Annotated in this window: 41 protein-coding genes and 1 pseudogene (2 of these 42 running past the window's edge); 16 read left to right on the top strand and 26 right to left on the bottom strand. The window is 71.2% G+C overall.

Annotation, left to right across the window (positions count from 1 at the left end; genetic code table 11):
* Positions 1-536, bottom strand: the 5' portion of a protein-coding gene (locus BXA10_RS15275; RefSeq protein ID WP_076471000.1) for a type 1 glutamine amidotransferase domain-containing protein. Its footprint begins 166 nt before the window's first position; 536 of the gene's 702 nt are visible here — the first part of the coding sequence; the start codon lies at positions 534-536; the stop codon falls past the left edge of the window.
* 132 nt (positions 537-668) lie between these two features.
* Here BXA10_RS15275 and BXA10_RS15270 point away from each other — a divergent pair, with 132 nt between their 5' ends.
* Both BXA10_RS15270 and BXA10_RS15265 read left to right on the top strand, forming a co-directional pair.
* Positions 669-1,592, top strand: a complete 924-nt coding sequence (locus BXA10_RS15270) for a LysR family transcriptional regulator (RefSeq protein WP_076470999.1) — start codon at positions 669-671, stop codon at positions 1,590-1,592.
* A 99-nt stretch (positions 1,593-1,691) separates the two neighbouring features.
* On the top strand, positions 1,692-2,324 hold the full coding sequence (locus BXA10_RS15265; RefSeq protein WP_076471060.1) for a CG0192-related protein: 633 nt from the start codon (positions 1,692-1,694) through the stop codon (positions 2,322-2,324).
* 49 nt (positions 2,325-2,373) lie between these two features.
* Here BXA10_RS15265 and BXA10_RS15260 read toward each other — a convergent pair whose 3' ends face one another.
* Positions 2,374-3,771, bottom strand: a complete 1,398-nt coding sequence (locus BXA10_RS15260; RefSeq protein WP_076471059.1) for an FAD-dependent oxidoreductase — start codon at positions 3,769-3,771, stop codon at positions 2,374-2,376.
* A gap of 413 nt (positions 3,772-4,184) precedes the next feature.
* Between BXA10_RS15260 and BXA10_RS15255 the strand changes: the two genes are divergently transcribed.
* From BXA10_RS15255 to BXA10_RS15215, 9 genes are all read left to right on the top strand, one after another.
* Complete coding sequence (locus BXA10_RS15255; protein ID WP_076470998.1) at positions 4,185-5,225, top strand: aldo/keto reductase; 1,041 nt, start codon at positions 4,185-4,187, stop codon at positions 5,223-5,225.
* Positions 5,226-5,525: 300 nt separating this feature from the next.
* Positions 5,526-6,281: an alpha/beta fold hydrolase gene (locus BXA10_RS15250; protein ID WP_076470997.1), complete on the top strand. Its 756-nt coding sequence runs from the start codon at positions 5,526-5,528 to the stop codon at positions 6,279-6,281.
* Positions 6,278-7,597: a cytochrome P450 gene (locus BXA10_RS15245; protein WP_175649219.1), complete on the top strand. Its 1,320-nt coding sequence runs from the start codon at positions 6,278-6,280 to the stop codon at positions 7,595-7,597. The genes BXA10_RS15250 and BXA10_RS15245 overlap by 4 nt, the downstream gene beginning before the upstream one ends.
* 546 nt (positions 7,598-8,143) lie before the next feature.
* A complete protein-coding gene (locus tag BXA10_RS15240) occupies positions 8,144-12,178 on the top strand; it encodes a Pls/PosA family non-ribosomal peptide synthetase (protein ID WP_245828259.1) in 4,035 nt (1,344 codons plus the stop codon).
* A 91-nt stretch (positions 12,179-12,269) separates the two neighbouring features.
* Complete coding sequence (locus tag BXA10_RS15235) at positions 12,270-13,079, top strand: dimethylarginine dimethylaminohydrolase family protein (RefSeq protein ID WP_076470996.1); 810 nt, start codon at positions 12,270-12,272, stop codon at positions 13,077-13,079.
* Positions 13,079-13,837 (top strand): BPL-N domain-containing protein, encoded by a 759-nt coding sequence (locus tag BXA10_RS15230; protein WP_084752824.1) that lies wholly within the window; start codon positions 13,079-13,081, stop codon positions 13,835-13,837. The genes BXA10_RS15235 and BXA10_RS15230 overlap by 1 nt, the downstream gene beginning before the upstream one ends.
* Positions 13,834-15,219 carry a heparan-alpha-glucosaminide N-acetyltransferase domain-containing protein gene (locus tag BXA10_RS15225; protein ID WP_076470995.1) on the top strand — a complete coding sequence of 462 codons (1,386 nt, stop codon included), beginning with the start codon at positions 13,834-13,836 and terminating at the stop codon, positions 15,217-15,219. Before BXA10_RS15230 ends, BXA10_RS15225 begins: the two co-directional genes overlap by 4 nt.
* A gap of 15 nt (positions 15,220-15,234) precedes the next feature.
* Positions 15,235-16,059 (top strand): BPL-N domain-containing protein, encoded by an 825-nt coding sequence (locus tag BXA10_RS15220; RefSeq protein WP_139338006.1) that lies wholly within the window; start codon positions 15,235-15,237, stop codon positions 16,057-16,059.
* Between the two features lie 171 nt (positions 16,060-16,230).
* On the top strand, positions 16,231-17,565 hold the full coding sequence (locus BXA10_RS15215; protein WP_076470994.1) for a glycoside hydrolase family 18 protein: 1,335 nt from the start codon (positions 16,231-16,233) through the stop codon (positions 17,563-17,565).
* A gap of 88 nt (positions 17,566-17,653) precedes the next feature.
* Here BXA10_RS15215 and BXA10_RS15210 read toward each other — a convergent pair whose 3' ends face one another.
* Positions 17,654-18,085, bottom strand: coding sequence for a VOC family protein (locus BXA10_RS15210; RefSeq protein WP_076470993.1), 432 nt, complete (start codon positions 18,083-18,085; stop codon positions 17,654-17,656).
* Positions 18,086-18,276: 191 nt separating this feature from the next.
* Here BXA10_RS15210 and BXA10_RS15205 point away from each other — a divergent pair, with 191 nt between their 5' ends.
* Positions 18,277-19,605 (top strand): alpha/beta hydrolase, encoded by a 1,329-nt coding sequence (locus BXA10_RS15205; RefSeq protein ID WP_139338005.1) that lies wholly within the window; start codon positions 18,277-18,279, stop codon positions 19,603-19,605.
* A gap of 95 nt (positions 19,606-19,700) precedes the next feature.
* On the opposite strand, the gene fdhF is transcribed toward BXA10_RS15205, so the two are convergent.
* The 3 genes from fdhF to BXA10_RS15190 all read right to left on the bottom strand — a co-directional run bounded on the left by fdhF (position 19,701) and on the right by BXA10_RS15190 (position 25,587).
* Complete coding sequence (gene fdhF / locus BXA10_RS15200) at positions 19,701-22,430, bottom strand: formate dehydrogenase subunit alpha (protein WP_076470991.1); 2,730 nt, start codon at positions 22,428-22,430, stop codon at positions 19,701-19,703.
* Positions 22,431-24,176 (bottom strand): NAD(P)H-dependent oxidoreductase subunit E, encoded by a 1,746-nt coding sequence (locus tag BXA10_RS15195; RefSeq protein ID WP_076470990.1) that lies wholly within the window; start codon positions 24,174-24,176, stop codon positions 22,431-22,433.
* Between the two features lie 400 nt (positions 24,177-24,576).
* Entirely contained in the window at positions 24,577-25,587 is a 1,011-nt protein-coding gene (locus BXA10_RS15190; protein ID WP_076471054.1) for an Acg family FMN-binding oxidoreductase, read from the bottom strand.
* Positions 25,588-25,768: 181 nt separating this feature from the next.
* Between BXA10_RS15190 and BXA10_RS15185 the strand changes: the two genes are divergently transcribed.
* Positions 25,769-28,108: a heavy metal translocating P-type ATPase gene (locus BXA10_RS15185; protein WP_076470989.1), complete on the top strand. Its 2,340-nt coding sequence runs from the start codon at positions 25,769-25,771 to the stop codon at positions 28,106-28,108.
* Positions 28,109-28,140: 32 nt separating this feature from the next.
* On the opposite strand, the gene BXA10_RS15180 is transcribed toward BXA10_RS15185, so the two are convergent.
* Positions 28,141-30,066, bottom strand: a complete 1,926-nt coding sequence (locus BXA10_RS15180; protein WP_076470988.1) for a DUF6461 domain-containing protein — start codon at positions 30,064-30,066, stop codon at positions 28,141-28,143.
* Between the two features lie 98 nt (positions 30,067-30,164).
* Between BXA10_RS15180 and BXA10_RS15175 the strand changes: the two genes are divergently transcribed.
* Positions 30,165-31,637, top strand: a complete 1,473-nt coding sequence (locus BXA10_RS15175) for a M1 family metallopeptidase (RefSeq protein ID WP_076471053.1) — start codon at positions 30,165-30,167, stop codon at positions 31,635-31,637.
* A 164-nt stretch (positions 31,638-31,801) separates the two neighbouring features.
* Entirely contained in the window at positions 31,802-32,872 is a 1,071-nt protein-coding gene (locus tag BXA10_RS15170; RefSeq protein ID WP_076470987.1) for a hypothetical protein, read from the top strand.
* A 124-nt stretch (positions 32,873-32,996) separates the two neighbouring features.
* Here the strand turns inward: BXA10_RS15170 and BXA10_RS15165 are convergent, their stop codons facing one another.
* The 19 genes and pseudogenes from BXA10_RS15165 to BXA10_RS15075 all read right to left on the bottom strand — a co-directional run bounded on the left by BXA10_RS15165 (position 32,997) and on the right by BXA10_RS15075 (position 57,194).
* Entirely contained in the window at positions 32,997-33,962 is a 966-nt protein-coding gene (locus BXA10_RS15165; protein ID WP_076470986.1) for a hypothetical protein, read from the bottom strand.
* A gap of 323 nt (positions 33,963-34,285) precedes the next feature.
* Positions 34,286-36,184 (bottom strand): DUF2207 family protein, encoded by a 1,899-nt coding sequence (locus tag BXA10_RS15160; RefSeq protein WP_076470985.1) that lies wholly within the window; start codon positions 36,182-36,184, stop codon positions 34,286-34,288.
* 9 nt (positions 36,185-36,193) lie between these two features.
* Positions 36,194-36,769: pseudogene (locus BXA10_RS15155) on the bottom strand (LemA family protein).
* Between the two features lie 252 nt (positions 36,770-37,021).
* The gene (gene mmsB, locus BXA10_RS15150; protein ID WP_076470984.1) at positions 37,022-38,275 is read right to left on the bottom strand and encodes a multiple monosaccharide ABC transporter permease; all 1,254 of its coding nucleotides are present in this window, start codon (positions 38,273-38,275) and stop codon (positions 37,022-37,024) included.
* On the bottom strand, positions 38,272-39,810 hold the full coding sequence (gene mmsA / locus BXA10_RS15145; protein ID WP_076470983.1) for a multiple monosaccharide ABC transporter ATP-binding protein: 1,539 nt from the start codon (positions 39,808-39,810) through the stop codon (positions 38,272-38,274). The genes mmsB and mmsA overlap by 4 nt, the downstream gene beginning before the upstream one ends.
* Before the next feature lie 176 nt (positions 39,811-39,986).
* Positions 39,987-41,129 carry a multiple monosaccharide ABC transporter substrate-binding protein gene (gene chvE, locus BXA10_RS15140; protein ID WP_076470982.1) on the bottom strand — a complete coding sequence of 381 codons (1,143 nt, stop codon included), beginning with the start codon at positions 41,127-41,129 and terminating at the stop codon, positions 39,987-39,989.
* 224 nt (positions 41,130-41,353) lie between these two features.
* Entirely contained in the window at positions 41,354-42,880 is a 1,527-nt protein-coding gene (locus BXA10_RS15135; RefSeq protein WP_245828257.1) for an aldehyde dehydrogenase (NADP(+)), read from the bottom strand.
* The gene (locus BXA10_RS15130) at positions 42,873-44,363 is read right to left on the bottom strand and encodes an FAD/NAD(P)-dependent oxidoreductase (protein WP_076470980.1); all 1,491 of its coding nucleotides are present in this window, start codon (positions 44,361-44,363) and stop codon (positions 42,873-42,875) included. Before BXA10_RS15130 ends, BXA10_RS15135 begins: the two co-directional genes overlap by 8 nt.
* The gene (locus BXA10_RS15125) at positions 44,356-44,652 is read right to left on the bottom strand and encodes a (2Fe-2S)-binding protein (protein WP_245828255.1); all 297 of its coding nucleotides are present in this window, start codon (positions 44,650-44,652) and stop codon (positions 44,356-44,358) included. Before BXA10_RS15125 ends, BXA10_RS15130 begins: the two co-directional genes overlap by 8 nt.
* Positions 44,649-45,806 carry an NAD(P)/FAD-dependent oxidoreductase gene (locus BXA10_RS15120; RefSeq protein ID WP_076470979.1) on the bottom strand — a complete coding sequence of 386 codons (1,158 nt, stop codon included), beginning with the start codon at positions 45,804-45,806 and terminating at the stop codon, positions 44,649-44,651. The genes BXA10_RS15125 and BXA10_RS15120 overlap by 4 nt, the downstream gene beginning before the upstream one ends.
* 111 nt (positions 45,807-45,917) lie before the next feature.
* The gene (locus BXA10_RS15115; protein ID WP_076470978.1) at positions 45,918-46,601 is read right to left on the bottom strand and encodes a GntR family transcriptional regulator; all 684 of its coding nucleotides are present in this window, start codon (positions 46,599-46,601) and stop codon (positions 45,918-45,920) included.
* Complete coding sequence (locus BXA10_RS15110; RefSeq protein ID WP_076470977.1) at positions 46,598-47,599, bottom strand: proline racemase family protein; 1,002 nt, start codon at positions 47,597-47,599, stop codon at positions 46,598-46,600. Before BXA10_RS15110 ends, BXA10_RS15115 begins: the two co-directional genes overlap by 4 nt.
* Positions 47,596-48,501: a dihydrodipicolinate synthase family protein gene (locus tag BXA10_RS15105; protein WP_076470976.1), complete on the bottom strand. Its 906-nt coding sequence runs from the start codon at positions 48,499-48,501 to the stop codon at positions 47,596-47,598. Before BXA10_RS15105 ends, BXA10_RS15110 begins: the two co-directional genes overlap by 4 nt.
* A 46-nt stretch (positions 48,502-48,547) precedes the next feature.
* On the bottom strand, positions 48,548-49,876 hold the full coding sequence (locus BXA10_RS15100) for an aminopeptidase P family protein (protein ID WP_076470975.1): 1,329 nt from the start codon (positions 49,874-49,876) through the stop codon (positions 48,548-48,550).
* Positions 49,869-51,218 (bottom strand): alpha/beta fold hydrolase, encoded by a 1,350-nt coding sequence (locus BXA10_RS15095; protein ID WP_084752847.1) that lies wholly within the window; start codon positions 51,216-51,218, stop codon positions 49,869-49,871. Before BXA10_RS15095 ends, BXA10_RS15100 begins: the two co-directional genes overlap by 8 nt.
* A 273-nt stretch (positions 51,219-51,491) precedes the next feature.
* Positions 51,492-53,297, bottom strand: coding sequence for a gamma-glutamyltransferase (gene ggt, locus BXA10_RS15090; RefSeq protein WP_084752821.1), 1,806 nt, complete (start codon positions 53,295-53,297; stop codon positions 51,492-51,494).
* Positions 53,298-53,419: 122 nt separating this feature from the next.
* Positions 53,420-56,263 (bottom strand): CHAT domain-containing protein, encoded by a 2,844-nt coding sequence (locus BXA10_RS15085; RefSeq protein ID WP_076470974.1) that lies wholly within the window; start codon positions 56,261-56,263, stop codon positions 53,420-53,422.
* Positions 56,264-56,268: 5 nt separating this feature from the next.
* On the bottom strand, positions 56,269-56,448 hold the full coding sequence (locus BXA10_RS15080; RefSeq protein WP_076470973.1) for a hypothetical protein: 180 nt from the start codon (positions 56,446-56,448) through the stop codon (positions 56,269-56,271).
* A gap of 2 nt (positions 56,449-56,450) precedes the next feature.
* Entirely contained in the window at positions 56,451-57,194 is a 744-nt protein-coding gene (locus BXA10_RS15075) for a DUF6338 family protein (RefSeq protein ID WP_076470972.1), read from the bottom strand.
* A gap of 267 nt (positions 57,195-57,461) precedes the next feature.
* Here BXA10_RS15075 and BXA10_RS15070 point away from each other — a divergent pair, with 267 nt between their 5' ends.
* Positions 57,462-57,671, top strand: the 5' portion of a protein-coding gene (locus BXA10_RS15070) for an RICIN domain-containing protein (protein WP_084752816.1). Its footprint extends 1,083 nt past the window's final position; 210 of the gene's 1,293 nt are visible here — the first part of the coding sequence; its start codon is at positions 57,462-57,464; its stop codon lies off the right edge, out of view.

Genomic DNA, 57,671 nt, shown 5'->3' with positions numbered 1-57,671 from the left:
GCCCGCTCGGCGAGCCCGGTCCGAGCCTCCTCGGCCTTGGTGAAACCGGTGACCTGGTAGCCGCGCAGCGGCGAGACGCCATCGGACTCCTCGGTCGCCAGCAGGGCCGCCACGCCGTGGCACACCAACGCCAGCGGCCGGCCGGAGCCCAGGGTCTCGGTGATCACCCGGGCGGACTCGCGGTCGCCGGAGAGGTCCTCCATGGGGCCGTGCCCGCCGGGATAGAACACCGCCGCGTAGTCGGCGGGGTCGACGTCGGCCAGGGCCACCGGTCGGCGGAGCGCCGAGGCGCCGTCGAGCAGCGCGGCAACGGCCTCGGCGCCCTGCGCGCCGCCGTTGAACTCGGGGGCCAGACTGACCCGGTCGACGGTCGGGACCACCCCGCCCGGCGTGGCGACGGTCACCTCGTGCCCGGCCTCGATGAGCGCGCGGTACGGCTCGGCGAACTCCTCTGCCCAGAAGCCCGTGGGATGCCGCTCGCCGTCGGCCAGCGTCCAGTGGTCGGCACCCGTCATGACGAACAAGATCTTTGCCACTTCAATCGCTCCGTTGATCGTTTCCGGACTTCGCGTCCGGAGGACTTGCGGTCGGCGCGAGGGGGTCCCGCGCCTGTTCACGGAGCCGACGGTAGGCAGGCGTGCGCTCGGATAACCAATAGGATTACCGGCATGGCCCCCAAGAATTCCGATGGCTCGGCAGCCGGCAGACCGCTCGATCTCACCCAGCTGCGTACCTTCCTGGCCGTCTATCGGGCCGGTTCCCTGACGGAGGCCGCCCGTCGTCTCGGGCTCGCGCAGCCGACCGTGACCGGCCAGATCCGCGCGCTCGAACAGCAGCTCGATCGTCAGCTGTTCGAGCGTCTGCCCCGCGGGGTCGCGCCGACCGCCGTCGCCAACGACCTGGCCGCGCGGATATCGGCGCCGATGGACGAACTGGCGATGGTGGCGGACCGCGACGCCGCAGCCCCCACCGATCCGGTGCACCTGGGCGGACCCGCGGAGATGCTGGCCGTCCGGATCATGCCGGTCCTCGCTCCGCTCGTCGCTCAGGGCGTACGACTACGTGTCACCCCGGGGCTGGCCGACGACCTGCTCGACGGACTACGCGCCGGGCGTTTCGACCTCGTGCTGTCCGCCGTCCGACCGCGTGGACGGTCCGTCCTGGCGGCACCGCTGATGGATGAGGAGTTCGTCCTGGTCGGGGCACCGGCGTGGCAGGCTCGCGTCGGACCTCTCGGCACTGACGACGTCGGGGCTCTCGACGGCGTACCGCTGATCAGCTACGCGGAGGACGTGCCGATCCTGCGCCGCTACTGGCGTCACGTCTTCCGGCAGCGCCTGACCGTGCAACCCGCCCTGGTGGTGCCCGATCTCCGCAGCGTGCTGGCCGCCGCCGTGGCGGGCGCCGGCGTCACGGTGCTGCCGCGCTACCTCTGCGCCGACGAACTGCGTACGGGTGCTCTGCTCGCCCTGCTCAAGCCGGAAGATCCACCCATCAACACCGGTTTCATCGCGCAACGCGCCAACACCACACTCCGTCCTGAGGTGACCAGGGTCCGCGACGCGATCCGGCAGGCCGCCCGCGCGTGGTGACCTGCGGATTGCCGCGGGCGGTGTGGGTGGCCGGCGGCCCGGCTGCACCGTCGTGGAGCGGGCCGCCATCTTCTGCCGACCGTCCCTATGATCCACGACATGGCATTGCTGTACCGGGCGGAAGTGCGCCCCACGAAGCTCGAGCTCCTGGCCTCCTGGCTGCCCGGCCAGGCCTGGTTCCAGGGCGAGGCGGACGCCACTCCCGAGCGGGTCGCCGCGTACCGCTTCGACGACCCGGCGGGTCAGGTCGGGATCGAGACCCTGCTGGTGCGCGCCGGTGCCGGGCCGATCCACCAGGTGCCGTTGACCTACCGCGACGCTCCGCTGGACGGCGCGCAGGGGTGGCTCGTCGGCACGATGGAGCATTCGGTGCTGGGCCGCCGCTGGGTGTACGACGCCTGCGGTGACCCGGTCTACGGCGCGGCCCTCGCGACGGCCGTCCTCACCGGCACGGGCCAGGCCGAGGAGTACTTCGACGTGGACGGCCGGCGTGAGCTACGGGCACCGAGCATGGCGATCGCCGCCGACGGCCCCCGCCTGGCCGCCGTCCCTCCGGTCGGTTCGATCGACCGGGTCGAGCACGGCGACCTGACCCGGATCGTCTGCGGCTCCGTCGAGCTGACCGTGCTCCGGCGGCCCGGTGAGCACAGCGGCCTGCCGGGGAGCCGGCTGACCGGGTCCTGGGCGGGCCAGCAGACCGCGCTGCCGCTGGCGTACGTCTCGCTCCGCTGATCCGCGCATCGAGCCCGCCGGGGTCCGCTGGGCGAGCCCGCCGGTTCGCTCAGCGGGCCCGCTGATCCGCGGAGCGAGCCCGCCGGTTCGCTCGCAGGGCCCCCAGGATCACCCCGGGCGTGATCAGCGAGTTCGGGTGCGCACGCATGGAGACGACCTGGTTGAACCGCCGGGCGACGGCCACGTCCGTGACGGTTGCCGCGACGATCTGCCCGCTGGCCCAGCTGCGGAGCCGGTACGCGCGCGGGTAGGGGCCGTCGACGTGCGGCAACGCGAGGTCGGCGGAGGTCGACGTCGACCAGGCGGCGTCGACCACTACCTTCTGCAGGGCGAGGAACTCCCGGGCGGGCACGCTGAGGTCGGGCTTCGATCGCAGGTACGTCGACAGGCAGGCGGCGTGCAGGGTCGCGGCGGTGATGCCCTGCCCGTAGACCGGGTTGAACGACGCCACCGCGTCACCGACGCTGACGAGTCGCGCGGGGAATCGGGTCAGCGCGTGGAAGTCCCGCCGTCGGCTGTCGGCGTGATGGTACGTCTGGACGTCGCCGAGCAGTTCGTTCGCGGCGACCTCGCCGAACTCCGGCGGGAACTGCTCGCGCATCCGGCGCACGAAGTCCGCCGCGGTACGCCCCGGGCGGTTGTCGCCGTAGCCGGCCATCATGGCCATCCACCGGTCGTCCTCGACGGCGAAGAACGCGGCACCGGCCACGTCCGAGGACAACCTGGGACTGTGCAGGGCCAGGACGAGCGCGGGCTGCGGGTTGGTCTCACGTCGCCGGAACATGGCCGTCGCATAGTTGAGGTTGACCGTCATCCGCCGGGTGACCGGCCGGTCCCAACCGGCCTGCTGGAGCCAGTCGGAGAGCCGGCTCGAACGCCCCATGGCGTCCACGACGAGGTCGGCGGACTCGACGCCGGGCGTCCCGTCGACGTCCACCCGGACTCCCGTGGTCGCGGCCCCGTCGAAGACGAGACCCACCGCCCGGCCGACCATGGTCTGGACGTTGGGCAGCGCGAGCACTCGCCGGCGGATCAGCCCCTCCAGGAACGGTCGGGTGCCCGCCAGGCTGTCCGCGTCGTCGGGTACGACGACCTTCACGCGGCCGTCGAGGTAGTTGCGCCTGCTCGGCGGCGGAGAATCGATCGCTCCCTGGGCCACGGCCTGCTCGCGAAAGCCCGGAAACAGTAGTTCGAGCTGGAGGAACCCGCCGGGCAGCAGTGCGTGCAGCTGTGTCCCCTGTGGCACCCCGGGCCGCGCGCCGGTCGCGTGCAGGTCGTCACGGTCGATGATGACGACGCTCTCCGCGAAGTCCGACAACACCCGAGCGGCCAGCAGCCCCGCGACACTGCCGCCGATCACGACGGCCCGGCCCATGACCGGACGTGCCGAGTCCGGCGGCCGTACTGCGTTCAGCTCGGCGAAGATCCGGGCGGGCGAGGATGACATCGTGTTCTCCATGGGGTGCGAGGGTGGCGCGCTATCGCATTCTTCCAGCGGGATGTGGACTTCAGCGGTCACCGGGTGACGATCCTCCCACCCGCGCGTCCGGCAATCGTGCCGGCCGGGACGCCACAGCGCTCGCACGGCATCGCTCGGCTCGCTCTTGACCGCTCGGTGGAGATGAAGCCACTCACGGGTTGCCTGCTCCCCCGGCCTCGCACAGCGCAAGAAGCGCCAGGTCACCCCAGTTCGGTGGCCAACCGGCGCTATTTCTCCATAATATGGGTGTTTGTCGGTTTCTGAGCTCGACCCTGACTCCGTGTAGCATGTCTACCGGACAGCATGTCGGACATAGTGTCCGGGCCGCTCGCCGGAAGCGATTGGCAGTCCGCGCGGCAACTTGATCAATAGGAGCAAGGGTGAAATACCGTCTTCTGGGGCGTACCGGCGTGTGGGTCTCCGAGATCTCGCTCGGAACGATGACGTTCGGCGGCAAGGGCCACCCGGTGTACGACAAGATGGGCGCGCTCGGGCAGGAGGAGCTCGACCGAATGCTCGGCGTGGCTCTCGACGCCGGGGTGAACTTCATCGACACGGCTGACGTCTACGCCGACGGCGAGAGCGAGGAGATGCTGGGCCGGGCGATCAAGCAGCGCAGGCGGGACATCGTGCTCGCGACCAAGCTGCTCGCCCCTGTCGGCCCCGGGCCCAACGATCAGGGCCTCACTCGCCTGCACGTGATGCGTGCGCTTGAGGACAGCCTGCGCCGGCTGCAGACCGACTACATCGACGTGTACCACATCCACAACTACGACCATCTGACGCCGATGGAGGAGACGCTGGCCGCGCTCGACGACGCGGTACGGCAGGGCAAGGTTCGCTACATCGCCAGCTCGAACCTCGCGGCCTGGCAGGTCAGCAAGGCACTGGGCATCTCCGCGCGGCAGGACCGGGCCCGGTTCGTCGCCAACCAGATCCACTACTCGCTGGCGTCCCGGGACGCCGAGCGCGACCTGGTGCCGATGGCCGAGGACGAGGGTGTGAGCCTCACGGTGTGGAGCCCGCTCGCCGGCGGTTTCCTCTCCGGCAAGTTCAAGCCGGGCAGCACCGCCAGCGAAGAGGTCTCCCGGCGCAGCCAGGTCGGTGGCGACTTCGTCCAGTTCGACGAGGAGAAGGGCCACCAGATCGTCGACGTGGTGCGCGCCGTCGCCGCTCGGCACGAGGTGAGCCCCGCTCGGGTCGCGATCGCCTGGGTGCTCGCCCAGCGGGCGATCACCAGCGTCATCGTCGGCGCCCGCCGGCTGGACCAGCTCACCGACAACCTCGCCGCCAGCGAGCTGACCCTGACCGAACAGGACCTCGCCGAACTCGACGCGGTGAGCCGTCCGCCGGTCGCCTACCCGAACTGGATCCAGGAGAGCTTCGGACCGGTCCGGATCCCGGCTGCCAACCAGGCGTAGCGCAGCCCCACTGCCGAACGCGCGTCAAGAGCCGGATCGGACCCCGGGTGGGGCTCCGGTCCGGCTGTTCGACGTCGGTCGAGCGGTTGCCCCGGCGCGCGCCGCTCGGCCCGAGCGGGTCGAGCGGATCGAGCGGGTCGAGCAGCGGCGGGCGTCGTAGCCGTGCGATGTCCGACGCCGGAGACAAGGTCTGTACAGCGAGCGACGACTCCCTTCCGATCGGTCGCCGCGGGCACTACGGTCGCTTTCACGTGCACCAGGTTCCGTCGTAGCGCCACAGCAGCGGAAGGGTTCGCCGTCATGACGATCAACCACATCAGCGTCGGTCGTGGGCCACGAAAGGTGCTGGCCCTGCACGGTTGGTTCGGGTCGGCCCGTGGCTGGGGCTGGCTGCCGGAGCTGCTCGACACCGAGCGCTTCACCTGGGCGTTCCTGGACTACCGGGGGTACGGCGAGCGCACCGACGCCGCCGGCGAATACAGCATCGCCGAGATCTCCCGCGACGCCCTGGACCTGGCTGACTCCCTGAGCTGGAACACGTTCTCGGTGGTCGGGCACTCCATGGGTGGGAGCGCCGCGCAGCGGATGCTCGCCGACGCGCCGGGACGCGTGGAACGCCTCGTCGGCATCAGCCCCGTGCCGGCCGGCGGAGTCCCCTTCGACCTGCGGAGCTGGGCGCTCTTCGACGGCGCGGCCGCCGAACCGGCCAACCGGCGCGCCATCATCGACCTCACCACCGGCAACCGGCTCTCCGGCCGCTGGCTGGACGAAATGGTCAAGTTCTCCGTCGAGAACTCCGCCCGCGAGGCGTTCGGCGCCTATCTCACGGCCTGGGCACGGACGGACTTCACCGACGAGGTGAAGGGCAATCCGGTGCCGGCGCTCGCGATCGTGGGCGAGCACGATCCGGCGCTGGGCGCCGACACGATGCGCGAGACCTGGATGCGCCACTACCCCAACGCCCGGCTGGAGGTGCTCGCGAATGCCGGGCACTACGCGATGTACGAGACACCCGTGCGGCTGGTCACGGTGATCGAGGACTTTCTCGGGCGGTGACTGCCGACCCGACGCCGCTGGTCGATCCCCGCACCTACGTCGACGGCGTTCCGTACCGGCTGCTCGCCGCGCTGCGCGCGACCAGCCCGGTGGTGTGGGTCGAGGAGCCACCGCTACTCGGGCTGCCCGGCGGTCCCGGCTTCTGGCTGGTGCTCCGGCACGCCGACGTGACAGATGTGCTCCGGCAGCCGCGGCTGTTCTCGTCCTGGCTCGGCGCCACCCAGATCCGCGACCCGGCCACCGGTGAGGATCTCGATTACGTCCGCCGCATGATGCTCAACATGGATCCGCCCGAGCACGGACGCCTGCGCCGGCCGGTCGCCCGGTCGTTCAACCCGCGAGCGGTCGCCGCCGTGGAGGCGTCGATCCGGGCGAACGCGGTGATGCTCGTCGAGCATGCGCTCGGCGATGCGGACGAGGGGGTCTGCGACTTCGCCCGCGACCTCGCGGCGGACCTGCCGCTGCTCACCCTCGCGGACGTTCTCGGGGTGCCGGAGCCCGACCGCTGGTTGCTGTACGACTGGTCGAACCGGGTGATCGGCTTTCAGGATCCGGACTACGCGGTGTCGGCCGCGTTCGACCCGCAGGCCGGCACCGAGGCGGCGCGTGCGGCGCTGCGGCACCGGCCCGCTCCGGACCCCGATGGGCGGATGCCGGATCCGCGCACGCGAACCGGTATGGCGGACCTCTACGCGTACGCGCACCTGCTGGCCGAGTCGAAGCGCCGCGATCCGGGGCGGGACGTCATGTCCATCCTGCTGGCGCAGCAGGGTGACGAGCGGCTTGCGACGGAGGAGTTCGAGAACATGTTCTGGCTGTTCGCTGTGGCCGGGAACGAGACGGTCCGCAACGGCCTGCCGGGCGCGATGATCGCTCTGCTGGAACACCCGGCGCAGATGGAGCGGCTGCGTCAGGAGCCGGCCCTGTTCGACACCGCCGTCGACGAGTTGCTGCGCTGGTGGACGCCGGTGATGGTATTCCGGCGCACCGCCACCGAGGACACCACCATCGCCGGTGTACCGGTGCGGGCCGGTGACAAGGTGGTGGTCTCGTTCACGTCCGCCAACCGTGACGAGAGCGTGTTCGTCGAGCCGGACCGGCTCGACCTCGCACGGCACCCCAATCCGCATCTCGTCTTCGGTCACGGCCCGCACTTCTGTCTCGGCGCCCATCTGGCCCGGTGTCAGGTCCGCGCCCTGCTCGAGGCGCTGCTGGCGAGTACGGCCAGCGTCGCGTACGCGGGCGCGCCCACCTACCTACGCTCGAACTTCCAGCGCGGGGTGAAGCGGTTACCGATCCGCTGGCGACGCCGCTGATCGGCAGTATGGGCCGGTTTCGGCGCCGCCTTTCAATCGAGCTGATGTCGTGGCCGTCCAGAACCCACGCCTTCAGCGAGATCCGCTGTGCAGTGCTCCGGCACTGGAATCCGCCCTGCAGGCAACGACGGCCGGGGCCGAGTTGTCGTCGAATTACCGCTGCACCGGTCGCGACTGCCCTATCGGTCAGCTCGGACCATCCTATCGACCGGCTCTGACTGCCGGATCAGTCAGCTGACTACCGCATCAGTCAGCCGGCTGACGCATCAATCAGCCGAACTCGGTCATATTTCGGCGTTTTGCAATCATGTCGGTCACTCACCTCTGCTAGCTTCGTCAAGCTATGTCGGTATTGGCCGCTTTCACGGCTTTCAAGCCGTAGCCGTGATCTTCGCTCACCTGACCTGTCGGCGTCACCTCCGGTGACCTGGTTCGAGCAGGGCTCGCCGGATGGCACAGGTCTTTCATGAGTGATCGGCGCAGGGGGTTTGCGTTCCCGTGGAGCAAGTCGGGCAGATCAACACGTCCATATCGTCCCTGCAACCGGTGTCTGGTCCGGCGGCCGAGGCTGACGCGGGTGTCCTCGTCGGTCCGCTGGTCGTCAATCTGGAGGGCGGGTCAGGCGACGAGGGCGCCGTCACGAGGATCCGGCGTCTGCACCACGTGTTCGAGTCCGCCTGTGACCGAGATCCGTCCGCCATCGCACTCGAGTGCGACGACGAGCGGCTGACCTACCGGGAGCTGGACGAGCGGGCGAACCGGCTGGCCAATCACCTGCGTTCCTCCGGCGTCGTGGGTGGCGCCCGGGTGGCCATCCTGCTGCAGCGGTCGGTCGACACGTACGTGGCGTTGCTCGGCGTCGGGAAGGCCGGCGCCGCCTTCGTGCCGATCGACCCCGAGTCCCCCGCGGACCGGGTCGCCTACATCGCCGAGGACTCGAACGTCGACCTGGTGCTGACCTCCTCGGCACTTGCCGACCGGGTGGGCGACCAGCGCGCTCTCGTCATCGACAAGAGCGCCGTCGAACTCGCCGCGGCGCCGAGCCATCGGCCAGACCTCGACCGTGACGGCCTGCCGGACCCCAGCGCCTACGTGATCTACACCTCCGGCTCCAGCGGGCGACCCAAGGGTGTCGAGGTCGCACAGTCGAGCATCTGCAACTTCCTCGACGTGGTGCCCGGCCTCTACGACGTGCGCCCGAGCGATCGGGTGTACCAGGGCATGACGATCGCGTTCGATTTCGCGATCGAAGAGATCTGGCCGACCTGGTCGGTCGGTGCGACGCTGGTGGCCGGGCCGACGGACTCCCGGCGCCTCGGGGCGGAACTGGCGGACTTCCTCGACGAGGCCGGCATCACCGTCTTCTACTGCGTGCCCACCCTGCTGGCCACCATTCCCCGCGACCTACCCCGGATCCGAAACCTGCTCGTCGGCGGTGAGGCGTGCCCGGGTCAGCTGGTCGAACGGTGGAGCCGACCTGGCCGGCGGATCCTCAACACCTACGGGCCGACCGAAACCACGGTCACCGCGACCTGGGCTGAACTGCTCCCCGGGCGGATCGTCACCATCGGTCGGCCCTTGCCGACCTACTCGGTGGTGCTGCTCGACGAGCAGCGCCAGCCGGTGGCCGACGGAGAGGTCGGCGAGATCTGCATCGGCGGGCCGGGGGTGGCGCGTGGGTACGTCGGACGCCCCGAGCTGACCGCGGACCGGTTCATCGAGCACCCGCTGGCGCCGCCCGGCAGTCGGCTGTACCGCACCGGGGACCTCGGCCGGCTCACCGAGGACGGCGAGATCGAATACCTCGGCCGGGCCGACTCCGAGGTCAAGATCCGCGGGCACCGGGTGGACCTCGGCGAGATCGAGAGCGTGCTGCTGGAGGACGAGGACGTGGCCGAGGCGGTCACGGCACTCGTTCCCGTCGCCGACGGGCCGGACGCTCCGCGCGAGCTGGCCGCCTACGTCGTACCACATGGCGACAGGTCGGAGGAGCTGATCGCCCGGCTCTGCCAAACCCTGCAGATCCGGCTACCCGGTTACATGGTGCCCTCCTTCCTCGACCTCGTCGCCACCCTGCCGACCATGCCGAGCGGGAAGGTCGACCGCAAGCAGCTCCCCGCGCCGAGTCGTCGGCTCACCCGCGCCACCGGTCCGCTCGTGGCCGCCGAGAACGAGCTGGAGACGCAGGTACGGGCGGCCTGGGCCGAGGCGTTCGGCATCGAGCCCGAGACGCTCTCGGTCGAGGCGAACTTCTTCACCGACCTCGGTGGACATTCGCTGCTCGCGGCGCGGGTGGTGTCCCTACTGCGCGCCCGCGAGGTCGGCGTCAGCCCGGCGGTCCGGGACCTCTACGCACACCCGACGGTACGCGGAATGGCCGCTCACCTCGGCGCCGCAGAGCGGGTCGGCGGGCCGGCCGCTCCACCCCGCCAGGCCCCGCTGAGGCACAGCAGCCGTCGGATCGCCTTCGCCGGGTTCGGTCAGGGCGCGGTGATCTACCTGCTGTTGCTGGCCGTCACGCTTCCGGTCTCCTACGTCTACACCCGCAACGACGGCTTCGTGTCCGTCCGGGTCCTCGCCGAACTGATGGTCGCGATCCTGCTCAGCTACCTCGGTGTCCGGTGGGTGCTGCCGGTGCTGCTGGCCCGGCCGTTGGCCGCCGGCATCCGGCCCGGCCGATACCGCCTGTGGGGGCCGACCTACGTCCGGCTCTGGGCGCTCAACACCCTCCTCGCGGTCGGGCCGCTGCCCGTGCTCAGCGGATCTCCGCTGATCGCGACCTACCTGCGGCTGCTCGGCGCCCGAATCGGCGGTCGGACCACGATCGCGACCAGCGCGATCAGCCTCCCGACCCTGCTCTCCATCGGTCGGGGCGCCGCCATCGGGTACGGCGTCTCGCTACGCCCGTGGCGGGCGGAGGACGGCTGGGTCGTCGTCGGACCGATCACCATCGGGGAAGGTGCCTTCGTCGGCGCGAACGCGGTTCTCGAGCCGGGCGCGTCGGTCGGCGCGTACGCCGCCGTCGGTGAACAGTCCGTCCTGGTCCACGGCGAGACCGTGCCACCCGCAGCACGCTGGGCGGGTTCTCCGCCGACTCCCGCCCCTCGGCTGTCCTCCACCGTCGAGGCGATGATCAGCTACCGCCGCCCGCGCCACGGCTGGCGCCTGCACCACTACCTCGCCGGGCTGATCGGCCTGATCGGCCTGGAACTCGGTGCGATCGCGATGGTCCTGCCCAGCGTGGCGCTGGTCTGGTGGGTACTGCTGACCCAGGGTCTGGTCGCCGGGCTCGTCGCGACCCTCCCCGCCGGCGTCGTCTACGTGCTCACGGTCTGCGCGGGGGTCGCGGTCGGCAAGCGCCTCGTGCTGCCGCGGGTACCCATCGGCGTCCACCACCGGGCGCACTCGATGCTCGGCGTACGCAAGTGGATCGCTGACAAGCTCCTCGAGTTCAGCCTGACGTTCACCAACTCGCTCTACGCGACCCTCTACACCGGGCCCTGGCTGCGACTGCTCGGTGCCCGGGTCGGTCCCGGCGCCGAGGTGTCCACCGCCGCGCACCTCGACCCCGACCTGCTCACCCTGGGAGCGGAGAGCTTCGTGGCCGACATGGCCAGTCTCGGTGCCGCGACGTTCGCCAACGGCCGCGTGGCGTTCCTGCCCACCACGATAGGCAGCCGGGCGTTCGTCGGGAACGCCGCATTCGTACCGGCCGGCACGGTGCTGGGCAACGGCTGCCTGCTCGGCGTCAGCACGCTACCGCCCGACAAGCAGGTCCCGGAGGGCACGTCCTGGTTGGGCTCGCCGGCGATCCACCTGCCGGTACGCCAGAGCAGCGGCTCGTTCTCCGAGGAGCAGACCTTCCGCCCGCCGCGCGCGGTCGTGGCCCGTCGGCTCTTCGTCGAGTTCTTCCGTGCCACCCTGCCCGCATCGGTGCTCGGCGTCAGCTTCTACCTCTACCTCCTGGCACTCTCCTGGCTCGCCAACGGTCGGGACCTGCTCGTGCCGGCGCTGGTCTCACCGTTCGTCGCGATCGGGTCGAGCGTCGCGGTGATCCTGTTCTGCGCGGCGACGAAGCGCAACATCGTCGGCACCTACCGACCTCGCGTGGAACCGCTCTGGAGCGACTTCGTCCGCCGCACCGAGTTCGTGACCGGCCTCTACGAAGCCGCAGCGGTCCCTGTCGGCGTCGGGCTGCTCGTCGGCACACCGTTCCTGCCGCCGCTGCTGCGCTGGTTCGGGGTGAGCATCGGCAGACGCACCTGGATCGGCACCACCTACCTCACCGAGTTCGACCTGGTTCGGATCGGTGACGACGCGACCGTGGGCACCGAGGTGTCGCTGCAGACCCACCTGTTCGAGGACCGGGTGATGAAGATGTCCGTCGTCACCGTCGGCGCCGGCGCCACCATCGGCACCCGGGCGATCGTGCTCTACGACGCCGTCGTCGGCGACGACGTCAGCCTGGATTCGCTCTCCCTGCTCATGAAGGGCGAACACCTCACTCCTGGAACCCGATGGCGAGGCATTCCCGCCCAGGGGGTGATCACCCTCGATCCCGTTGCACAACCGGCGTCGTGACGCCGCGCCGTACCGCTGTGGCTGCGGCCGCCACCAGTCCGGCCGCACCCGATCCCGTCCAATTTCCATCCACGAGAGGAAGAACGGCTCAATGAACATGGCACTCCTGGTGTCTGACGCCATGCACTTCCGGGTCGACTACGAGATCAACCCGTACATGCGCACCGAGGTGCAGCCCGGCCAGGCGGCAGCGGTGGTCGAGCACCTGAGCATCGTCGTGGCGCACCGAGCGGCCGGCCGCCGCATCGAATACCTGCCGTCCTCGCCGGAGTGTCCGGACATGGTGTTCACCGCCAACGCCGCGCTGGTGCGGGGCGACCGGGCCGTGCTCGGCGCGCCGCCGCCCGAGCGCAAGGCCGAGATGCCGTACTTCCAGGACTGGCTGATCAACCACGACTTCGACGTGGTGGAGGCGCCGTACGCGTTCAGCGGCCAGGGCGACGCCCTGGCCTGTGGCGACCTGCTGCTCGCCGGCTACGGCCAGCGGACCGACCGGCGGATGCACGCCGTCCTCGAGCGGGAGCTGGGCTACGAGGTGGTGCCGCTGCGGACGGTCAGCCCGCAGTGGTACGACCTCGACCTGGCGGTCGCGGTCATCGAGCCCGGACGGACGCTCGCCTACTGCCCCGAGGCCTTCGACGAGCCGAGCCGCCGGCGGCTGAGTGGACTCGGCATGGACCTCATCGAGGTCGACGTCGAGGAGGCGTCCCGCTTCGCGCTCAACCTGATCAGCGACGGCATCACCGTGACCATGACCAAGGGAGCCCCGAAGTTGGCCGCCGCGCTTCGGGCCCACGCCCTGGTGGTGGTCGAACTGGACACGACCGAACTCGCGAAGGGCGGGGGTGGTGTGCGCTGCACGGCGCTGACCCTCGACAACCCGCTCCCCTCGAGGTCGTAATGCTCCCGGGACCCTTCGGGCGCCTGCTCGCCGCTGGCGGGCAGGCGCTCACCGGCCGCGGCCTGACGGCCCGTGCACCGCGGCCGGAGCGAAAGGAGACACCGGTCGCGCTGGTCTACCGGGGACCGGCGACGCTGCCCGGCTGTCCGGAGGCCGTGGCGGCACTTCTCAAGTCCAGCCAGTGGGGCTTCGACGTCCGGTATGTCGGGCCGGACGAGGACCTACCGCTCGACCACCGGACGCTCGCCGAGGCCGCGCTCTACGCCCAGCCCGGGGGCGGCAGCCTCAAACGCGGCTACCGGCACCTGAAGGGCCACCGCCACGACATCCGGCAGTTCGTCCACTCCGGCGGGAGGTATCTGGGGATCTGCCTGGGCGGCTATCTCGCCGGGCACACTCCCGGCTTCGCCCTCCTGCCAGGTGACACCGACCAGTACATCGCCTCCTCCGGCGCCACCATCGACTCGCAGAAGAACACCGTCGTCCGGGTCGCCTGGCGCGGCCGGCGACGCACGCTCTTCTTCCAGGACGGTCCGTACTTCTGGCTGCCGCCCAACGCCCGGGCCGACATCCTCGCGACCTACCTGAACGGCACGATCGCCGCGATGGTCACCCACTTCGGTGCCGGCCGGGTCGGTGTGGTCGGTCCTCACCCCGAAGCGACAGACGACTGGTACCTCGACGCCAAGTTGCCCGCCGCCGGCCGGCTCGGCGCAGATCTCGGCCAGGACCTGGTTGACACCGTGATGAGGCCATGAACAACACAGCGAACCTCAGTTGGCAGGATCTCGACCGATCTGCCCAGGCGAACATGCGCGCCGCCGAAGCCCGGCGACCCGAAGTTCCACCCCCGGCGGACGCGCCGGTCGGGCGGGCCCGGCTGCTCGGCGTGGACGCCGCCCGCGGAGTCGCACTGCTCACCATGATCGCCGTGCACTCGTTACCCGAATCCGATGCCGCCGGTAGACCCGCCTGGTGGTTCACGGCCTTCGCCGGGCGGTCGTCTGCCGCGTTCGCGGTGCTGGCCGGGGTCGGCATCGCGTTCCTGACCGAGCGACGACGGGTCCGACCGGCTGCCGGCTCGGGGGTTGTGGCGGCGCTGGTCGTCCGGGCTCTGGCCATCGGCGCGATCGGACTGGCACTGGGTTACACCGACGCGTCCCTGGCAGCGGTGATCCTGCCCAGCTACGCGGTGATGTTCCTGTTGGCCATCCCGCTGGTGTTCCTGCCGACCTGGCTGGTGGCGGTCACCGGCGTGGTCGTGGCCGCCGGCGCTTCGGCTCTCCATCACGTCCTGCCGCCACTGCCGGAACCGAGCTACGAGAACCCGGCGTTCGCGCACCTCCTCGACAGCCCGGTCTCGCTGCTCACCGAGCTGTCGCTCACCGGGGAGTACCCGGCCGTGGCGTGGCTGGCGTACCTGTGTGCCGGCCTGGTCGTCGGGCGGCTGACGCTGACCAGATTGAGAACCCTCCTCGGGATGCTCGCCGCCGGAGTAGCGCTCGCCGCCGCGGCCATGGCGGCGTCGTCGGTCCTGCTCGACCGCTACGGGGGCCTACAGCAGATCACGCTCACCCAGCCGAAGAGTGGGCTGGACGCGACGGAGACGGCCGAGCTCCTCAGGTTCGGCGGGGACGGCAACACGCCCACCTCGACGTGGTGGTGGCTGGCCGTCGACTCGCCGCACACCAGCACACCGCCCGACCTGGTCGGCACGACCGGGACCGCGATCGCGCTGATCGCTCTCATGCTGCTCGCCGGCCGGGTGGCACGTTCCCTCCCGCGGCGGGCGATCTCCGTGCTGCTGGTGCCCCTGGCGGCCGCTGGCGGCATGACCCTGACGCTCTACACCGGCCACATCATGTTCATCAACTCGAACGTCGACTCCTTCGCTCCCGTGCCCGGATACCTCGCGCAGGTCGTGGTCATCCTGTTGTTCGCAACCGCATGGTGGGCCACCGCGGGCCGTGGGCCACTCGAAGGGCTCGTCACAGTGGCCACCCGCAGCGCTCGTCGCCTGGCCACCTGGAACGGTCGACGACGGCACGGCCGCGCCGGGATGTCGATGTACACGGCAGCGGCTCCCCACCCCCACGAACGCTTGACAGGGACGCGCGCAACGAGATGGCGCTACCGCTGAGCGGGAGGGAGCGACATGAGGCAGGGCAGGTTGGGCCTGCTCGTCGGCGAGGGAAGCAGGATCAGTCGGCGGAGCCTCCTGGTCGGCGTCGGCGTCGGCGCCGCCGGCGCCCTGGCTGCGCTCGGCTGGGCCGGAGCCTCGCTGATCTCCGCAGACCGGCCGCTGGCACTGGTCTACCGGGGTCCAGCCGCCTGCTCCGGCTGCGCCGAGGCGGTGGCAGCGCTCCTGCGCAGCGCACCGGCCCCGTTCCGCACCGAGTACTGCGGACCGGGCGAGGAGCGGCAGATATCGCGCAGCACGCTGTCCGAAGCTGCGGTCTACGCCCAGCCCGGAGGCGGCAACGTCGGCCCGGCATGGCGGAGGATGCGTGACTATGCCGAGGACATCCGGGGCTTCGTCCACGACGGGGGGCACTACCTCGGCTTCTGTCTGGGTGCGTACCTCGCCGCGGCCAATCCCGGCCTCGGTCTGATCGACGGGAAGGTGCGCCAGTACATCAGCACCGACGGGGCGAGCGTCGACAGCACCGACGACACCGTGGTCGAGGTGCGGTGGGGTGGGCGCCTCCGGCACATGTACTTCCAGGACGGGCCGATGTTCGAGCTGCGATCCGGAGCGCCGGGCACCGTGCTCGCCACCTACGACACCGGCGCCGCCGCCGCCGTCATCACCACCTTCGGCGCCGGACGAGTCGGCCTCGTCGGACCACACCCCGAGGCAGACCACTCGTGGTACGCCGACGTCGGGCTGACCAACCCGGACGGCGTCCAGTTCGATCTGGGCCACGACCTGGTCGCCCGCACGACGGACGGCAGGGGCCTGGATCACGGTCAGAGCTGACCGTCGCCCGCTTGTCGGGCGCTCACTCGTGACTTCCGTCCCGGCGCGCATCCGGCCCGGGCACGCCGGCGAGTGCTCGATGTCATTGCTTGACCGCAGAGTGTGATCCGCTTAACTTCATCGATCAGGAAGGGGTCTTTACTGATTTTCGCGCAATCCTTTGGGAGTGCCATGCGAACATTCCGTCTCACCGCCCTCGTCGCCCTGGCGACCATGCTGATCACCGCCGGTCCGCCGAACGCCGCGAGCGCGGGCGGAAAGCCACACGACCGTGCCGGTTACCTCCGGGTCGGGTACTTCACCCAGTGGGGCATCTACGACCGGGCCTACACGGTCGGCAAGCTCGACACCTCCGGTGCGGCGAGTCAGCTCACCCACGTCAACTACGCCTTCGGCAATGTCAGCGAGGACGGCCGCTGTTACGTCGACGGCGGGCCGGGCGAGGGCGACGCCTGGGCCGACTACCAGCGCCCCGTCCCGGCCGAGGAGAGCGTCGACGGCGTCGCCGACGCCTGGGGCGAACCACTCAACGGCAACTTCGGCCAACTGGCGAAACTCAAGGCCAAGCATCCCGACCTGAAGGTGCTGATCTCACTGGGTGGCTGGAGCTGGTCGACGTACTTCTCGAACGCCGCCCGCACCGACGCCTCCCGCAAGGCGTTCGTCGCCTCCTGCATCGACCTCTACCTCAAGGGGAACCTGCCGATCCTGGACGGCGGCAGCGGCGGGCCGGGTGCCGCCGCCGGAGTCTTCGACGGCATCGATCTGGACTGGGAGTGGCCGAACTGGCCGGGTGAGCCCGGCAACGTGATCCGCCCGGAGGACCGGGAGAACTTCACCAAGCTGCTCGCCGAGTTCCGTCGGCAGCTCGACGCGTACGGCCGGCAGACCCGCAAGCACTACCAGCTGACCGCCTTCCTGCCGGCCAATCCGGCGACCATGGACGCCGGATTCGAGGGCCGGAAGATCTTCCGGTACCTCGACTTCGCCACGGTGCAGGGTTACGACTTCCACGGTGGATGGGACCCGGTGACCAACCAGCAGTCGGCGCTGCGCGTGCCGGCGGGCGCGCCGGACGATCCGGACTTCTCCGCCGAGGTGGCGATCGACGGCTGGATCGCCCGCGGCGCACCACGGGGGAAGCTGGTGCTGGGCATCCCGTACTACGGGCGCGGCTGGACCGGTGTCACCGGGGGCGGGAACGGTCTGTTCCAGCCCGCCACGGGGCCCGCGCCGGCGACCTTCGAGGCCGGGTACGAGGACTACCGGCGACTCAAGACCCTGACCGGCGCCGGCTACACGCTCCACCGCGACCCGCGCGGCGGGCACGCCTGGTTGTTCGACGGTACGACGTTCTGGACGTACGACGATCCGGCGGTGGTCGAGCAGAAGATGCGGTACGTCCGGCGGGCCGGGTTGGCCGGGGCGATGATCTGGTCGCTGGACGGCGACGACGACAACGCCACCCTGACCCGGACGATCGGCCTCGGGCTGGCCGGCAGGTAGCGCTTGCGCCCGCACAGTCGGCGATCCCCATCGGCCCAGGCCGACCGATCTCCTCGGTCGGCCCGGGCCGGTGGCTCGTCGGCGGTCCTCAGGAGGCGAACACCTGGGAGTCGTCGGCGAACGCCTTGAACTCCAGGGCGTTGCCGGCCGGATCGAGGAGGAACATCGTCCACTGTTCCCCGGGCTGTCCGGCGAACCGCAGGTAGGGCTCGATGACAAAGGTCGTACCGGCGGCTCGTAGCCGCTCGGCGAGGTCGTGGAACTCCGGAATGGTCAGCAGCAGACCGAAGTGCGGGACAGGCACGTCGTGGCCGTCGACCTGGTTGTGCGCCGCCGGGCCACGTCCCGGGGCGAGGTGGGTCACGAACTGGTGGCCGCGCAGGTCCCAGTCGATCCAGGTTTCTGAGCTGCGTCCCTGCTCGCACCCGATGACCTTCCCGTAGAAGTGGCGGGCGGCGTCGAGGTCGTCAACGGGCATGGCCAGGTGGAACCGCGGGATGGGCGACTTGAGGGTGGTCACGTGGGCTCGTCCTCTCTTCGGAAGGGCTCGCTGCCGGCGTCTTGTCACGCGTCGAGGCGGCGTCGGTTCAACGCCTGTTCCGCCATCCTCCGCCATCCCGCGTCGCCGGAGGAAGGGTTGGATCGACCGCCGCCTCCTGTCACGATAATTGCGCTCACGGTGCAAAAACCCCGTCGACTGATGGAGGAACTGTGCACACTCTTCGCCGCAGGATGCTCGCCCTGCTGGCCGGAATCGCGGTCGCGGCCGGTCTGTCCGTCACCACCGCTCCACCCGCCGCCGAGGCCAGCGCCGGCACGTCGTACCGTCCCGTGGTCTTCGTGCACGGCAGCGCCGGATCGGCGTCCCAGTTCCAGACGCAGGCAAAGCGCCTGGCCAGCAACGGCTACCCGATCGACATCATCGAGGCGCAGGAGTACGACTCACCGAACGTCGCCACGATCCTGCCCCAGATCTACGCGGAGCTGGACGCCCGGATCGACCGGCTGCTGAACGCCAGCGGCGCAGACAAGGTGGACCTGCTCGCGCACAGCCTCGGCACCTTCGTCATGCAGGGTTACCTCGGCAGCTCACCGACGCGCGCCGGCCGCGTGGCGCACTACGTCAATCTGGACGGGCGCACCGCGGCGGCACCGCCGGGCGGGGTGCCCACGCTCGCGATCTGGGGCGAGGGCGACCCGGCCCGGGCCATCGCGGGCGCGACCAACGTGTACTTCCCGGGCCAGTCCCACACCCAGACCGTGTCGTCGGAGGAGTCGTTCCGGGAGATCTTCCGCTTCTTCCGGGGCCGGGCGCCGCACACGACGCGGATCGTTCCGCAACTGCTCGGCACCGCCCGGGTCTCCGGCCGCACGGTCCTCTTCCCCAGCAACGTCGGCGTCACCGGTGCGACGCTCGAGGTCTATCCGGTGAGTCCGCTGACGGGTCGTCGACTGTCCGACCGTCCGGCGCACCGGCTGCCCCTGGCCGGCGACGGGTCGTTCGGTCCGATCCCGGTGCTCGCCACGGCCCGGTACGAGTTCGCGATCGTGCGGACCGATGCGCCGACGCACCACTTCTACTTCCAGCCGTTCCTGCGGTCGGACGCGTTCGTGCGCCTGCTCACCAGCCGGCCGGGCGAGGGTCTCAGCGCGCTGATCGACACCAGCGACCGGCACACGGCGCTGACCATCCAGCGTCAGAAGGAGTGGTGGGGCGACCAGGGCGGCGCCGGTGACCAGCTGTGGATCAACGGCCGCAGCGTGCTGAACGCCGCGAACGCGCCGCGCGCCAAGCGGACGATCGGGATCTTCGCATTCGACGACGGCAGCGACCGGGTCACCGACCTGACCGCTCCCCTGCCGGAGTTCTTCAGCCAGACCTTCATGACCGGCATGGACGTGTTCATTCCGGCCGAGCCGGCCCACCTCGGCCTCGTGTCGATCGGGGTAGACCAGCGGGGCGGCGGGTTCGAACTGATCAACGTGCCCAACTGGAGGTCGAGCGAGCACCGGGTGACGGTGAACGTCGACGACTTCTGACCGCGTACCACGGCCGACCGGTCCGGGGGGCCAGGCCCGGTCGGCCGTGCTGGCACCACCTGATACCACGCCAGGTGCACCGGGCCCGCCCGGGATCACTTCGTCGGCGAAGCCACGCCAGGAGGGAGCCTCTTCTCGGCGTCCACTCCCGCGGCTCTCAGGGAGACCGCGGTGACCTTGTACTCGGGGCAGCCTGTCGTGCTGTCGGCGGCGTCGGAGGTGACGGCGTTGGTGGGCGCGTCCGGGAAGCTGAAGGTGGTGAAGGTCTGCCCCGGTGGCACGGTGTCGGTCAGGTGGACGGGGTAGGTGACGGCCGCCCGGCGGCTGGTCACCTCAACGAGGTCGCCGTCGGCCAACCCGAGTCGCGCGGCGTCGTCGGGATGCAGGTCGAGGACCTCGCGTGGCTGGAGCTGACGGTTGGGGGTGCGGCGGCTCATCGAGCCGCTGTTGTAATGCGCGAGCCGGCGCCCCGTGATCAGCACGTACGGAAACCTGCCGTCGGGTTGCTCACCGGGGGGCAGGTACGGCCGCGCGGCCAGTGCGGCTCGGCCGTCGGAGGTGGCGAACGAACCGAGGTAGAGGCGTCCCTCGCCGGGGTCGCCGGCATCCCGGCATGGCCAGTGCAGCGGCCCCTCCCGGTCGAGCCGTGCGTGCGAGATGCCGGCGAAGGTCGGGGTCAGTGCGGCGCACTCGGCCATCGCGTGCGCGGGAGTGGGGCAGCCGAGATCGACGCCCATCGCACGGGAGAGCAGGTGCAGGATGTCGAAGTCGCTGCGGGCCTCTCCGGGTGGGTCCAGCGCCGGGCGGACCCGCTGGACCCGGCGATCGAAGTTGACGAACGTGCCCTCCTTCTCGAGGAAGGACACTGCCGGGAACACCACGTCGGCGTGTTCGGCGGTGGCGGAGAGGAACAGGTCGTGATTGACGACGAAGTCGCAGGCGGCCAGTGCCCGACGGACGTTGCCACTGTCCGGGTCGGTCTGCGCGATGTCCTCGCCGATGACGTACATGGCCCGGACGCGGCCGGCGATCGCGGCCGCGAACATGTCCAGGATGCGTAGCCCGGGCCGGGCGGGCACCTCCGCCTGCCACGTTCGGTTGAAACGTGCGCGGACGCCCGCGTCGGTGACGGGTTGGTAGCCGGGGAGCAGATCCGGCAGGGCACCCATGTCCGAGGCACCCTGGACGTTGTTCTGCCCGCGCATGGACAGCACGCCGCAGCAGCCGGGGGTGCCGACCGCGCCTTTGAGGATGGCCAGATTCGACAGGGTACGTACCCCGTCGGTCCCGTGGGCGTGCTCGGTGACGCCGAGCCCGTAGACGATCGCCGGGCGGCGCGCCGCCCCGTAGAGTCGTCCGGCCGCGACCAGCGTCTCGGGCGCGACGCCGGCGAGCCGCGCCGCGTGCTCGGGTGGATAGTCGGCCAGCAGCGCGGTCAGCTCGGCGAGCCCGTTCGCGCGGGTACGCAGGAAATCCTGGTCGGCGTATCCCTCGTCGATCAGCACCCGGGCGATGCCGTTGAAGGCGGCCACGTTGGATCCCGGTCTGACCTGGACGTGCACGTCGGCCATCTCGGCGAGGTCGATGCGGCGGGGATCGATGACGACGAGCCGGGCGCCGCGCAGCACCAGCTGTTTGATCCGGGCCCCGACGACCGGGTGGGCCTCGGTCAGGTTCGCACCGGCGATCAAGATGCAGTCGGTGTCGTCGAGGTCGTCGACCGAGTTGGTGCCCCCGGCGTGACCGAAGGCGGCAGTCAGCCCGACTGCTGACGGCGCGTGGCACAACCGGGAACAGTTGTCGATGTTGTTGGTGCCGAGCGCGACGCGGGCGAACTTCTGGGCCAGGTAGTTCTCCTCGTTGGTCGCCCGCGCGGAGGAGATCATGCCGATCGCATCGGGCCCGTGGCGGTCGCGGATCGCCGTCAGACGGGTCGCGGCGAAGACGAGGGCCTCCTCCCAGGACGCGGGCCGCAGCGGCGAATTCCGGCCACCGGCACGGATCAGCGGGGTGGTCAGTCGGTCGCGGGAGCGGGTAAAGGCATGCGCGAAGCGTCCTTTGACGCAGGCGTGGCCGCGGTTGACCGGACCGTCGTGAACAGGGGTCACCGCGGCGACGGCCCCTTCGCGTACGTGCACCCGCAGGCTGCACCCCACACCGCAGTACCCACAGGTGGTGGTGGTCGTCCGGTCGAGCGGACGCGGATCGGCCAGCCCTGGCTCCGACAGCGCCCCGCTCGGGCAGGTGTCGACGCAGCCGCCGCACGCGACGCAGGGCGACGACACCCAGGGCCCTGCGGTGCCGGCCACGACGACGGTGTCGAACCCACGCCCGGCCAGCGAGAGCGCGAAGGTGCCCTGCACTTCCGCGCACATGCGTACGCACCGGTTGCAGGCGATGCACAGGTCCCGGTCGAGCTTCACGTACGGGTGGGAGTGGTCGACGCCCGCGTCGCGGGTCGCACCGTCGAACCGGGTCACGGTCAGGCCGAAGTGCTGGCAGGCACGCACCAACTCGCTGCGCTCGGCGGGGATGTCGAGCGCCCGCGCGGGCAGTTGGGAGACGAGTAGGTCCAGGGCGAGCCGTGCCGCGTCGCGCGCGCTCTCGTCGCCGGTCCGGATGTCCATTTCATCGGTTGCGGGGGTGGTGCAGGCGGGCACCACCCGGCCCCGCAATCCGACGAGGCAGACCCGGCACGATCCCTGCGGGGTGAGCCGCTCGTCGTAGCAGAGAGTCGGCACCACGACGCCGGCCGCCCGGACGGCATCCAACACGGTCGCCCCCTCGGCCACCTCGACGCCGATGTCGTCGACTGACAACCGCACCTACCCACCGCCCTCGCTCGTGGATGACGCCCGGTGCAACTCGTCGGCGTACACCCGCAGCAGGCTGCGCACCGCGCAGGACACCCCGCGCCCGAACGCACACAGGCTCGCCACGTCCAGAACCCTGAGCAGGGGTTCGTGGTCGGCGAGCGCCGCCCCGGGCGCCCCGAGCCGCTCGGCCATCTCCAGACCCCGCCGGGTGCCCACCCGGCAGGGTGTGCATGCGCCACAGCTCTCCGCAGCTCCGAACGCCCAGGCGTGCCGCAGGATCGCGGTGGCCGGCACGGTCGCGTCGACCGCGACGAGGCTGGCATGGCCCAGTGCCGCACCCGCCTGGGCGAGCGGCTTCGACAGCAGGGGCAGGTCGAGCTGGTCCGGCGCGAGGAAGCCGCCGAGCGGGCCGCCGACCTGCACGGCGCGCAGCTGGTAGGGCTCGCGCAGGCCGCCGCCGAGGTCGTCTACCAGGTGGCGCAGCGGCACGCCGAACTCCACCTCGTACACGCCGGGCCGGCGGAAGCGCTGACTCAGGCAGACCAGCTTGGTGCCGGGCTCGTCCGGGTGGCCAAGCTGGGCGTAGGCGGCTCCGCCGTGCCGGACGATCCACGGCACCGCCGCAAGGGTCTCCACGTTGTTGACCGCTGTCGGTTGCCCGAGGAAGCCGTGGCTGGTCGGGTACGGCGGGCGTGCCCGCACAGCCGCCCGCAGCCCGGCCAGTGCGTGCAGCAACGCCGTCTCCTCGCCGGCGACGTAGGAGCCGGCCCCGACCACGATCTCCACGTCGAAGTCGACGGGCGAGCCGTGCACCTGGGCGCCCAGGTGACCGGCCTCGCGTGCCTGCGCCACGGCCGCACGTAGCCGGTCGGCGGCTGCCGGGTACTCCGAACGCACGAGGATCAGCCCGTGCGGCGCGCCGACCGCGAACGCTGCCAGCGCCAGACCTTCCAGGATCCGGTGCGGGTCCCGTTCCATCAGCAGTCGATCGCCGTACGACCCGGGATCGCCCTCGTCGCCGTTGCCCACCACGTACCTGGGCGCGGGTTCGGCGGCGGTCGCGGACCACTTCTTCGCCACCGGGAAGCCGGCCCCGCCCCGTCCGCGCAGGCCCGAGGCGGCGACCTCGGACATCACCTTCTGCGGTGAACCGGTCGTCACCACACCGGGCCACACCGCCCACGGTTCCTCGCCTCCGACCAGCCCGGCCAGCACCACGGGCCGTTCTGTCGTACTCGTGTACGGGATCTCGGCCGCACCCATCTTCAACGGCTCGACCCGTTCGGGCCGCGTCCGCCGCCGCGCCGCCAGCGGGTCACCGAACAGAGCCCCCAGGGTTTCGCCGCTACACGGCCGATCTCCGTCGAGCAGAGCGGGCGAGTCGTAGCAGAACCCCAGGCATCGCACGCCCTGCAACGACACCGACCCGTCCGGGGCGCACTCGCCCTGCCGTACGCCCAGGGCCCGCTCGATGCGTGCGATGTGCTGGCCCTGGCTGCTGACGAAGCACGCGGTCCCTTCGCACACCCGCACGTGACGGCGGCCCTGCCGGCCCTCGGCGAAGTCCGCGTAGTAGGTCGCCGAACCGGTTACGGCTACCACCGGCCAGCCGAAATCCTCCGCTGCCCGCGCCAGGTCGTCGGCGTCGACCCGGCCGTCTTCCGCCTGCGCCTGGCGAAGCCGATCCAGCATCCGCGTGCCTGCCCGGCCCAGGCGTTGCTGCAGCTCGACGAAAGCCTCCCGCGGCTCACCCATCACACTCCCCCGTGCACCACCCGCCCCTCGCTCAAATTACGTCCGGGGGTAGGGCGATCACGACGAATTGCACGGTTCGGCTCCGCAGCGGCCGTCCCGGTCTTCCGGTCGTCGCCCGAATGGGCTACGACAGTGACGTCAGCGTTGCGCAGCGCGACGGCGCAGTGATGCTCGCCGTAGCTCGTCAGGTGCCCAGACGAGTATCGGGAAGGCGATCAGGAGGGCGAGCATCAGGGGGTCGGGCAGGGGTCGCCGTGGGTCGCGCCCGGCCGGCGTGGTGTTGGCACCCCTGTCCTGTGGTGGCTGCCGCGCCATGCCTCCAGACTGGCGTACGGGCGAGCGCGAGGCGGTCGGTTCTTCGGCCTACCGTCCTCGGGGTGGGTGCCGTGGAACCGGACCGTCAGGCAGTGCCGGCGTCCAGCGCGGAGGTGTCGACGATCTGCTCGGTGGGCAGGCGCGGCGTGTGGGGTGGCGCGGCGTTCGTCCGGTCCACGACCCCCAGACGCATCGCCAGGTACGGAAAGCCGAGCCCGGCCAGCATCTGCCGCAGGGTCTGCCGGGTGCCGTCGGTCTCGACCACGCCGCTGAGCGGCACCATCGAGACGCCGAGCCCGGTGGCGGTCAGCCAGGCGGCGGAGAGCCCCTCACCGGCGCGCAGCCAGCTGTCCGGCTCGTCGTCGGTGTTCCAGAGAATGGCGTACGCGGCCGCACGGTCGTGCCCGGAGCTGATCGGCAGGGTCCCGGATTGGCCGAAGTCCCGTACCGGCACGGTGGTCTGCGGCGGCTGCTCGGGCAGCACCTCGGGCGGCAGCCCAACGCCGGTGCCGGCCCGGCTCGTCCAGTAGGCGAGTTCCTCGCGCAGCTCCGGCTCCTCCTGCGCTACCACCGCGGCCTGGGCCGCCGCGGCGGCCAGATCCATCACCTGGTCGGAGTCGAGCAGTTGGAGCCGGGCGCCCTGCGCGACGGCCGCTCCGACGATCTCGTTGAGCGTCGCGTCGGGCACCGGCTCGTCGCTGACCGGCCGCCGGTCGGTCTGCCGAAGCCGGATGCACTGCACGATGCGGGCAGCGTCGGCGTCAGCCGTGGTCTGCTGGAACCGGTTGAGCCGGGCGAGCAGCTCAGGCCGGCCCGGGTCGGGCAGCCGCTCCACCTCGGCGGCCCAACCCTCGGCGGCCAGCACCACCCGCGCGTGGTGCAGCGCCAAACCGCAGCTCAACGTCACCAGCCGGTTCTCCGGATCGGTGGCGGCGAGTTGCGGTTCGTGCACCATCCGCAGCTCCAGCGCGTCGGCGAGAACCGTCCAGCGCCACGGCTGGCTGTTGTGCACCGACGGGGCGAGACCGGCCGTCGCGGCGGCCTGGGTGAGCGCGGTGGTCAGCGGGCGGTCCCCGGCCGGCGTCTCCTGGCTCATCGTCACGACCTTTCTTTTCCCTTCATCGTGCCTCACTCCGGACGCGTCGCGCGCGCTGTTGCCGCTGCACCGTCCCGATTACCGGGCATCCGGCACGCGGGTCCCGGCCCGCTGTCGTCCGGTCGTGACGGATCACGCCGGTTTCCGCGTCCGGGGGCCGGGGCGCTGAGACGATCCGCAGGTGGGAGCGGAACCGGACGAGTGCGTGCCGGAGCGGCCGGCGCGGCAGCGCCGGGTGGACTGGCGGGAGTGGGCACCGCTGACCCTGCTCACCCTGGCCGCGCTGGTGGGCGGCGGGCTCTGGCTCGCCGGGCTGCGTACCGCGCCCCAACTGGTCTGGGCGGCGGTGACCCTGGTGGCGCTGGTGCCGGCCGCCTGGGCGACGGTGCGCCAGCTGTGGCGTCGCCAGTTCGGGGTCGACGTGATCGCCGTGCTGGCGCTGGTCGGCACGCTGCTGGTTCGCGAGTACCTGGCGGGTGCGGTGATCGCGGTGATGGTCAGCACCGGTCAGGCGCTGGAGGGCTACGCGCAGCGGCGGGCCAGCCGTGACCTGCGCGCGCTACTGGAACGTGCTCCCCGGCAGGCGCGGCGGCGCACTCGGGACGGCGGGATCGAGGTGGTGCCGCTGGACCGGGTGACGGCCGGCGACCGGCTGGTGGTGGGTCCCGGCGACGTGGTACCGGTGGACGGGACGGTCGAGGAGTCCGTGACGCTGGACGAGTCGGTGGTCACGGGCGAGTCGCAGCTGGTGACCCGTACCGCGGGCGAACAGGTGGCCAGCGGAGTGGTCAACTCGGGTGCGGGGTTCGGGCTTCGGGCGACGAAGAACGCGGCGGAGAGCACGTACGCCGGGATCGTCCGGCTCGCGGAGGAGGCCACCGCGCACAAGGCGCCGATGGTCCGTCTCGCCGACCGGTACGCTGCCGCGTTCGTGCCGTTCACGCTGCTCCTGGCGGGCGTCGCATGGTTGCTCACCGGCCAGTTCCTGCGGGCGGTGGCGGTGCTGGTGGTGGCCACTCCCTGCCCGCTGCTGCTGGCCACCCCGATCGCGATCGTCGCCGGGCTGTCCCGGGTGGCCCGGCGTGGGGTACTGGTGCGCGACGGCGGGTCGCTGGAGCTGCTCGGCCGGGCGCGCACGCTGCTCATGGACAAGACGGGCACGCTCACCGCCGGCCGTCCCGTCGCGGCGGAGACGGTGGTGGCGCCGGGCGGCGACCGTGACGAGGTGCTGCGGCTGGCCGCCTCCGTCGAGCAACTCTCCCCGCACGTGCTGGCCACCGCCCTCGTTCGGCAGGCCCGGGCGCGAGGGCTGCGGCTCGACGAGCCGACGGACGTCACCGAACAGCCGGGGCGCGGGGTGAGCGGCCGGGTGGACGGGCGCCTGGTGCGGGTGGGGCAACTCGCCGGTGAGCCGCCCGAATGGGCCCAGCGGGTGCGCGAACGCGCCGAGCTGACCGGCCGCTCCAGCGTCTGGGTGAGCGACGAACACGGACTGCTCGGCGCGATCGTCCTGGAGGACCCGGTACGTCCGGACGCCCGGCGCACCGTGCGCCGGCTACGGCAGGCCGGCCTCCGACGGCTGGTCATGGTCACCGGCGACCGGCCGCTGACCGCCCGGCAGGTGGCGCAGGTCGTCGGCGTGGACGACGTGATCGCCCAGTGCTCGCCGCAGGAAAAGATCGAACGGGTCCGCGACGAGTCCGGGCGGGCGATCACCCTGATGGTCGGCGACGGCGTGAACGACGCCCCGGCCCTGGCCGAGGCACATGTGGGCGTCGCGATGGGCGCCACCGGCGCCACCGCCTCCGCGGACGTGGCCGATGCGGTGCTCACCGTGGATCGGCTCGACCGTCTCGCCGACGCGGTCGAGATCGCCCGGTACGCGCGCCGTATCGCTCTGCAGAGCGCCACAGTCGGTATGGGCCTGGCCGTCGTCGCGATGGTTGCCGCCGCCGTGGGCAGGTTGCCGCCGGTCGCCGGCGCGTTCCTTCAGGAAGGCATCGACGTGCTCGTGATCCTCAACGCGCTACGTGCCCTCGGCGGCGGCCTGCGTCGCCGGGAGGTCTCCCCGCAGACCCGGCAGCTGCTCGACCGGTACGCCGGCGAGCATGCCGGGGTGCGGGACGTGCTGGCCCGGCTGCGGGACACCGCCGACCTGGTGGCGACCCGCCCGGACGGGCCGGAGTGCGTGCCGGCGCTGCGTGAGGTGCACCGCCGGCTAATCGACGAGGTGCTGCCGCACGAGGCGGCGGAGGAGCAGCGGCTCTACCCGGCGCTGGCCGGCCCGCTCGGCAGCGACGAGGCGACCTCCACGATGAGCCGGGAGCATGTGGAGATCAGCCGCCTGGTGGACCGGATCGGCGGCCACCTGGCCCGGCAGCCGGACGGCCGGCTGCGCGCCGACGAGGTGCCCGATCTGCTCGCGGCGATGTACGGGCTGGACGCCGTGCTCCGGCTCCATCTCGCGCAGGAGGAGGAGGACTACTTCTCATTGAACGCCGCCGACGGCCGGCGACAGTGACGAACCGGGCCAGGCGTCCGACGCCCCACGCATCACAGGTCATCGACGACGGGGATGATCCGGAAGGCGGTCCCGGTCGTCGTGATGCGATCGAGGTCGGCTGCGGTGATGCCGTACCCGGTGAACCTCTCGACCGCGACCAGGCCCTTCAGGTGACGATCGACGTGGTCGGCGAGTTCCAGGCCGGCTGTCGCGGCCTCGACCGCCGGTTCGGCGTCGACCTCCGGCTCGGCGGCGCTCATGCCGGGCTCGAACGCGGCGAGCAGCCGTCCCTGCTCCGCGAAGGAGAGCCGCATGAGGGTGTTGACGTTCCAGAACATGCTCGCCGCCCGGCAACGCGCGGAGGCCCGGCGCAGCACCGATTCCTGCGAGCCCTGGAAGCCGTTGTACTCGACGGCGAGGATCGCCGGCCCGGCGTCGAGCACGGCCACCCAGGGAAGGTTCGAGTCCCCGGCGTACAGGTCCGCCTCGATCGAGCGGATCGACTCCGGCCGGTCCGGGTCGGCGCCGAACGCGCGCAGCACCTCCTCGACGGTCGCGCCGGTCGTCACGGTGACCGTCGCCGCCTCCGACAGCAGGCTGCGGCGTACCCACCGATACGCGTGCTCCGGTCGCACCGGCCGCGCCGGCTCGGGTTCGCCGCGCAGCCGGTGCCCCAGCCGGTCGGTACGGCGATGAACGACCTCCGGTCCGGCGGGTGCCGGCCAGACCACCAGCTCGTACGTCTCCGCGTCCGGGTCGTCGCGATCGTCGCGGCCGCGCGCGTGCACCCGCAGGCGGTAGTCGCCGGGCCAGGGCGGCGTCTGGGCGCGCAGCGGCGGCGCGCTCGTGCCGTCGGGGCCGAGCACCGACGCAAGCCCCTCGGCGGCGTGCCAGCTGACCTCGACGATCTCCTCCCAACCGGACGCCACCTCGGGCGGCTCCTCGGCCAGCACGGTGAGCTGGACGCGCGCCGGGCGGTCTGCGATTCCGGTCCGGATGACGGCGCCGCCGTCGACCACGGCGACCAGCCCGTTGCCGGCGAAGTCGACGGTGTCGGGGAAGCTGCCCTCGATCAACCCGAACCGGTGCCGCGACACCCGCACCGAGCCGAACGACCGGCGAGGCAGCAGGTACTCGGCTCGGATCTTGTTCAGCAGCGCCGGGGCGTACGCGGGCGGCATCGGCGTCTGCCCCAGCACGGCGGCCGCCGCGCCGATCCCGACACCGACGGTGGCGGCGGTCCGGTCGGCGAGGGGTGGTATCTGCACGTTCCCGACGACGGTGTGCGCCACTGCCACGGCGAGAGCCAGATGCGCCTGCCCGTGCCGCGCCGCCACAGCCTGCTCGTCGGCGGCGTCCGGCGGCACCACCAGGTGCGGGACGACGGCCGGATGCACGGCGAGCCGACCGGCCAGGGCGAGAACCAGGTCGGCGACGCCGGGTCGCACGGCGTCCAGCAGCAGCGCGGCGGTCAACGCCTCGCTGTCGTTGCCGGCCGAGGCGAACCCGTACCGACCGCTGGCGGGCGGCGGTGGCGGCAGGTACACCGTCAGGCCCGGCACCTCGGCCGGTTCCAACCCGGTCACGGTCATTTCCAGCGCGCCGAGCAGACGTTCGGTGGTCAGCGCGGCCAACTCCCGGAGCGCGGCCAGGCCCAACGGCTCGCTCGGCGTGAGAATGTGACGGTCCGCCACACGGGGTCCTGGTCGGGCGTGCAGCGCGCCCAGGCGGCGTAGCCCGAGTATCTTCGCCGACTCGCTCGACGTGGAGACGGGCTGCCGCGGGGGTGGAAGGAGCACCCGCTGATGACCGGCCCGCACGAAGGTTTGTTGGGTGTCCGGTCGGGCCTGCTCCGACGCGCGCAGCCGCCCCAGCCGAGCTGCGGGGCCCGTCGGGATCACGCCCAGAAGCAGCCGCATCCCGGCGGCGACGGGTGGCGCGAGTTCGTCGATGAGTTCGTCGGGTACGTCGAGCACGGCCTGTCCCCCGTGTCGTGATCATCGGACTGCTCCGCGCAGGGTGCCGGAGGAACCACCGCCCCCCACGTAGTTGATCTTTGCCGTACGGTGCGCTCATGCGTCACCGCCTACCGATGGCCTTGTTCCTCACGCCACTGCTCGTCGCCGGCTGCACCGCTGATCCGGCCGCGCCGGCGTCCGGCACCTCTTCCCCCACGACCACCCCCAGCCCGACTGCCCCCGCTGTCGACTACACCGTCTGGCAGGCGGGACAATCCACCCCGGTCGCCGATCCGATCTACCCGGCGCGTGGCACCGACGCGGTGGACGTCCTGCACTACGGCCTGGAGCTGGAGTGGGCTCCGTCGACCAAGACCCTTACCGGCACCGCCACTCTGCGGATCCGTCCCACCAGGGACGCCGCCGACCTCGTTCTCGATTTCATGCCGTACCAGGTGGATGGTGTGACGCTGGACGGCTCGACCGTCACGGGCACGGTGGCGAAGGAGAAGCTCACCGTGGCCGCCCCGGTCGTCGGCGACAAGCCGGTGACCCTGGTGGTCAAGTACCACGGCACACCGAAGGCCACGCCGATGCCGTCGCACCGCAGCGACGCCGAGAAGCTGGGGCTCACCGTCACCAAGGAGGGCGGCCTCTGGACCATGCAGGAGCCGTTCGGTGCCTTCACCTGGTACCCGGCGAACGACCAGCCGTCCGACGAGGCACTCTACGACATCACGGTCACCGTGCCGGCCGGCTGGTCCGCGATCGCCAGCGGCACCCCGGCGGGGCAGTCCGGCAACGCCTTCACCTACCGCAGCGCCGATCCGGTCGCGACGTACCTGACCACGCTCGCCGTCGGGAAGTACCAGAAGCTGACCGCCAAGGGACCGAGGGGTGTCCCGCTGACCTACTGGTACCGCAAGGGCGCCGACGACAAGCTCCTGCCGTACCTGAAGAAGTCGCCCACGTACCTGGCCTGGCTCGAGAAGAAGTTCGGGGTCTACCCCTTCCCGTCCGGCGGCGTCGTGGTGGTGGACTCGGAATCCGGCATGGAGACCCAGCAGATGATCACCATGGGTCGCAAGATCGAGAACAGCAAGGCCCGGCGCGACCGCTGGGGCACCGACCTGCTGCACGAGTACGCGCACCACTGGTTCGGCGACTCCGTGACGCCGACCACCTGGACCGACGTGTGGCTGAACGAGGGCTGGGCGAACTACGCCCAGGACCTGTACACCAAGGAGACCCAGCATCTCAGCGAAGCCAGCCTGGACCGGTACCTGCGGGACGCCGACGCCGCGCTGCGCAAGAAGCTGGGCCCGCCCGGCAAGCCCAACCCGAAGAACTTCGCCGAGGGGAACGTCTACATCTGCCCGGAGGCCATGCTTCGCGAGATTCACAAGCAACTGGGCGACAAGAAGTTCTTCGCGCTGGCACGCGCGTGGGTGCAGGAGCAGCACAACACCCAGCAGGACCGGGCCTCGTTCATCGCGTTCGTGAACAAGCAGACCGGCCGTGACTTCACCAAGCTGATCAACACCTGGTTGGACTCGAAGACCACCCCGAGGTCGATCACGGTGAAGTGACCACCGCGCGGCGGCGCCGTTTGCACCTCGGCGCCGCCGCGACTGCCGTTTCGCTCCCAGCCGTCGAGATCCTTCAATCTGGGCTTCGCTCGGCGGACACACGCCCGGCGTCCGACACCACGATAATCCACAATGGTCTATCCGTTCGGACGCGGGAGCACGACATGCTCGACAGAAACAGAGCCCGGCGGTCCCGGGTGGCGCGGGCATTGACGGCGGCAGGCGCCGTGGCGACGCTGGCGGCGGCCCAGCTGGTGGCGCCATCGCCGGCCAGCGCCGCCGTCAGCCGGGCCGAGCTCGCCCTACGCTGGGCACCCATCCATTACCAGGACGTCGACGCCACCGGGACCCACTCGCTGGGCGGCCGGTCCGACTACATCGCCGAGGTCGACTTCGACGGCGACTTGAACGGCCGTAACAACTGGGACCGGACGGGTCAGGCCGGCACCTCGCTCGCCTCGCACGCGTACTACTCCGTCGTCGAGACCAGTACCCACTGGTACCTCACGTACCTGTTCTTCCACCCTCGGGACTGGACGGACCACCCGTTCTTCGAGACCGAACACGAGAATGACGGCGAAGGCGTGCTGCTCACGGTCGAGCGGGACGGCACCACGTACGGGGTCCTGCGCGGGGCGGTCACCGTCGCGCACAGCGACTTCTACTCGTACACGCCGGCGGGCAGCACCTGGACGAGCGGACGCGAGACCGTCGACGGCATCCTTCAGTTCCAGGCATCGCCGCACGACTTGTTCCAGCATCCGGTGACGGCCCAGGAGGCGCAGGGGCACGGCCTGAAGGCGTACCCGCAGTACACGATCAACGGGGACGGCCTGGTCTACTACCCGTCCACCGTCGCCGAGACGCCGAGCGACGGCAACGATCGCGACGTGCGGTACAGGCTGATCGACATCTTCGCCACCGACGGTCTCTGGGCACAACGGTCGAACGCGAGCCTCTTCGCCGGCCTCGGCACGTTCGCCGGCGACACCTCCGGGGACTGCGGGTCCGGCACCTGGAGTTGTTCGACGAACTCGGCCAACGCGCCGTGGGGCTGGGACGACGGCAACGATCTACCCGCTCGCGGGGAGCTCGCCAGCGACCCGGCGAAGCTGTCCGCCGAGTACTTCACGGTCCCGGCCGGGTTGGCGCGCACCTACACCTACAACCCGTACGCCGGGGCGGCGGCGGAACTCGCGGCGGCGGCCAGGACCGCACCGCCGGTCGTCGACTGATCCGGGATCGCGGGCGCGGCCGGCCCGAGCGGACCGGCCGCGCTCGCGGTGGCGGGGCCACGCGTCGGCGGTCGCCGGAGACGCGACGGCGCTCCGCCACGTAGGCCCGGCGACCACCCCAGGGTCACTGCTGGAACTTGCCGGGTCCGAGGATCTGCCACGCCGGCGCGGCCGGGTCGGTGACCGACCCGAGCGGCACGGTGAAACTGAGGGCCTGCTTCGCGGAACGCTTGATGGCCCAGAGCTTGGACCGGGCACCGGCGTGCTCCCACGCGATGCCCTGACCCTCGACCCCTGGCAGGGTGACCGTGCCGGCCCACACCAGCTCGGAGCCGGCGGACGGCAGCGTCATCACGTAGGCCTCACCGAGGTCGTGACCGGTGAGCCAGAGCCGGCCGTCTGGTCCCCAGGATCCGCCGGAGTTGCTCATCGGCTTGAACCGGTCGAGGATCGGTTTCGGGATGGTCCATGCCTCGACGACCTGGAAGTGGTCGTCGAGCTTGACGACCTGCGTCTGGTACGTCTCCCCGTACGGCTCGGTGCCGCCGTCGGGAATCTCGTCGTAGTTGGCGAAGCCCGCCCACCATGCGCCGTCGTGACGATCCAGCCACGTCAGCGAGCCGCGGAAGATCCCGAAGCTGTGGGTCGCGACGTGGCGCATGGTCCGGGTGTCGAAGACCTCGATCGAGCTTTCCATGGGCGACTCGTCGTAGTTCGAGTGCGCGGCGTACAGCTTGCCGTCGACTACGACGGCGCTGTCCAGGTGGATGATCGGCCCGTCCGGGTCGGATACGAACTGGAGCATCGGCCGTCCCGTGGCCTTGTCGTGCTTGGTGATGCTGCGGTTGTCGGCCACGTAGAAGTAGCGGTCGTCGACGGCGATGCCCTGCCGGGCGTCGAACGCGTCGTAGCTGCGGGCCAGGGTGGCCGAAACGACCGGGGGTTCGGCCACGGCCGCCTGCGCGCCCGCCACGGGCACCAGGCCGGACGGCGCGGGCACCGCAACGGTCGTGAGGCCGGCGGCGAGGGCCACCGCGCCGGCGGCCGCCGAGGTGGCCAGGCCGGCGACGATCCGGGTTCGGGTCGACATACTTTCCTCCGTGCGAGTCTCGTCTGCGCCGGGAGGGCGCGCCGTCGACCCTCGTCGGCTTTCCGCTCAATCCAACGAACTGGTGCGGGCGGTCCGATGAACGGATCATGAAGGCGGTTCTGTCGTGCCTACGCTGTCCCCGGCCGCCTATCGGGCTTGCCGTGAGAACACGCCGCTCTGGCGGACGCGGGTGCCCCACGGGCCGGGCAGGCCACGAGGGTGGTCAGGCCGATGGTCGCGGTGGTGGGGCCTGGGTCCGGCTGGCCTGCGCTGACACGAGCGGGCTGCTCACCGCCCGAGCGCCGGCGAGACGGGCGGGCGGGTCACCGCGGGATCGGCTCAGGGTCGAGGGGTGGACACGTCCGCAGGGAGGCGCGACAGCGCGGTCGCAAGCAGGCCGGCGAGCACCGTGCCGTCTCCCGGACGGCGTTCGGGCGCAGGACGAGCAGGACCACGTCGCCGCGTCGGCCCACGACCCGGTCCCGCCCGGTGTAGGCCTCGTCGCCGACGCCGGGTAGGGCCTGGCCGACGCTGCGGCTCATCAGCAGCGCGGCCTTCGCCATCCTGCCGCCCGGGACGACGTTGACCCCGAGCACGGTCGAATTCCGGCCGTCGACGAACCGTGCGGCCCACCGTGCCTCGTCCGCGGACCCGGGGCGGACGAGTGACACCCGCACCCCGAGTGCGGCGCCGACCTCGGCCGCGCTGAGCAGGCGCTCCGGGCGGATACCGTCCGGGGCCGTGGTCGCCGGCGCGATCCCGGTCTCCTCGTCCTCCGCGTCGTCGTGCGGTTCCGCGATCTCAGGTGCCGGCCGGTGCACGGTGACCCGCGTGACGCGACGCGTCCACGGACGGACGCGTACGGTGACGACGTCGCCGAGCCGGCATTCGCCCGCGATCTGCTCGGGCAGGACCCAGGCGCGCAACTGGTCCGCGTGGCCGTCGTCGACGACGAGGTAGTGGTTGACCGGGGTGGAGCTGCTGTCGCTGTCGGACGAGCGGACCTGCCAGACCTGGTGCCAGAGCACCTCACCGGTGACGTCGGCGGGCGCGACCAGGTCCACCAGCACCCGGACGCCGAGGTAACCGGCGTAGCCGAGCAGCACCAGGCCGAGCGTGATGACGCCGAGCGTGACGGGGTCGATGGACGTCAGCCGGGACCAGAGACTCGCCGCCGCGTCGGGAGAGCCGGGCGCCGGCTCGAGCAGCGCCACGCCGACCACCCTCGTGAGCGTCCAGCCGACCATGCCGGCGAGGACCGCCCGGAAGACGATCCACCCCAGGGCCTGCCCGTACCGGGGCATGCCCGCCGGGTAGGTGACCGGCACTTGGCGCCAGCCGCCGCCATACGACGACCAGAGCCGCTTGCGGTCGGCCACGCCGAAGTGAATCACCTGCGAGGCCGTGCGGGTGACGCCGAGGGCGGCACCGTAGGAAAGGTACCGGTCCCATACCGCTACCGCGGCGGGAGGCAGATCGGCGAACGACTCGTGGCGGGCGAGCCAAGCGCGCAACCCGAGCCACCGGGCGGCGACCTCCCGACCTACCAACGTGTCCCGTTCGCCTAGGTCCCGAGCGGCGATGCCGACGAGCGCGACCGCCGTGACGGCGAACGCGGCGAAGCTGCCGAACGGGTCGTCGTCGGTGCGGTTCACGAGGTGCCAGACGCCGGCGGCGACCCCGGCGGCGGCCACCACGCCCAGCACGCCGAGGGTGGTGACCATGACCTTCGAGAACCGCCGCCGGGACAGCCCGAGTCGTCGGGCGTCGGCCACGACGTACCGGCGCAGCCGCTTCGACCAACTGGCGGCGCGGCCCGCGTCGGCGAAGCTCAATGCGGTCAGCGGGACCACGCGGTCGACTGCGCGCTCCGTCACCCGGTCGAGCACCAGGCGTTCGTAACGGGTGAGGTACTCGGGCGAGCGGCCGGTCAGATGGACCGTCGTATGGTGCGGATCCGCGTCGGCCTGCCGCAGCTCGACGTACCCGCGCGCGGCGAGGTCGAGCAGAGTGGACTCGGCGGCGTCGGCGGTGACCTGCCACTGGTTTGCCAGGAGGCTGACCACCGCGGGCGGCTCCTGCCCGGGAAGTTCCATCGCGGCCGCTGCCGCCGTGACGCCGGCTGGGCGATTCGGCAGCCGGGCGAGCCAGTAGACGGCGGTCCAGACGGCGAGGCAGGCCACCGGCAGACCGAGCTCGACGGCGAAATCGTAGGAGGTCATCAGGCGCGTTCAGAAGCGCACGGAGACGTCGGCGCGCTCATCGCCGACGGCCTCGAGGTACGGCTCGGCACAGAAGCCGCCGAACCCGGCGATGATGCTGGTGGGCACGGTCTGCACCGCGGTGTTCAGCGACTGGACGGCACTGTTGTAAAACTGCCGCGCGTAGGCGATCTTGTCTTCGGTGCCGGCCAACTCCCGCTTCAGGTCGGCGAAGTTCTCGCAGGCCCGCAGCTGCGGGTACGCCTCCGCGACCGGGAACAGTCGGCCCAGCGCCTGGGTCAGGGCAGCCTCGGCAGCCACCCGGTCCGGCGCGCCGCCCGGACTGCCGGCGGCCTTGGCGCGGGCGGTGGTGACCGCGTCGAGGGTTCCCCGCTCGTGGGCCGCTTAGCCCTTCACGGTCTCCACCAGGTTGGGGATCAGTGAGTGACGACGCTTGAGTTGCACGTCGACCTGCGCTCGGGAAGCCCGCACCTGCGTACGCAGGCGTACCAGGCGGTTGTAGCCATGCACCGCCACGACCAGCACGACGACGACCAGCAGCACCACCAACGCCGCCACGATGACCAGCACCAGGCCCGAACTCATGGCACTCACCCCCCCGATCGACGTGTTCCGCCGGGCACCTCATGCCGCGGACGGGGCACCGAAGGGGGTCCGGGGACGACGAGTCACGTTACCGATAACATCTCGGGGTCCCGAGTGGACCCATGCGATCCACGCCGGCCGACCTCGGTGATCGACTCGGATTTCCTGACATCGGCGCCTCCCGCTTCCCACGACAGCGCGCCTTCGCCGAACATCGAGTAGATCACCGGGCCGCCCGGCGCGGATCGTCGCTCAGCGGGCCGATCCGGCCCGGCGCTTGTTGTACACGTCGAAGGCCACGGCGACGAGCAGGACGAGTCCCTTGACCACCGACTGCGTCGACTGATCGACGCCCATCAGCTGCATTCCGTTGCTCATCACGGCCATGATCAGGCCGCCGACCATCGCGCCGACGACAGTGCCCACGCCCCCGGTGACCGCCGCGCCGCCGATGAAGGCCGCGGCGATCGCGTCGAGCTCGAACATGTTGCCGGCCGCCGGCTGGGCACCGTTGGACCGGGACGAGTAGATGACGCCGGCCACCGCCGCCAGGAAGCCCATGTTGACGAACATCCAGAAGTTGACCGTGCGGACCTTTACGCCGGACAGCGTCGCCGCGGAGAGGTTGCCGCCGATCGCGTAGACGCGCCGACCGAAGACCGTTCGCCGCGTGACCAGCCCGTAGACGAGCACGAGGACGGCGAGGATGATCAGCACGATCGGCAGTCCCCGCGCGTGGGCCAGCTGCCAGGCGAAGTACATGATGACCGCGCCGACGAGCACCACCCGGGCCACGAACAGCGGGAAGGACTCGACGGGCTGCTGGTAGCGGACGCGGGCGAGGCGGGTCCGGAAGACGCTGACCGCGTAGCCGGCCACCGCCACCGCTCCGATGAGCAGGGTGAAGGCGTCGTAGCCCTGCCCGCCGATGAGCCCGTTGAGGAAGCCGGCGGCGACGCGCTGGTACTCGGCCGGGAACGGCGACAGTGAGATGTTGTCGAGCACCCGCAGGGTGAGTCCCCGGAACAGGAGCATGCCGGCCAGGGTCACGATGAACGCCGGGATCCCCGCGTACGCCACCCAGAATCCGTGCCAGGCACCGACCGCGATGCCCACGGCCAGCGCGGCCAGGACGCCGATCCACCAGGGTTGGCCCTGCCTGATGACGAGTACGGCGGAGACCGCGCCGGTCAGTGCGACCACCGATCCCACCGACAGGTCGATGTGCCCGCCGATGATCACGATGACCATGCCGATCGCGAGCACCAGGATGTACGAGTACTGCAGGACGATGTTCGTGATGTTCCCGGGGCTCAGCGAGACGCCGTCGGTGAGGACCGCGAAGAGGGCGACGATCACGACGAGGGCTACGTAGATCCCGCTCTGGCGCAGGTTGCCCAGGATCAGCGTCCGCGGATCACTGGTGCCGGTGTGCATCGCGGCGGTGGCGCCGTCCTCGGACGACGAGCGCTGCTGCGGGGTCGCCGACGGCTTGATGGTGGTCATCGAGCGAGCTCCCTGTCCTTCGTCATGAGCTCCATCAGGTTCTCCTGGGTGGCCTCGCCGACCGGCACCTCACCGGTGATCCTTCCGGCCGCGAGGGTGTAGATCCGGTCGCACATCCCGAGCAGCTCCGGTAGTTCGGAGGAGATGAGGATGACGGCTCTGCCGTCGGCGACCAGACGGTTGATGATGGTGTAGATCTCGAACTTGGCCCCGACGTCGATGCCCCGGGTCGGCTCGTCGAGGATGAGCACGTCGGGGTCGGTGAACAGCCACTTCGACAGGACGACCTTCTGCTGGTTGCCGCCGGAGAGCTTGCCGACCACCGACATGACGCTCGGTGCCTTGATGTTCATGTCGCGCCGGCCGTCCTCGGCGACCTTGATCTCCTCGTTGCCGTTCACCCAACCGAGGCGGGCGAGTTTGCCCAGCGCGGCGGCGGAGACGTTGCGGCGCACGTCGTCGATGAGGTTGAGCCCGAACCGCTTGCGGTCCTCGGTGGCGTACGCGATTCCATTGCGGATGGCCTCGGCGACGTTGCGGGCGCGGACCTCCTTACCGCGGATGAACAGCCGGCCGGTGATGTTGCGGCCGTACGACCGGCCGAACACGCTCATCGCGAGTTCGGTGCGGCCGGCGCCCATGAGACCGGCGATGCCGACGACCTCCCCCGCGCGGACGTTGAGGTTGGCGCCGTCGACGACCAGCCGGTCCTGGGTCGGGTGCCGGACGCTCCAGTCCTCGATACGGAGGACCTCCTCCCCCGGTTCCGACACCCGGTCCGGGTAGAAGCTGGAGAGGTCCCGGCCGACCATGCCGCGGATGATCCGTTCCTGGGTCGCCTCGGCGGAGCTCATGTCGAGCGTCTCGACCGTCCGCCCATCGCGGATCACCGTGGTGGAGTCGGCGATCGCGGTGATCTCGTTGAGCTTGTGGGAGATCATGATGCAGGTGACGCCCTCGCTCCGCAGCCGCCGGAGCAGGTCGAGCAGGTGCGCCGAGTCGATGTCGTTGAGCGCGGCGGTCGGCTCGTCGAGGATGAGCAGCCGCACCTGCTTCGACAGCGCCTTGGCGATCTCCACGAGCTGCTGCTTGCCCACACCGAGTTGGATGATCGGGGTGACCGGGTTCTCCCGCAGCCCGACCGAGGCCAGCAGGTCCGCCGCGTCCGCGTTGGTCCGGTTCCAGTCGATCAGGCCGCCGGCCCCGCGGCGCTCGTTGCCGAGGAAGATGTTCTCCGCGACGGACAGGTAGGGCACCAGGGCGAGTTCCTGATGGATGATGACGATGCCGTGGGCCTCGCTGTCGTTGATGCCGCGGAAATGCACCGGCTTGCCGTCGAAGACGATTTCGCCGTCGTACGAGCCGGTGGGATAGACGCCGGAGAGCACCTTCATGAGGGTGGACTTACCCGCGCCGTTCTCGCCGCAGATGGCATGGATCTCCCCGCGCCGCACGGCGAGTGAGACGTCCTGGAGCGCTTTCACCCCGGGAAAGGTCTTGGTTATGTGACGCATCTCGAGGATGTTGTCGGACATGGTCACCGTCCTGGTCGTACCCGTCTTGGATGAACCCTGTTCGACCGGAACCGTGGCGTCGGCTGCGCCGCGGCCCGCACCTGCCGCAACGACGGGCCGCGAGCGGAGATGGAAGAAGGTTCGGAGATTCCGTCGGGCCCGGCGCGGTGCGGCCGGCACCGGGCCCGACGGACGCGTCAGCCCTTGGCCTGGCCGCTGGCGACCTCTTCGGCCGTCCAGTAGCCGGAGTCGACGAGGACGGGCTTGATGTCGTCCTTGTAGACGGTCTGGACCGGCAGGAGGTTCGACGGAACGACCTTGACGCCGTTGTCGTACGTCTTGGTGTCGTTCGCCTGCGGCTCCTTCTCCTGGAGGAAGGCCTCAGCCGCGATCACGGCCTGCTCGGCCAGCAGGCGGGTGTCCTTGAAGATCGTCGAGTGCTGGACCCCGTCGTTGATGAGCTTGACCGACGCGATCTCCGCATCCTGACCGGTCACCACGGGCATCTTGGCGCCCGAACCGCCGTAACCGGCGTTCTGCAGGGCGGTGATGATGCCGCGGGACAGGCCGTCGTACGGCGACAGCACGCCCTGGACCTTCGTACCGTCGTTGTAGCTCGACGTGAGCAGGTCCTCCATCCGCTTCTGCGCGGTCTCCTGCTGCCACCGGAGGATCGCCACCTGCTCGATGCTGGTCTGACCCGACTTCACCCGCAGCGACTTGTCGTCGATGAACGGCTTGAGCGTGTCCATGGCGCCGTCGAAGAAGAAGTGGGCGTTGTTGTCGTCGAGTGAGCCGGCGAAGAGCTCGATGTTGAACGGCCCCTTGGCGGTGCCCTTCGAGCCGTCCTTGTTCTGCAGGCCGAGGCCGACGAGCAGCGCGGTGGCCTGGGCGACGCCGACCTTGTAGTTGTCGAAGCTGACGTAGAAGTCGACGTTCGGGCTCTCCCGGATCAGCCGGTCATAGGCGATGACCGGGATCTTCGCGTCCGCCGCCGCCTGCAACTGGCCACTGAGGGCGGTGCCGTCGATCGCCGCGATGATCAGGACGTCGGCGCCCTGGGTGATCATCTGGTCGACCTGCTGGGACTGGGTGGGGATGTCGTCTCCCGCGTACTGGAGATCGACCTTGTAACCCTTGGCCTCCAGCTTCTGCTTCACCGAGTTGCCGTCGGCGATCCACCGCTCGGAGGTCTGGGTCGGCATGGCTACGCCGATGGTCAGGTCGGCCGGCTTTTCGGCGCTGGTGTCGCCGCCACCGCCAGCTCCTTCGCCGCCGCAGGCCGTTAGGCCCAACGCCAGCACCGTCGCACCGAGAACGGCTAGAAATCGTTTACTCAAAGCTGTCTCTCCTCTCCGGACGTGCCGGAAACGCGGGTGACACAGCCGTAGTGTTAGCGCTCACAAAGAGGGCGTCAACACTTGTTCTCGAAATGCGCCCGTCACGGTCTCGTAACGGTGCGACCATCGAGCGCCAGCGTCGACAAAAGCAGCTGCGCTGTCACGACGGCATCACCCACGGTCCGCGATCGGTGCCGGGACACCGATCGCGGACGCGACAGCGGTCAGCTCGCCGGGACACCGTCCACGGTGCGGGGCAGGCCCAACGGGTTGGCCTCGCGAAGCTCCGGCGGAAGCAGCGGGTCGGGGACGTTCTGGTAGCACACCGGACGTAGCCACCGCTCGATCGCGGTGCTACCCACCGAGGTCGAGGCGCTCGTGGCAGCCGGGTACGGTCCACCGTGCTGCATGGCGGGAGCGACAGTCACCCCCGTCGGCCATCCGTCCACCACGACGCGTCCCGCGATCGCGCTCAGCCCGGCGACAAGGTCCGCCGCCACGTCGTCCCGCTCGTCGACCCCCAGGTGTGCGGTCGCCGTCAGGTTGCCCGGCAGCGCGTTGAGCACCGTGTCCCGTTCGGCCGACGAGGCGTAGCGGACCAGCACGGTGACCGGCCCGAAACACTCCTCCAGCAGCTCCTCGTACGGCCCCCCGTCGGCGAGCCGCGACGCCGCGACGGAGAGCACGCCCGGCCGGACGGCCAGCGGCGTCGTGTCGTCGCCGGACTCGCCCGCCCCGAGCGGCTCCGTCACACCCGGTAGCTCGGCGCGGGAGCGGACCCCGGCGAGGAACGCCTCTCGCATGCGCGGGTCGAGCAGCGGCCCGGACGGGACCGTCGCCGCCACGACCGACCGGACCACCGCGTCGCCCGCCGCACCCTCCGGCACGAGGACCAGACCCGGCTTGACGCAGAACTGGCCCATGCCGAGCGTGTACGAGGCCGCGAGTCCCGCCCCGATCTCCTCCGCCCTGGTCTCGGCCGCCCGCTCGGTCACCACCACCGGGTTGAGACTGCCCAGCTCGCCGTGGAACGGGATCGGCCGGGGCCGGGAGGACGCGATGTCGAACAACGCGCGGCCGCCCCGCACCGAGCCGGTGAAACCCACCGCCGCCGTCAGCGGGTGGCGTACGAGTTCGGGGCCCGCATCGAAGCCGTGCACCAGGCCGACGACGTCCTCGGGCAGCCCGACCTCGGCGGCCGCCGCGCGGAGGAGCCGGGCACACAGGACGGAGGTGGCGGGGTGGTCCGGGTGGGCCTTGACCACCACCGGGCATCCCGCGGCCAGGGCGCTCGCGGTGTCGCCGCCCGGCACGCTGAACGCCAGTGGGAAGTTGCTCGCCGCGAAGACCGCGACCACACCGAGCGGCACCTTGTAGCGGCGCAGGTCGGGACGGGGCGCGGGGGCCGCCGACGGGTCGGCGTGATCGATGATCACGTCCAGGTAGGCGCCGGCCTCCACCACGTCCGCGAACGCGCGGAGCTGGTAGCAGGTGCGGGCGAGCTCCCCGGTGAGCCGCACCCGGCCGAGGGCCGATTCCGCGTCGGCGGTCGAGACGATCTCCTCCCCGCTCTTCTCCAGGAGCGCGGCGGCCGTGCGCAGCAGGTCCGCCCGCCGGACGGGGTCCCGCAGGGCAGGTCCGGCGGCTGCGGCGGCGCGTACCGCGCGATCCACATCCTGCGCCGTCGACTCGGTCGCGACGCGTTCCAGCGGCCTGCCGGTACGCGGGTCACGGCTCAGCACGTCAGTCACCGTTTCGTCCTCCTTCGTCGGCCGCCTCGGGCGGCGTCGTCTCCTCGACCAGTGCGGCCAGCTCACCCAGCGGCACCGGCACGGCGAGGCTGCGGGTGGCCAGCGGACGCAGGTCGTCCACGCCGGTCTCGCGTCCACTCAGCCAGGCCGCGATGCCCGCGGTGGCGAGGCCGCAAACCCGTCCCTGGCACCAGCCCATTCCCGGCCGCGCCAGCATCTTGAGCGTGCGGGCGTCCTCCGCGCCGAGGTCGTGGTGGGCCCGACGCAGGTCACCGTAGGCCACCTCCTCGCAGCGGCAGACGAGCGTGGTGTCCGTCAACCAGTCGGGCCAGGCACGGGGCAACGGGTAGGTCCGGTGCATGGCGGAGGCGAACCGGCGGCCCCGCCGTACGGCACCGCGCAACCGTCTCATCAGCGCCGGGTCGGCCGGGCGCCCACGTTCGGCGGCGAGGGCGAGCGCACCCAGCCGTCCCTCGTGGACCGCCAAGGCCGCACCGCCCACGCCGGTGGCCTCACCGGCGACGTACAGTCCGTCGACGCTGCTGCGTTGGCGATCGTCGACGGCCACGACGAGCGAGCCGTCGGTGTCCATCGTCGTCTGCGCGCCGAGCATGAGCGGCAACTCCAGGGAGGGGGTGAAGCCCCAGCCGAGCGCCACGAGGTCGACGGCGATCTCCTCGTCCGGACCGGTCGGGCGGCCGTCGCGGTCCACCCGCGCGACTCGGACCGCCTCCGCGCGGTTCGTTCCGAGCACCTCACGGATCACCGTTCGGGTCCGGTACGGGATACGGTGCCGGGCCATCAGCGCCGCGTACCGGAGAGCCTCGGCGCTCTTGCCGGGCGCGGACGCCGCGCCGGCCGGTGAGCGGAACCAGCCCAGCGTCGCGTTGGCCTCGACGACGGCCACGACGGTCACCCCCGCCCGGGCGAGGCCGGTGGCCACGGGCAGCAGGAACGGGCCGGTTCCGGCGACGACCGCGCGCCTGCCCGCCGGCGTGCGGTGTCCCTTGAGCAGGGCCTGCGCTCCGCCCGCGGTCAGCACGCCGGGCAGGTCCCAGCCGGGCACGGGCAACTGCCTGTCGTATCCCCCGGGGCACAGGATCAGCGCGTGCGCGGCGAGCGTCCGGTCCGAGCCGTCCTGGGAGCGGCCGGCGGTGGCCGCGGCCGTGGCGGCGGTGACCTGCAGCGTGAACGGGCCGTTCGGTTCCCGGGTGATGAGCCAGACCTGTTGACCGGGCAGGTAGTGGATCCGGCCGGTGGCTCGGAGGGCGTCCAGGCGGGCCCGCAGCCGCGTGAAGACGGACCAGCCGTGGTGACCGACATGATCATCGGGGCGGGCGTGGGTCTGGTCGTAGTGGCGCCAGTACTGCCCGCCGGGCTGTGCGGCGGTGTCGATCAGCGTGACGCCGAGTCCGGCCTCGGCGGCTTCGACGGCGGCGGCGAGTCCGGCCGGACCCGCACCCACCACGGCTACGTCATGCATCGTCGTCCCCCGGCCCACAGGCGTCTTGGAGGGCCGCGCCCGGCTCGGCGTCCGCGCCGAGCCGCATGCCGTCGGCGGCGGCGACGAGGCAGGCACGCTGGTCGGGGATCCCGTCGACGGTGATCAGGCAGTCGAAGCAGATGCCGATCCCGCAAAACAGTCCACGGGGACGGCCTCCCTTGCCGGTGGTGCGCCAGTCCGTCACTCCGGCGGCGATCAACGCGGCGGCGACGCTCTGGCCGGGCTCGGCCGCGACGGTCGTGCCGCGGAAGGTCATCTGATGGGTCACCGGGGTTCCTCCTCGGCCTCCGGGAAACGGTCCGGGGCGAACGGCGCGAGATCCAGGTCCGTCCGCTCCCCGACGAGCGCCTGCGCGATCAGCTTCCCGGTCCCGGCGGACAGCCCGATGCCGGCGCCCTCGTGACCGCAGGCGTGCCAGAGGCCGGGCGCACGGGGGTCGGCGCCGACGACGGGCAGATGATCAGGGCAGTACGGACGGAATCCGAGGTACGTACGCATCGCCCGGACCTGACGCAGCATCGGGAACAGCTCGATCGCCTTTGCCGCGAGCGTGCCGATGGCGGGGACGGACACGTTCCTGTCGAATCCGACGCGTTCCCGGGATGCGCCGATGAGGATGGTGCCGCCGGCGGTGCCCTCGACCACGGGCGAGGTCTGCAGCGCGGCATCGGAACTGGCCACGTCACCGACGTACTCGGCGGCGTAGACCTTGTGCCGGATCGTCCGCGCCGGCATCGGCTGGGTGACCAGGATGAAACCGCGCCGGGGCAGCACGGGGACGCGCACCCCGGCGAGGTCGGCGACGCCGCCGGCCCACGTACCGGCGGCGTTGAGCACCGCGCCGGCGGAGATGTCGCCCGCCGAGGTCCGCACCCCGGTCACCCGGGTGCCGTGGCGGAGGAATCCGGTCACCTCGGTGCGGGTACGCACCTGGGCGCCGCGCTCGCGGGCCAGCCGGAGCAGGTGGGCCGCGACCAGCATCGGCTGGACCTGGGCGTCCTGGGGGTAGAAGGCGCCCCCGGCGAGCTGCGGGGCGAGATGCGGCTCGTAGTCGCGCAACTCGTCCCGGGCGACGTCGCGGACCTCGACACCGCACCGGCGTTGCTGGACGGCGAGCGCGCGCAGCGACGCGACGCCCTGCTCCGAGGCCGCGACGACGAGGCCGCCCTTGGACTCGAACTCCCAGAGGTCACCGTGTCCGGCGAGGTCCGCACGCCAGACCTGCTGCGAGTACAGGGCCAGGTCGAGTTCGGGACCGGCCTCCTTGTCGGACACCAGCACGTTGCCCTCGCCGGCGCTCGAGGTGCCGCCTGCGATCGAGTCGCGCTCGACGACGACCACCCGCAGTCCCGCCGACGCCGCGAAGTACGCGCTGGCCGCACCCACCACGCCCGCGCCGACGATCACGAGGTCCGCGCTCATGCCGCCGCCTCCCCCCTCACTCGCCGACGCTCGGGCGGGCCGCCGTCGTGCCGGGTCCGGCGGCACGGGTCACGCCCGGGCTGCGCCGATGACCCGCCCGTCGGCGCCCGCTCATGGTGTGTCTCCGGCTCCGCCGGCCCACAGCCCTCGTACGTGACCGATGTGGCGGTGCATCAGCAGTTCGGTACCGGCGGGGTCGCGGGCCTCGACGAGGTCCAGCAGTTCGTGGTGCTCCGCAGCCGAGCGGCCCAGCCTGCCGCTCTCGAGCAGCGGGGTCAGGCCGAGCAGCCGGGTCCTGGAGCGCAGGTCGGACACGACGTCCATCAGGAAGCGGTTCCCGCTGTAGCCGAGCAGGGTCAGATGGAAGACGTGGTCGGCCTCGATGTAGCCGACCAGGTCACCGCACTCCACCGCGTGGACGATGGCCTGCGCGAGGGTCCGTAGTTCGGGAAGGTCCTCCTTCGGGATCACCGGCACGACGTTGCGCACGGTCGGCGGCTCGATGAGCAGCCGGACGGCGGCCAGATCGTCGAGGTCCTCCTCGGACATCTCGGTGATCCGGAAGCCCTTGTTCGCGTGCGTGACGACCAGGCCCGCCTTCACCAGGTCGAGCATGGCCTCCCGCACCGGTGTGGGCGAGACGCCGAGCTGCGCGCCCAGCGCCGGGGCCGAGTAGACGACACCGGGCTCCAGCCTGCCGGAGATGATCGCCGCCCGTAAGGCCTCCCTGATCCGGTCGCGGAGGTTCTCCCTGCGGCCGATGTCGGGCAGGTCCGGGACGGGCGCCGGCCTCACAGCAGGAACCCCGCAGGGAACGGATCGGTGGGGTCGAGGTGGAACTGCGACGTCGCGGTGACCCAGGCCCGGCCGGTGATCGACGGCAGGACCGCGGGCAGCGACCCGACAGTGGTCTCGCCGAGCAGCCGCCCGGTGAAGCGGGTACCGATGAACGACTCGTTGACGAAGTCGTCGCCGATGCCGAGCTCACCCCGCGCGTGCAGCTGCGCCATCCGGGCGCTGGTGCCGGTGCCGCAGGGCGAACGGTCGAACCAGCCGGGGTGGATGGCCATGGCGTGCCGTGACAGCTTCGCCGTCGAGCCGGGGGCCTTCAGGTAGACGTGGTGGCAGCCGTTGATGTCGGCACGCTCGGGGTGGACCGGCCGGTCGTGCTCGTTCACCGCATCCATGATCGCCAGGCCGGCGGCCAGCAGTTCGTCCGCGTGCGAACGGTCGAAGGGCAGTCCCAGCCCCGCCAGGTCCACGACCGCGTAGAAGTTCCCGCCGAAGGCCATGTCGTACTCGACGGTGCCGAAGCCGGGGACCTCGACCTTGCGGTCCAGCGCGTAGGCGAACGACGGGACGTTCTGGATGGTGACCGATTCCGCCGCACCGTCGCGCACCGCCACGGACGCGACGACCAACCCGGCCGGGGTGTCGAGCCGGATCGTGGTGACCGGCTCGACGACGGGCACCATCCCGGTCTCGACCAGCACCGTCGCCACGCCGATGGTGCCGTGCCCGCACATCGGCAGCAGGCCGGAGACCTCGATGAAGAGCACACCGTAGTCGGCGTCGGGACGGGTCGGCGGTTGCAGGATCGCCCCGCTCATCGCGGCGTGGCCACGGGGTTCGTACATCAGCAGGGTGCGGATGTCGTCGCTGTTCTCCATGAACCACAGCCGACGCTCGGCCATCGTCGCGCCCGGGATCGTGCCCATGCCACCGACGACAACCCGGGTGGGCATGCCCTCGGTGTGCGAGTCGACGGCGTGGAAGGTGCGGCGGGACCTCATTTGTAGCCCTTGGCCAGCACGGCCTCGGTGTCGGCGGTGATCCGGTCGGCCACCTCGGCCGGCAGCGCCAAGCGGGGCGGCCGGCAGGCGCCGCCCTTGCGGTCGGCGATGTCCATCGACAGCTTGATCGACTGGACGAACTCGGTCTTCGAGTCCCAGCGCAGCAGCGGGTGCAGGTCCCGGTAGATGGGCAGCGCCTTGGCGATGTCGGCGGGGTCGTCCGAGGTGACCAGCCGGTAGAGCTCCACAGTGCTCTCCGGGATCGCGTTCGGATAGCCCGCGATCCAGCCGACCGCGCCGGCGACACCGAGTTCGAGCAGTACGTCGTCCGCACCGACCAGCAGGTCCAGGCCGGGGGCGAGTTCGGCGATCTCGTACGCCCGGCGGACGTCGCCGCTGAACTCCTTCACTCCGACGACCAGGCCCTCGTGGAACAGCTCGGCGAGCAGCGCGGGGGTCAGGTCCACCTTCGTGTCGATCGGGTTGTTGTAGGCGACGACCGGCAGCCCGGCACGAGCGACCTCCCGGTAGTGCTCGACGACCGCCCGGTGGTCGGCGCGGTACGCGTTCGGCGGCAGCAGCAGGACGGAGGTGGCGCCGGCCTCGGCGGCCTGCTCGGCCCAGCGGCGGGCCTCGAGCGCGCCGTACGCGGCTACGCCGGGCATGACGCCGAATCCGGCGGGGGCGGCCTGCACGGCCGTCTCGACGACGCGGGCCCGTTCCTGCGGGGTCAGGGTCTGGTACTCACCGAGCGATCCGTTGGGGGTCACGCCGTCGCAGCCGCCGGCGGCGAGGAACCGGACGTGCTCGGCGTACGCGTCGTGGTCGACGGAGAGATCGTCGTGGAAGGGAAGTGCCGTCGCGACGTGTACGCCGCGCCACGGCTTTGCGGGGGTGGTCATGCTGGCTCTCCTCAGCGTCGTAGGGGGAACGCGGGGTCGTGCGGTGTCACATCTGCTGGGCGGCTGCCATCCACTTCTCCAGCCCGTCGGCCGCCAGCGGGAGCGCGCGGGACAGCACCTCGGAGCCCTCCGGCGTGACCAGGATGTCGTCCTCGATGCGCACGCCGATCCCGCGCAGCTCCGGGGGCACGGTCAGGTCGTGCGCGTGGAAGTACAGGCCGGGCTCGACCGTGAGCACCATGCCGGGCGCCATGATCGCGTCCTGGTACGCCTCCCGCGGGACCCGGGCGCAGTCGTGCACGTCCAGCCCGAGGTGGTGGCCGATGCCGCACACCAGATAGCGCCGGTGCTGCTGCCCGCTGTCGGACAGTGCCTCGTCCACGGAGACCGGCAACAGCCCCCAGTCCGCCAGCCCGCGGGCGATCACCTCCATAGACGCGTGGTGGAACTCGCTGAAGCGGCGGCCGGTGCCCACTGCGGCCAGCCCGGCCCGGTGGGCCTGTTCCACGAGGTCGTGCACCTGCCGTTGGGCCGGCGAGAATCGTCCGGAGGCGGGGAAGGTTCGGGTGACGTCGGCGGTGTAGTAGCTGTTCACCTCGACACCCATGTCGAGCAGGAGCAGCTCCTCCGGCAGCACCGGACCGTCGGCGCGCACCCAGTGCAGTGTGGGCGCGTGCCGGCCGCTGCCGACGATCGTGGCGTAGCCGGGGCCGTTGCCGTACGCCCGGGCGTACCGGTCGAAGGTGCCCTGCAGCCACCGCTCCCCCGGTCCCTTGATCGCGGCGGGGATCTCGCGCACGACCGCGGCGAAGCCCTCGACCGTGCGGTCCACCGCCTCCCGAAGCTGACCGATCTCCCAGTCGTCCTTGTACATGCGCAGCTCGGCGAGGGTACGAGCCACCTCGTCGTCGCGGGTCACCTCCTCGGTGAGCTCCGCGAGCGGCCGGACGTCGACGCCGAGCGCCCGCGCCCAGTCGTCCAGGCCCGGGGCGGCACCGACCCACAGCTCCCCGTACCGGGCGTCGGTGAAGAAGCGCGGGTCGCCGGGGTAGGCGGGCGGCGGCAGGTAGAGGGTGGGGTGACCGTCGCGGAGCACGACTGTGGCGTTCTCGACGGCACAGCCGGTGATCCAGAAGAAGTCGCTGTCCGGACGGAAGTCGTACGCGGTGTCGTTGCTGCGTACGGGCGCCTCACCCGCGCTCAGCACGATGGTGCGCCCGGGCAGCGCCTCGGCGAGCCGGGCCCGGTGAGCGGCGGCGGCCTCCGCGGCGCCGGCGACGACCGGCGGGGTGCGGTCGGGCACGTCCCAGCCCGTCGCCATGTACTCGGTGAATGCCGGAATCTCGGACAGCCTCGGCGGCCTGCCGTCACGCATCGGAAGTTCCTTCCTGCCGGGTGTCGCGTGGGTGTCGCGTGACCTTCCGCTGGTCGTCGAGTCCTCCGCCGTTCTCGCGGACCAGCTGGGTCAGCCGGGTGAAGACCCGCTCGTCCTCGCGGACGCCGTCGTGTTCGTACTCGTTCGTGATCCAGGTCTGAAGGTTGCCGACCCGGGAGGCGGTGTCGAGTTGCAGTCCCGCGTCGACGTACATGTCGTCGTGGTAGACGGCGGCGGCCACCGGCACCTCGTTGGCGGCCAGCCGGTCCGGGTCGTAGAGCGGCGGCCACTCCTGCCGGGCGGCCAGCAGCTCGACGGCGCCCCGGAACGGGCGCAGCTCGGCGATCTCCTCGAACATCCAGGGGTAGATCATCTCGCCGGTGAAGAGCAGGGGCCTGGCGTCCTGGGCGAACTGCGGATGTCTGTCGTGTTCGGCCTGGGCCGCCCAGCCGGTGGCGGTGGCGCCGTGCGCGTAGATGCTCTCGTGCAGGGCCGCGAAGAGCGGGTTGTCGCTGTACGACGTGCGGGCCAGCACTTCGTGCAGGAACGTGGTCGACAGCTCGTCGGCGGAGAACGCCTCGTCGAGCAGCCAGTGCAGGCGCTCGTTGCCGGGCTTCATGCCGAGGTCCAGGCCGAGCGTCTGGAACCGGCGGACGGTGAGCAGGTCGCCGTCGGGCAGCCGGACGTCCCCCGCGGCGAGACGGTCCGCGATCCTGGTCACCTGCGCGACCTGGTGCGGATACCGCTGGAAGAACTGCCGGTTCTTACCCTCGACGCGGGGGTAGGTGCGCCGGTAGACCTCGGCCGCCGACGGGTCGAGACCGGGCAGGCCGCCGGTGACGTAGCAGGCGTGCAGGCCTTCGGGGGCGTTCGACAGGTAGGTCACGGTGATGAAGCCGCCGTACGACTGCCCGAGGGTGGACCAGCGCTTCCCCCCGAAGACGGTCTTCCGCAGGTGCTCGTGGTCGGCCACGATCGAGTCGGCCCGGAAGCAGGCGAGGTAGGCGGCGGCCTCCTCAGCGGTCGCGAACGCGCCCATCCGGCGGCCGTCGATGCGGCTGCTGCGGCCGGTGCCGCGCTGGTCGACAAGGACGACGCGGTGCTCGCGCAGTGCCACGTCGAGCCACCCGGACCGGGTGAGCGGGCGGGGGCCCTTCCCGCCGGGTCCACCCTGCAGGTAGACCAGGCACGGCAGGTCGTCGCCGTCGCGTACCGGGTCGACGATCTCACGGGCGAAGAGCTGGATGGTGCCGCGCGTCGGGTCGGACCAGTCCAGCGGCACCTCGCTGACGTGGTCCCGGACGCGCATGCCGGGGATCGTGTAGGTCGCGGTGACGGTCATCGGCATCCCTCTTCCCCGGTGCCGGTCGACCGTGGCCGGGTGCGACGCAGCGTCTCGAACGTGTGCGACACCTCGCCGACCTGGTCACGAAGGCCCTACTCGGACTGCCACGACGCCATTGGACGGGGCAGTAGGGTGTGCCATTGCACTGACCCTAATGTGAAAGCGATTCCCTGCCAAGGGTGGACATCGCGATTGACGCGGCGCAGCCGAACGACCGCGCCGCGCGAGGGCCCGCGGCGACGGTTCGCACCGCCGCCGCGGGCCCCGGCGTCAGTTACGCGGCCAGCGGCCGACGACGGCCGCCGCACCCCCGCCACGGCGTACCGGCTCGGCCGCGGCGAGCAGCCGGCCGCCCTTCAGGAACTCGATGCCGGTCGCGGAGCCGATCTCGGCCGTTCGGGAGAAGACGTGCCCCGGCGGCAAACTGCCGGCGTACGCGGCGATGAAGTCCGGCTCGGCCTGGGTGCTGGCGCCGTTGCGCTGCGACGCCCGCGGCGCAGCGAGCGCCTCCGGCAGGGTCATGCCGAGGTCGATCCGGTTGACCAGCATCTGCAGGACGGTGGTGATGATCGTCGCGCCGCCGGGCGTACCGACTGCGAGGAAGGGCTGACCGTCGGCCAGCACGATCGTGGGCGACATCGAGCTGCGCGGGCGCTTGCCCGGCCCCGGCAGGTTCGGGTCGGGCGCGGTGCCCTGGGTCGGCGCGAAGTTGAAGTCGGTCAGCTCGTTGTTGAGCAGGAATCCTCGGCCGGGTACGACCATTCCGCTGCCGCCGGTCGCCTCGATCGTCAGGGTGTACTCCACGACATTGCCCCACCGGTCGGCGACCGTGAGGTTCGTGGTGCTCTTGCGGTCGTCGCGGGTGTCGGCGACCGCGGCGGCCGAGCAGCCACCGTAGGCGCCGTCCGGGACACCGGGCGCGACCGGCTTGGGCAGCGCCGCCGAGGCATCGATCTGGCAGGCGCGCTCCTTGGCGTACTCGTCCGTGAGCAGTTCGCGCAGGACGTCCTGCCGGCTGTAGTCGCCGACGTAGCGATTACGGTCGGCGAACGCGAGCGCGCTGGCCTCCAGGTAGTGGTGCATCGCCTGGGCCGCCGACATCGACCGCAGGTCGTACTGCTCGAGGATGTTGAGCGCCTCCCCCACGGCGACGCCGCCGCTGGAGGGAGTGGACATGCCGTACACCTCGAGGCCGCGGTAGTCCGACCGCGTCGGCGCGGGGAAGCGGGTGCGGTAGTCGGCGAGGTCCACCGCGGTCATGCCGGCCGGGCGGATCGGGTACGGCCACGACCCGATGGGCCGCGTCGCCACCGGCGGATGCTGCACCGTGGCGGCCACGTCGCGGCCGATCTCGCCCCGGTAGAACACGTCGGTGCCGCGCTTGGCGACCAGCCGGTACGTGTCGGCGAGGTCCCGGTTGCGGAAGGTGCTGCCGACCACCGGTGGCTGGCCGCCCGGCAGGTACAGCGCGCTGGTCGAGCTGAACTGGCCGAACGCGGCCCGGTTCGCGGCGATCTGGCTGGCGAAGGTCTCGTCGACGGTGAAACCGTCCTCGGCGACCCGCGCCGCGGGGGTGAGCATCTGCGACAGCGATCGCGTGCCCCAGCGGTCGAGCGCGTCGCGCCAGGTGAGCAGCGTGCCGGGAACACCGACCGACAGCCCGCTGATCCGGGCCTCGTCGAACTCGTACGGCTTTCCGGTGGACGGGTTGACGAGGCTGGTCGCGGTCATCGACGCCGGTGCCGTCTCGCGGCCGTCGATGGTGTGCACCCGCTTGGACTTCGCGTCGTAGTAGACGAAGAAGCCACCACCGCCGACGCCGGCGGAGAAGGGTTCGGTGACACCGAGCGTCGCCGCCGCCGCGACCGCCGCGTCGACGGCGTTGCCGCCGCGCCGCAGCACGTCCAGGCCGACGGCCGTCGCCGTCTCGTCCACCGTGGAGACCGCGCCGCCGTAGCCGACGGCCACTGGTTCCTTCGGTGGCTCGGCCGGCTTCGCCGCCTGGGCGGGAACGGCGGCACCCGCCGCCAGCGTGGTCAGCGCGATGGTCGCGGTGAACAGGGCCCGAGCTCTCATGTGACCTCCGCAGATCGATGCATGTGGACCTTCTGCCTACTCCCCTCGGCAGGAGTAGGCAACCCGGGCTTCGGCGACGACCGGCACGGCGGACACCTCCTCCAGGGCGAGGCCCACGGCGGTCAGGCGGCGGCGATCGTCGTGTCCGTCACCATGAGCCCCGCCCAGGCGAGTGGGTTGGTCCTGGTCGGGTCGACGCCGACGGCGGCCGGTGCGGTCGCGGCGATGTCCCGTAGGGCGATTCCGCTGGGCAGGTGCCGGTAGAGGTGACTCATCAGCCGCCCGGTCGGCCCGTCCGGTAGACGCCACAGCCCGGACAGGACCTGGGTGGCACCGGCCGCCAGACAGGCCGCGATCATCCCGGTGGCGTCGCTGCCCGCGTCGGCGCCGGAGTAGCAGGCAGGGGCGAGGACGGTCCGTGGTGTCCGAGCGGTGAGCAGGCGTGCGGATGAGATGCCGCGCTCGCCGTGGAACTGGAACTCGAACTCCAGGCCATGCCCTCGGCCGTGCGTGGCGAAGACCAGCACGTCGTGGCGGCCCGTGGCGAGTTGGTCGAGCAGCTCGTCCCGGCTGCCCGCGACGGTCAGGTCGACCTCGCCCGAATCGTGCATTCGCTCCAGCAACCGGCGCTCCCGCTGCGCCCCGGTCAGCTGCGGATGGAAGTAGCCCAGCAGCGCCGGTCGCGGCGCGGGTGCCGCCGGGTGGCCGCCGATCAGGCGGAGAAGAGGAAGCCGGTTGACGCTGGCGTTGGAGATCACGGCGGTGCCGTCCGCGAGCGGAAGGGCGGAGAAGGGCATCGTGCGGAGCGGCCCGTCCGCACAGATGATCAACCGATGCCGGCCGTGCGCGTCCTCGGGACCGGTCCGGAGCCATTCCCGCAGCTGCTCGGGCAGCAGAGCCTCGGCGAGGTCGTGGCGCGTCGCGCCCCAGAGGGCGCCGAACGCCCTCGCGGACTCCGCGCTGCCGGTCGCGGAGCCGCTGTGAAGCCGGTCTACCGTGGTCGCCGCGGCGCCGACCAGCTGGAACTCCTGGATTTGCGGCGTCTCGCCTGGCACCCGACAGACCAGGTGTCCCACGTGGCCGCTGGCGCCGCTGTCGGTGATCGTGACAGACAGCAAGCCGTCGTGACCGCAACGGTCGAGGAGATCGGTGGCGGCGATCGGGGTCGGCACGTACATCTCGGCGAAGGTGCCACCGATCAGATGGGTGAGCTGTCTCGTCAGCGTCGCGTGTTCGTCCTTGAGCTTGCGCGTCAGGACGTCGATCTCGCCCAGTCGTCCCGCCTGCGCCGATTCGGTGACGTGGGCCAGGGTATGCCGCACCTCGTCGGCCCGGTCGGCCACCTCCCGCAGCTGCGCCGGCATCGCGGCCTTCGTCGCGGACAGCACACCCACCAACGTGTCCTCGCGCTGAGCCTCGGCGACCTCGATGGCCGCGAGCCCCGCCTCGGCCGCCGCCGCGCTGGCCGTCAGGGTTTCCATCAGGTTCGCGAAGGCGCTCTGCTTGTTGGCTAGCAGCCCTCTGCGCTGCACCAGCCGGCCGGCATGACCACTGAGCAGATGCAGGTTCCGCACCGCCGCCCGGACCCGGGTCACCGCGGTCGGCGGGTGGCCGCTGCGCGCCGCGATGCCGGCGGCGAGCCCGTACACGTCGGCCGACACCTCGGGTGCCCCGATGGTCGGGAGCAGCGCGACGATCTCGTCCGCGGCGGAGACGGCCCGATCGATTTGGCCGTCCGCGCAGAGAGCCGCCGCGCGCACCTGCCGCATCTGGAGGTCCGCCAGCGGGTCGGTGAATGGTTGGCGGAGAGCGACCGCGATCTGCCGGAGCGCCTCGGTGGTGTCGTCGCGGACCAATGCGACATCGGCGAGCAGCGTGGATGTCGCCTGTACGACGTTCACGGCGTGGGCCGCTTCCGACAACTCCCGCAGCGTCGTCAGCTCCTGCACCAGGAGGTCGAAATCCCCGTCCGCCGCTCGGATCCTGGCCACCTCGAAGGCGGTCAGCGCCAGGATCTTGACGAGGTGGGCCAGGTGCGTCTTGGTGAGGATGACCTCGCGATGTCGCTCGTCGCCCGCCAGCGTCATCACGGCGTCGACGCAGTGCTGAGCCTCCTCCCGCTCACCGACGCCGTGATGCAGCCCGGCCCGGGTCGCGGCGGCCGCGATGAAGACCGACAGGTCCTGCCGCTGCCCCGCAGCCTCGAGGACGGAGTCGCAGCCGGCGGCGGCCTCGGCGAGACGTCCCCGCAGCATGTCGAGCCACGCCAAGGAGAGCACCGCCTGGTCACGGTAGTGGTCGGTCTCCGCCGTCAGGTTCATGCCGAAGCCGCCGACTCGCCGGTGTAGCCGGGTGGCGGCCTCGATGGCCGTGCGGAAGGCCCGAGTGCTGCCGGTCAGATCGCTGCGGGTCGCGCAGAGCTCCCCCTCGATGAAGTGCAGCTGGACGGCGACCACGTCCGCCTCCGGCGCACGAGTCCTGCGCAGCAGCTCCAGGCCTCGCGTCACAGACTCCGCTCCGTGCGTCGGCCTGCCGAGCATGTTCTGGGCGCGCGCGCAGACCATCCAGCCCATCGCCGCGTCCACGTACCGGCGGCGTCGCTCGCTGTCCTGCGCGGCGTGCGCGCCCGCGTCGACCGCTTCCGCGTACCGCAGGTTGTCGAAGGCCACCAGCGCCGAGACGAGCAGCCGGTCGTCACCCATGCCGGCGACCGCGATCAGTACGACTGTGTACACGAACGCCGCGAGAAGAGCCCACCAGGGTGTGTCGAGCAGGTGGGCGACGCCCAGCAGCCCCGCGGCGAGGAACAGCTCGACTCGCCGCCCCGTCGCCTTCGTAGGCCGTCGTTGACCGATGACGACGCTGGCGGCCAGCGGGATCACGGGCAGCCAGCCGGCCGCCCGCCAGGTCGCCCCGGCCAGGAGCAGCATCGGCGCCCATCGGATCAGCGCGCCGGGCGTGGACATCCCGGCTACTCGTCCGCTGGCCGGGGTACCGGCTCGGGCAGCTCGCCGGCCGTCGGTGGGAGCACGTCGGGGTCGACGACCTGTTGTCCGCCGCGGAAATCGTCGAAGTCGTCGAAGGGGGCGAAGTCGGCGTCCGCGTCCGGGGTGCCCGCAGGGCCACGACGTCCATGGGGGGCAGGTTCCACGACTACTCCTGTGCGGTGGGGGTCGCTTGGGCGGGAAACTTCGCGCTCTCCGTGCTCACCGGTGGCGGCGCTTCCCGGTAGGTGACCGTCAGCAGGACGATCCGCCGGGCGCTGATCGCGACCGCGCCGATGTTCGTCAACGGGTACGTCTGGTCGGCGCCCTTCGGCCGGTAGACCAAAGGATGCTCCGGGTCGTGCCGGAGCGACAGGTCCCGGTCGGCGGTCTCGTCGGAGACGCGGCTGAAGCTGTGCAGCCGCCCGGCGACATACGACCCGTCGTCGAGATAGCAACCGACGTACTTCGGTAGGTCCGGGTGCTCACGCAGCAGCAACCACCAGGACGACTGCTGCGGCTCGGCGTGCCGCAGCAGCTTGCCGAAGCGGGTTCGCCGGCGCAGCCACCGGTGCCATGGCCGGGCCGCTACGAGGTAGGCCGACAGGCACGCGAACGCCAGTCCTGCGGCAGCCCAGCCGACGACGAGCCACGGCCCGGCGATCAGGTACTCCCGCGGCGTGCGCAGCAGCGCCGCCAGGTCCGGTGCCCGCACGGGAAGGGTCGACCACGCCAACGCCAGGATCAGACCGGTGACGACGTCGGCGCTCACACCGACGAAGAGGACCGACATCGTCTCGCGCAGCGGTGACCTCGTCCGTTGCGGGATGTCCCGCTCGCGGCGCCGTTCGTAGAGGTATCCCGGCAGGAGCAGGCCAACGAAGATCACGACTCCCAGCACGGTCGTGGGCATCGATCTCCTCGCATGGGGTGGCGCGGCAGTTGCCCAAGATGATGTCCGCACCGGCGGACGGATCCGGCTCGCGCGTCACGTTTCCGACAGGAGCGCTGCGGCAGGACTGTCGGCGGCCACCGGAACGCCGCCGGCGGACGAGTCGCAAGCCGCCCGATTCGCTCAGGTTCGAGATTGACGTGAGAGTTCTTCGGACATAGCGTGTCATCGATCGATGCAGCCGCTTCCCCGGCGCTCCACAGCGCGACGACGACGAGAGGACGCGCCATGATCGCCCGCACCCGCCGCTCCGTGAGCCGAACGGTGGCCCAGCTACTCGCGCTCTGCCTGGCGCTGGTGATTGTCTCCGCCCCGCCCGCCAACGGCGCGGCGCGCAGCGCGGCCCCGACCTTCGACGTGATCGCCTTCTACAACGGGACCTGGGACGCGGCACACATCAGCTTCGTCCGCGAGGCCAACCAGTGGTTCCCGCAGATC

Origin of the sequence: Micromonospora avicenniae (assembly GCF_900156065.1) — a bacterium.
In the GTDB taxonomy this organism is placed as follows: domain Bacteria; phylum Actinomycetota; class Actinomycetes; order Mycobacteriales; family Micromonosporaceae; genus Micromonospora; species Micromonospora avicenniae.
The sequence above is the reverse complement of the archived record's forward strand: the minus strand, read 5'-3'. Positions and strand labels throughout refer to the sequence as shown.

What these genes read in the sequence shown, in the direction of transcription:
- BXA10_RS15270 (WP_076470999.1), top strand. Translation starts at nt 669, where the DNA reads ATGGCCCCCAAGAATTCCGATGGCTCGGCAGCCGGCAGACCGCTCGAT.
- BXA10_RS15265 (WP_076471060.1), top strand. Translation starts at nt 1,692, where the DNA reads ATGGCATTGCTGTACCGGGCGGAAGTGCGCCCCACGAAGCTCGAGCTC.
- BXA10_RS15260 (WP_076471059.1), bottom strand. Translation starts at nt 3,771, where the DNA reads ATGTCATCCTCGCCCGCCCGGATCTTCGCCGAGCTGAACGCAGTACGG.
- BXA10_RS15250 (WP_076470997.1), top strand. Translation starts at nt 5,526, where the DNA reads ATGACGATCAACCACATCAGCGTCGGTCGTGGGCCACGAAAGGTGCTG.
- BXA10_RS15235 (WP_076470996.1), top strand. Translation starts at nt 12,270, where the DNA reads ATGAACATGGCACTCCTGGTGTCTGACGCCATGCACTTCCGGGTCGAC.
- BXA10_RS15230 (WP_084752824.1), top strand. Translation starts at nt 13,079, where the DNA reads ATGCTCCCGGGACCCTTCGGGCGCCTGCTCGCCGCTGGCGGGCAGGCG.
- BXA10_RS15225 (WP_076470995.1), top strand. Translation starts at nt 13,834, where the DNA reads ATGAACAACACAGCGAACCTCAGTTGGCAGGATCTCGACCGATCTGCC.
- BXA10_RS15220 (WP_139338006.1), top strand. Translation starts at nt 15,235, where the DNA reads ATGAGGCAGGGCAGGTTGGGCCTGCTCGTCGGCGAGGGAAGCAGGATC.
- BXA10_RS15215 (WP_076470994.1), top strand. Translation starts at nt 16,231, where the DNA reads ATGCGAACATTCCGTCTCACCGCCCTCGTCGCCCTGGCGACCATGCTG.
- BXA10_RS15195 (WP_076470990.1), bottom strand. Translation starts at nt 24,176, where the DNA reads ATGGGTGAGCCGCGGGAGGCTTTCGTCGAGCTGCAGCAACGCCTGGGC.
- BXA10_RS15190 (WP_076471054.1), bottom strand. Translation starts at nt 25,587, where the DNA reads ATGAGCCAGGAGACGCCGGCCGGGGACCGCCCGCTGACCACCGCGCTC.
- BXA10_RS15175 (WP_076471053.1), top strand. Translation starts at nt 30,165, where the DNA reads ATGCGTCACCGCCTACCGATGGCCTTGTTCCTCACGCCACTGCTCGTC.
- BXA10_RS15170 (WP_076470987.1), top strand. Translation starts at nt 31,802, where the DNA reads ATGCTCGACAGAAACAGAGCCCGGCGGTCCCGGGTGGCGCGGGCATTG.
- BXA10_RS15165 (WP_076470986.1), bottom strand. Translation starts at nt 33,962, where the DNA reads ATGTCGACCCGAACCCGGATCGTCGCCGGCCTGGCCACCTCGGCGGCC.
- BXA10_RS15160 (WP_076470985.1), bottom strand. Translation starts at nt 36,184, where the DNA reads ATGACCTCCTACGATTTCGCCGTCGAGCTCGGTCTGCCGGTGGCCTGC.
- mmsB (WP_076470984.1), bottom strand. Translation starts at nt 38,275, where the DNA reads ATGACCACCATCAAGCCGTCGGCGACCCCGCAGCAGCGCTCGTCGTCC.
- mmsA (WP_076470983.1), bottom strand. Translation starts at nt 39,810, where the DNA reads ATGTCCGACAACATCCTCGAGATGCGTCACATAACCAAGACCTTTCCC.
- BXA10_RS15130 (WP_076470980.1), bottom strand. Translation starts at nt 44,363, where the DNA reads ATGCATGACGTAGCCGTGGTGGGTGCGGGTCCGGCCGGACTCGCCGCC.
- BXA10_RS15120 (WP_076470979.1), bottom strand. Translation starts at nt 45,806, where the DNA reads ATGAGCGCGGACCTCGTGATCGTCGGCGCGGGCGTGGTGGGTGCGGCC.
- BXA10_RS15110 (WP_076470977.1), bottom strand. Translation starts at nt 47,599, where the DNA reads ATGAGGTCCCGCCGCACCTTCCACGCCGTCGACTCGCACACCGAGGGC.
- BXA10_RS15105 (WP_076470976.1), bottom strand. Translation starts at nt 48,501, where the DNA reads ATGACCACCCCCGCAAAGCCGTGGCGCGGCGTACACGTCGCGACGGCA.
- BXA10_RS15100 (WP_076470975.1), bottom strand. Translation starts at nt 49,876, where the DNA reads ATGCGTGACGGCAGGCCGCCGAGGCTGTCCGAGATTCCGGCATTCACC.
- BXA10_RS15095 (WP_084752847.1), bottom strand. Translation starts at nt 51,218, where the DNA reads ATGACCGTCACCGCGACCTACACGATCCCCGGCATGCGCGTCCGGGAC.
- ggt (WP_084752821.1), bottom strand. Translation starts at nt 53,297, where the DNA reads ATGAGAGCTCGGGCCCTGTTCACCGCGACCATCGCGCTGACCACGCTG.
- BXA10_RS15085 (WP_076470974.1), bottom strand. Translation starts at nt 56,263, where the DNA reads ATGTCCACGCCCGGCGCGCTGATCCGATGGGCGCCGATGCTGCTCCTG.
- BXA10_RS15075 (WP_076470972.1), bottom strand. Translation starts at nt 57,194, where the DNA reads ATGCCCACGACCGTGCTGGGAGTCGTGATCTTCGTTGGCCTGCTCCTG.